General features: G+C 66.3%; 54 protein-coding genes and 2 tRNA genes (1 of these 56 cut by a window edge). 35 read left to right on the forward strand and 21 right to left on the reverse strand.

From position 1 onward, the window contains the following. On the forward strand, positions 1-698 hold the 3' portion of the coding sequence (locus tag J4O76_RS06825; RefSeq protein WP_426280990.1) for a hypothetical protein. Its footprint begins 91 nt before the window's first position; 698 of the gene's 789 nt are visible here — the last part of the coding sequence; the start codon falls outside the window, past its left edge; the stop codon is at positions 696-698. A gap of 146 nt (positions 699-844) precedes the next feature. Here J4O76_RS06825 and J4O76_RS06830 read toward each other — a convergent pair whose 3' ends face one another. Both J4O76_RS06830 and J4O76_RS06835 read right to left on the reverse strand, forming a co-directional pair. After that, the gene (locus J4O76_RS06830) at positions 845-1660 is read right to left on the reverse strand and encodes a metallophosphoesterase family protein (RefSeq protein ID WP_426280991.1); all 816 of its coding nucleotides are present in this window, start codon (positions 1658-1660) and stop codon (positions 845-847) included. Next, positions 1629-2723: a catalase family protein gene (locus tag J4O76_RS06835; protein WP_426280992.1), complete on the reverse strand. Its 1095-nt coding sequence runs from the start codon at positions 2721-2723 to the stop codon at positions 1629-1631. The genes J4O76_RS06830 and J4O76_RS06835 overlap by 32 nt, the downstream gene beginning before the upstream one ends. 124 nt (positions 2724-2847) lie before the next feature. Between J4O76_RS06835 and J4O76_RS06840 the strand changes: the two genes are divergently transcribed. From J4O76_RS06840 to J4O76_RS06860, 5 genes are all read left to right on the forward strand, one after another. Then, entirely contained in the window at positions 2848-3522 is a 675-nt protein-coding gene (locus J4O76_RS06840) for a fumarylacetoacetate hydrolase family protein (RefSeq protein ID WP_426280993.1), read from the forward strand. Positions 3523-3566: 44 nt separating this feature from the next. Next, on the forward strand, positions 3567-5186 hold the full coding sequence (locus tag J4O76_RS06845) for an OFA family MFS transporter (RefSeq protein ID WP_426280995.1): 1620 nt from the start codon (positions 3567-3569) through the stop codon (positions 5184-5186). Between the two features lie 59 nt (positions 5187-5245). After that, positions 5246-6139 (forward strand): SDR family oxidoreductase, encoded by an 894-nt coding sequence (locus J4O76_RS06850; RefSeq protein WP_426280996.1) that lies wholly within the window; start codon positions 5246-5248, stop codon positions 6137-6139. A 245-nt stretch (positions 6140-6384) separates the two neighbouring features. Further along, complete coding sequence (locus J4O76_RS06855; RefSeq protein ID WP_426280997.1) at positions 6385-7518, forward strand: PepSY-associated TM helix domain-containing protein; 1134 nt, start codon at positions 6385-6387, stop codon at positions 7516-7518. Further along, complete coding sequence (locus J4O76_RS06860) at positions 7515-7736, forward strand: hypothetical protein (protein WP_426280998.1); 222 nt, start codon at positions 7515-7517, stop codon at positions 7734-7736. The genes J4O76_RS06855 and J4O76_RS06860 overlap by 4 nt, the downstream gene beginning before the upstream one ends. 58 nt (positions 7737-7794) lie before the next feature. Here J4O76_RS06860 and J4O76_RS06865 read toward each other — a convergent pair whose 3' ends face one another. Then, positions 7795-8451, reverse strand: coding sequence for a hypothetical protein (locus J4O76_RS06865; protein WP_426280999.1), 657 nt, complete (start codon positions 8449-8451; stop codon positions 7795-7797). Between the two features lie 112 nt (positions 8452-8563). On the opposite strand from J4O76_RS06865, the gene J4O76_RS06870 reads away from it, so the two are divergent. Together J4O76_RS06870 and J4O76_RS06875 are read left to right on the forward strand one after the other, a co-directional pair. Then, entirely contained in the window at positions 8564-9229 is a 666-nt protein-coding gene (locus J4O76_RS06870) for a response regulator transcription factor (RefSeq protein ID WP_426281001.1), read from the forward strand. Between the two features lie 181 nt (positions 9230-9410). Beyond that, a complete protein-coding gene (locus tag J4O76_RS06875) occupies positions 9411-10811 on the forward strand; it encodes a sensor histidine kinase (protein WP_426281002.1) in 1401 nt (466 codons plus the stop codon). Positions 10812-10813: 2 nt separating this feature from the next. On the opposite strand, the gene araD1 is transcribed toward J4O76_RS06875, so the two are convergent. Together araD1 and J4O76_RS06885 are read right to left on the reverse strand one after the other, a co-directional pair. Continuing rightward, positions 10814-11809, reverse strand: coding sequence for an AraD1 family protein (gene araD1 / locus J4O76_RS06880; RefSeq protein WP_426281003.1), 996 nt, complete (start codon positions 11807-11809; stop codon positions 10814-10816). A 163-nt stretch (positions 11810-11972) separates the two neighbouring features. Next, positions 11973-13295 carry a sugar MFS transporter gene (locus J4O76_RS06885; protein WP_426281005.1) on the reverse strand — a complete coding sequence of 441 codons (1323 nt, stop codon included), beginning with the start codon at positions 13293-13295 and terminating at the stop codon, positions 11973-11975. Positions 13296-13431: 136 nt separating this feature from the next. On the opposite strand from J4O76_RS06885, the gene J4O76_RS06890 reads away from it, so the two are divergent. Together J4O76_RS06890 and J4O76_RS06895 are read left to right on the forward strand one after the other, a co-directional pair. Further along, positions 13432-14577, forward strand: coding sequence for an aldose epimerase family protein (locus J4O76_RS06890; protein ID WP_426281006.1), 1146 nt, complete (start codon positions 13432-13434; stop codon positions 14575-14577). 24 nt (positions 14578-14601) lie between these two features. Beyond that, entirely contained in the window at positions 14602-16392 is a 1791-nt protein-coding gene (locus tag J4O76_RS06895; protein WP_426281007.1) for an IlvD/Edd family dehydratase, read from the forward strand. Here J4O76_RS06895 and J4O76_RS06900 read toward each other — a convergent pair. The 5 genes from J4O76_RS06900 to J4O76_RS06920 form a co-directional block, all read right to left on the reverse strand. Next, the gene (locus J4O76_RS06900) at positions 16386-16847 is read right to left on the reverse strand and encodes a MaoC family dehydratase (RefSeq protein WP_093400360.1); all 462 of its coding nucleotides are present in this window, start codon (positions 16845-16847) and stop codon (positions 16386-16388) included. The two genes, J4O76_RS06895 and J4O76_RS06900, sit on opposite strands and share 7 nt — an antisense overlap. After that, positions 16847-18685, reverse strand: coding sequence for an acetyl/propionyl/methylcrotonyl-CoA carboxylase subunit alpha (locus tag J4O76_RS06905; RefSeq protein WP_426281008.1), 1839 nt, complete (start codon positions 18683-18685; stop codon positions 16847-16849). Before J4O76_RS06905 ends, J4O76_RS06900 begins: the two co-directional genes overlap by 1 nt. A 159-nt stretch (positions 18686-18844) precedes the next feature. Then, positions 18845-19327 carry a nuclear transport factor 2 family protein gene (locus tag J4O76_RS06910; protein ID WP_426281009.1) on the reverse strand — a complete coding sequence of 161 codons (483 nt, stop codon included), beginning with the start codon at positions 19325-19327 and terminating at the stop codon, positions 18845-18847. Between the two features lie 4 nt (positions 19328-19331). After that, complete coding sequence (locus tag J4O76_RS06915) at positions 19332-20933, reverse strand: carboxyl transferase domain-containing protein (RefSeq protein WP_426281010.1); 1602 nt, start codon at positions 20931-20933, stop codon at positions 19332-19334. Between the two features lie 149 nt (positions 20934-21082). After that, positions 21083-22249, reverse strand: coding sequence for an isovaleryl-CoA dehydrogenase (locus J4O76_RS06920; protein ID WP_426281011.1), 1167 nt, complete (start codon positions 22247-22249; stop codon positions 21083-21085). Positions 22250-22371: 122 nt separating this feature from the next. Between J4O76_RS06920 and J4O76_RS06925 the strand changes: the two genes are divergently transcribed. Then, positions 22372-23265: a LysR family transcriptional regulator gene (locus J4O76_RS06925; RefSeq protein ID WP_426281013.1), complete on the forward strand. Its 894-nt coding sequence runs from the start codon at positions 22372-22374 to the stop codon at positions 23263-23265. 44 nt (positions 23266-23309) lie between these two features. On the opposite strand, the gene J4O76_RS06930 is transcribed toward J4O76_RS06925, so the two are convergent. Continuing rightward, positions 23310-23385 (reverse strand) — tRNA-Ala (locus J4O76_RS06930). 83 nt (positions 23386-23468) lie between these two features. Beyond that, the gene (locus tag J4O76_RS06935) at positions 23469-23795 is read right to left on the reverse strand and encodes a TIGR02300 family protein (protein WP_031395784.1); all 327 of its coding nucleotides are present in this window, start codon (positions 23793-23795) and stop codon (positions 23469-23471) included. 99 nt (positions 23796-23894) lie between these two features. On the opposite strand from J4O76_RS06935, the gene aroA reads away from it, so the two are divergent. Next, entirely contained in the window at positions 23895-25229 is a 1335-nt protein-coding gene (gene aroA / locus J4O76_RS06940; RefSeq protein WP_426281014.1) for a 3-phosphoshikimate 1-carboxyvinyltransferase, read from the forward strand. A 1-nt stretch (position 25230) separates the two neighbouring features. Then, positions 25231-25869: a (d)CMP kinase gene (cmk, locus tag J4O76_RS06945; protein WP_426281015.1), complete on the forward strand. Its 639-nt coding sequence runs from the start codon at positions 25231-25233 to the stop codon at positions 25867-25869. A gap of 279 nt (positions 25870-26148) precedes the next feature. On the opposite strand, the gene J4O76_RS06950 is transcribed toward cmk, so the two are convergent. Further along, the gene (locus J4O76_RS06950) at positions 26149-26322 is read right to left on the reverse strand and encodes a SemiSWEET family transporter (RefSeq protein WP_426281017.1); all 174 of its coding nucleotides are present in this window, start codon (positions 26320-26322) and stop codon (positions 26149-26151) included. Between the two features lie 359 nt (positions 26323-26681). Here J4O76_RS06950 and rpsA point away from each other — a divergent pair, with 359 nt between their 5' ends. The 3 genes from rpsA (at position 26682) to J4O76_RS06965 (ending at position 29038) form a co-directional block, all read left to right on the forward strand. Beyond that, positions 26682-28400 (forward strand): 30S ribosomal protein S1, encoded by a 1719-nt coding sequence (rpsA, locus tag J4O76_RS06955; protein ID WP_056060414.1) that lies wholly within the window; start codon positions 26682-26684, stop codon positions 28398-28400. Between the two features lie 175 nt (positions 28401-28575). Then, positions 28576-28854, forward strand: a complete 279-nt coding sequence (locus J4O76_RS06960; protein WP_056060417.1) for an integration host factor subunit beta — start codon at positions 28576-28578, stop codon at positions 28852-28854. A 100-nt stretch (positions 28855-28954) separates the two neighbouring features. Beyond that, positions 28955-29038: transfer RNA gene (locus J4O76_RS06965), tRNA-Leu, on the forward strand. Positions 29039-29071: 33 nt separating this feature from the next. On the opposite strand, the gene J4O76_RS06970 is transcribed toward J4O76_RS06965, so the two are convergent. The 4 genes from J4O76_RS06970 to J4O76_RS06985 all read right to left on the reverse strand — a co-directional run bounded on the left by J4O76_RS06970 (position 29072) and on the right by J4O76_RS06985 (position 32293). Next, positions 29072-30124, reverse strand: a complete 1053-nt coding sequence (locus tag J4O76_RS06970) for a patatin-like phospholipase family protein (RefSeq protein WP_426281018.1) — start codon at positions 30122-30124, stop codon at positions 29072-29074. Continuing rightward, the gene (locus tag J4O76_RS06975; protein ID WP_426281019.1) at positions 30121-31137 is read right to left on the reverse strand and encodes an SDR family oxidoreductase; all 1017 of its coding nucleotides are present in this window, start codon (positions 31135-31137) and stop codon (positions 30121-30123) included. The genes J4O76_RS06970 and J4O76_RS06975 overlap by 4 nt, the downstream gene beginning before the upstream one ends. Positions 31138-31142: 5 nt before the next feature. After that, complete coding sequence (locus J4O76_RS06980; RefSeq protein WP_426281020.1) at positions 31143-31808, reverse strand: HAD family hydrolase; 666 nt, start codon at positions 31806-31808, stop codon at positions 31143-31145. Between the two features lie 311 nt (positions 31809-32119). Further along, positions 32120-32293 (reverse strand): hypothetical protein, encoded by a 174-nt coding sequence (locus J4O76_RS06985; protein ID WP_426281021.1) that lies wholly within the window; start codon positions 32291-32293, stop codon positions 32120-32122. Between the two features lie 63 nt (positions 32294-32356). Between J4O76_RS06985 and J4O76_RS06990 the strand changes: the two genes are divergently transcribed. From J4O76_RS06990 to J4O76_RS07005, 4 genes are all read left to right on the forward strand, one after another. Beyond that, positions 32357-33529, forward strand: coding sequence for a zinc-dependent alcohol dehydrogenase (locus tag J4O76_RS06990; protein ID WP_426281022.1), 1173 nt, complete (start codon positions 32357-32359; stop codon positions 33527-33529). 81 nt (positions 33530-33610) lie between these two features. Beyond that, positions 33611-34069, forward strand: a complete 459-nt coding sequence (locus J4O76_RS06995) for a hypothetical protein (RefSeq protein ID WP_426281023.1) — start codon at positions 33611-33613, stop codon at positions 34067-34069. 83 nt (positions 34070-34152) lie between these two features. Next, positions 34153-34662: a ferritin-like domain-containing protein gene (locus tag J4O76_RS07000; protein WP_426281024.1), complete on the forward strand. Its 510-nt coding sequence runs from the start codon at positions 34153-34155 to the stop codon at positions 34660-34662. Positions 34663-34736: 74 nt separating this feature from the next. Further along, positions 34737-34988, forward strand: a complete 252-nt coding sequence (locus J4O76_RS07005) for a hypothetical protein (protein WP_426281025.1) — start codon at positions 34737-34739, stop codon at positions 34986-34988. 44 nt (positions 34989-35032) lie between these two features. On the opposite strand, the gene J4O76_RS07010 is transcribed toward J4O76_RS07005, so the two are convergent. Further along, on the reverse strand, positions 35033-37132 hold the full coding sequence (locus J4O76_RS07010) for a phosphocholine-specific phospholipase C (RefSeq protein WP_426281026.1): 2100 nt from the start codon (positions 37130-37132) through the stop codon (positions 35033-35035). A 349-nt stretch (positions 37133-37481) separates the two neighbouring features. On the opposite strand from J4O76_RS07010, the gene J4O76_RS07015 reads away from it, so the two are divergent. The 5 genes from J4O76_RS07015 to J4O76_RS07035 all read left to right on the forward strand — a co-directional run bounded on the left by J4O76_RS07015 (position 37482) and on the right by J4O76_RS07035 (position 41847). Beyond that, complete coding sequence (locus tag J4O76_RS07015; RefSeq protein WP_426281114.1) at positions 37482-38918, forward strand: NAD-dependent succinate-semialdehyde dehydrogenase; 1437 nt, start codon at positions 37482-37484, stop codon at positions 38916-38918. A gap of 166 nt (positions 38919-39084) precedes the next feature. Continuing rightward, positions 39085-39375, forward strand: coding sequence for an I78 family peptidase inhibitor (locus J4O76_RS07020; protein ID WP_426281027.1), 291 nt, complete (start codon positions 39085-39087; stop codon positions 39373-39375). Further along, the gene (locus J4O76_RS07025; RefSeq protein ID WP_426281028.1) at positions 39368-39760 is read left to right on the forward strand and encodes a hypothetical protein; all 393 of its coding nucleotides are present in this window, start codon (positions 39368-39370) and stop codon (positions 39758-39760) included. Before J4O76_RS07020 ends, J4O76_RS07025 begins: the two co-directional genes overlap by 8 nt. A 171-nt stretch (positions 39761-39931) precedes the next feature. Further along, positions 39932-41416, forward strand: a complete 1485-nt coding sequence (locus tag J4O76_RS07030) for an ABC transporter substrate-binding protein (RefSeq protein ID WP_426281029.1) — start codon at positions 39932-39934, stop codon at positions 41414-41416. A gap of 5 nt (positions 41417-41421) precedes the next feature. Then, positions 41422-41847: a DUF4112 domain-containing protein gene (locus tag J4O76_RS07035; protein WP_056060449.1), complete on the forward strand. Its 426-nt coding sequence runs from the start codon at positions 41422-41424 to the stop codon at positions 41845-41847. A gap of 133 nt (positions 41848-41980) precedes the next feature. Here the strand turns inward: J4O76_RS07035 and J4O76_RS07040 are convergent, their stop codons facing one another. Further along, positions 41981-43435, reverse strand: coding sequence for a L,D-transpeptidase family protein (locus tag J4O76_RS07040; RefSeq protein WP_426281030.1), 1455 nt, complete (start codon positions 43433-43435; stop codon positions 41981-41983). A 170-nt stretch (positions 43436-43605) separates the two neighbouring features. Between J4O76_RS07040 and J4O76_RS07045 the strand changes: the two genes are divergently transcribed. The 10 genes from J4O76_RS07045 to J4O76_RS07090 all read left to right on the forward strand — a co-directional run bounded on the left by J4O76_RS07045 (position 43606) and on the right by J4O76_RS07090 (position 53573). Then, positions 43606-44331, forward strand: coding sequence for an endonuclease/exonuclease/phosphatase family protein (locus J4O76_RS07045; RefSeq protein WP_056486827.1), 726 nt, complete (start codon positions 43606-43608; stop codon positions 44329-44331). A gap of 48 nt (positions 44332-44379) precedes the next feature. Next, positions 44380-46668, forward strand: a complete 2289-nt coding sequence (locus tag J4O76_RS07050; protein ID WP_426281032.1) for a patatin-like protein — start codon at positions 44380-44382, stop codon at positions 46666-46668. Between the two features lie 84 nt (positions 46669-46752). Then, positions 46753-47100, forward strand: coding sequence for a hypothetical protein (locus tag J4O76_RS07055; RefSeq protein ID WP_426281033.1), 348 nt, complete (start codon positions 46753-46755; stop codon positions 47098-47100). Beyond that, positions 47097-47771, forward strand: coding sequence for an orotidine-5'-phosphate decarboxylase (gene pyrF, locus J4O76_RS07060; protein WP_426281035.1), 675 nt, complete (start codon positions 47097-47099; stop codon positions 47769-47771). Before J4O76_RS07055 ends, pyrF begins: the two co-directional genes overlap by 4 nt. A gap of 64 nt (positions 47772-47835) precedes the next feature. Continuing rightward, positions 47836-48468: a phosphoribosylanthranilate isomerase gene (locus tag J4O76_RS07065; protein WP_426281036.1), complete on the forward strand. Its 633-nt coding sequence runs from the start codon at positions 47836-47838 to the stop codon at positions 48466-48468. A 97-nt stretch (positions 48469-48565) separates the two neighbouring features. Continuing rightward, positions 48566-49807, forward strand: a complete 1242-nt coding sequence (trpB, locus tag J4O76_RS07070) for a tryptophan synthase subunit beta (RefSeq protein WP_426281037.1) — start codon at positions 48566-48568, stop codon at positions 49805-49807. Between the two features lie 124 nt (positions 49808-49931). Beyond that, entirely contained in the window at positions 49932-50744 is an 813-nt protein-coding gene (gene trpA / locus J4O76_RS07075; protein ID WP_426281038.1) for a tryptophan synthase subunit alpha, read from the forward strand. Further along, positions 50741-51592: an acetyl-CoA carboxylase, carboxyltransferase subunit beta gene (gene accD, locus J4O76_RS07080; protein ID WP_056060473.1), complete on the forward strand. Its 852-nt coding sequence runs from the start codon at positions 50741-50743 to the stop codon at positions 51590-51592. The genes trpA and accD overlap by 4 nt, the downstream gene beginning before the upstream one ends. 116 nt (positions 51593-51708) lie before the next feature. Continuing rightward, positions 51709-53028, forward strand: a complete 1320-nt coding sequence (locus tag J4O76_RS07085) for a bifunctional folylpolyglutamate synthase/dihydrofolate synthase (RefSeq protein WP_426281040.1) — start codon at positions 51709-51711, stop codon at positions 53026-53028. Between the two features lie 68 nt (positions 53029-53096). After that, entirely contained in the window at positions 53097-53573 is a 477-nt protein-coding gene (locus tag J4O76_RS07090; RefSeq protein WP_244186687.1) for a DUF6628 family protein, read from the forward strand. Here the strand turns inward: J4O76_RS07090 and J4O76_RS07095 are convergent. Continuing rightward, positions 53563-54933 carry an AmpG family muropeptide MFS transporter gene (locus J4O76_RS07095; RefSeq protein WP_426281041.1) on the reverse strand — a complete coding sequence of 457 codons (1371 nt, stop codon included), beginning with the start codon at positions 54931-54933 and terminating at the stop codon, positions 53563-53565. The genes J4O76_RS07090 and J4O76_RS07095 overlap by 11 nt on opposite strands. A gap of 52 nt (positions 54934-54985) precedes the next feature. Then, entirely contained in the window at positions 54986-55417 is a 432-nt protein-coding gene (locus J4O76_RS07100; protein WP_056060487.1) for a response regulator, read from the reverse strand. Positions 55418-55433: the final 16 nt, after the last annotated feature.

A 55433-nucleotide genomic window follows, 5' to 3' on the forward strand; every position in this document is an offset into this window, starting at 1 on the left:
TCCTGATCCTCCTGCTGCTGTTACGATTGGCGCCCTCGGTTACCTCGAAGCCCGAGGAGCGCCGCGAACCGGTCACGTTCCAGATCGCCCCGGATCAGACTGCGCCTACGCCCGAGAAGCGCACGCCGTCGCCGACCAAAGCAAAGCGTGCGAGCGGCGGATCGCCGCAGCGTGCCGCACCCAGGGTCCCCTCCGCACAGGCACCCCCTGCCCCGCCGACATCGCCGCCACCGCTGCCGATCAAGATGCTTGGTGGGATGGAGATGTTCGATGCTGCCGATATCTCGAAGATGCCGTCGCACCCCGACGACCAGCTCGCCGGCGGGGACGGTGGCAGCGGGTCGGGCAAGGGTAAGGACATTGGTGCCGCCTATGGCCCCGGCGAAGGTCCGGGTGGCGAGCGGCTATACAAGGTCGAATGGTATCGCCGACCGACCGATGCGGAGCTTAACGGCTATCTGAAGAGCCCGCCTCCGCCGAACAGCTGGGCCAAGATCGCCTGCCGGATGATCGCGAATTACCAGGTCGAGAATTGCCGTGCGCTCAGCGAGTCGCCGGTCGGGTCGGGTCTCGCGCGGGCAATGCGCCAAGCCGCGTGGCAGTTCCGCGTCCGTCCCCCGCGTGTCGGCGGGAAACAAATTCTCGGCGGCTGGGTGGAGATCGATATCGAGTTCAATTCCGGGAAAGCACCGGACTAGGCAAGCTCCTGATCCTCCCCTGCAAGGGGGAGGTGGCTGGCGCTTGCCAGACGGAGGGGGAGGTAAGGGACAAACTTGGTTGCGTGTTCCTCCCCCTCCGCCGCTTCGCGCCACCTCCCCCTGGCGGGGGAGGATCGAAACTCTCGTCAGACTTCGCTCGTGATCGAGTGCTTCGCCTCGTCGGACAATGTCCGCGCCAACGTCTCGAACCGCCCGTTCTCCACGCGAATCTCGTTGAACGCAGGCGGGCTACCCCGCGTCCGCTTCGACAGCGTGCCCGCACCAATCATCCGAATGATCCGCCCTGCCCGCTCGACCGGCACGTCGAACGGGTCGTGGACGTGCCCCGACAACACGGCATGCGCCCCCGCTTCAGCCAATGCCGTCAGCGCCTCGTCGCCATTACGCGTCTTCGCAGTCCCGGTGGTACCGCCTTCGATCAGCGGATGATGAGCACCGATGAGGATCAAATTACCCTTCGGCACGTCCGCGATCATTGCCAGAGCACGCTTGAGCGACCCGGGACTAACGCGCCCCTTCGACCAGTTCCACCGCCACTGCGCCCGCGCCGTCGTCTTAAGCGGCACGACGGTAACGCCGGGAAGCTCCAGCGGCTTCTCGATCATCTGCTCGACCGCCGCGTAGCGCTGGTACGGCGCGAACAGCCGGCGGAACGGATCCCAGTAATAGGGGATGTCGTGATTGCCGACCTCCAGCGTCACTGGCACGCCCAACGAGCGCAACCAGTCGCCCCCCTGCTGAAACTCCTCCTTCGTCGCGCGCATCGTCAGGTCGCCGGTCATGATGACCGCGTCCGGCTTCTCGTCGGCGACGCGTTCGGAGAACCAGGCGATCGCCGCCGGGTCCTCCGCACCAAAATGCACGTCGCTGACGTGGAACAGCTTAAGTGTACCGCCCCCCATCGTCGTGTCAGGCGAGTTCGGACAGCTTGGCGGGCTCATGCATCGGACAACCGTTGAATTTGCCGCGGAAATCCGCCGACTGTTTGTACGTGTCCTTGCGCGTGCGATTGACGCCGCCGAGCGGCTGATGCGCGGTGATGCCGTGCCAGATGCTGTACGACAACGCGTCGTCGGTATGGTCGGTAACGCCCTGTTCCCAGGAAAGCTGCGCCGGCACTTCGAGCGTCGCGACCGTCGCGAACGGGCTCTCCGCCTCGTCCCAGACCACCGAAGCGTTCTCGATCGGCATCTTTTCGAGATCGGTGTTCAGCTGCACGCGGAACTCCCACTTGCCGCCATGCTCGATGAGTTCCTCGCGCACGACTTCGCGCAGCGCATCCGGGCGCGCGGTGATGTCGACGAGATCGCCGGTCAGCCGCGTCAGCTCGGGCGAGACGGGGAACAGCGCGACCTTCGCGATATAATCGCCGAAGCGGAACGGCGTCTGCGAGTAATAGGTCTCGCCGAGCGGATGGACGGGCTTGGCACCGCCGAGCGTGGTCAGCGTCGCCGACTGGCCGCCGACCGCCTCGAGCGCGGACTCGACGACGCGGAAGGTGGCCGACATTGCCTTCTTCACGCCCTCGAAGCGGTCGGTCGTCTTCGCGAGCAGCTTCAGGTTCTTGGCGAAGGCCTTGGGGTCGGACGCGGAGAAGGCCGGGCCGTTGACCATGATGAAGTCCTGCGTCGTGTCGCCTTCCGACCCCGGCAGGCGGGCGCCATCGACATCGAGGATCTTTAGCGCGAGCCCACGCGGCAGGCTGATGCTGTCGTCGAGGATATCGCCGGCGTTAGTGGAGATCCGGATGATCGCCTCGTGGCGGCCGGGCGTTGCGAAGATACCCTGTGCGAGCTCGGGCGGCAGATTGTCGGCGATCGTGAACGTACCGCGCGCGATGCCGTGCGCCTTGGCATGGACCGAGCGGACCGCATGGCCGTAATCCTGCGAGGTCGTTTCCAAAATCTCCTGGAACGAGTCCTTCATGCCCTGCAAAGTCTCCTGCTCGTCGGGAGCGATCGTTTCGACGGACGGATCGAAACGGACGGGCTGGTTGCTGGGCATTGGGGTATCTCCGGTTAGTGCCTAGCCGTAACCCGTTGAGTCGGCAGACGTTCCGCTTCGTTGCTGCGAGCGGCCGTTGCAAAGCATGCGTCTGCGGTCGATGAGAGCGCGCGAAGGAGCCATCATGCACATCCCCACGATCACTGCGCCGACCGTCGCTATCGCCGGCACGACCGACCGCTTCCCCGTCCGCCGGATTTACTGCGTCGGCCAGAACTATGCCGACCACGCCCGCGAGATGGGCTCGGATCCCGATCGGCAGGAGCCGTTCTTCTTCTCCAAGCCCGCCGATGCGGTCGTCGCGGACGGCAGCACGCTCCCCTTCCCGCCGCAGACGGAAGACCTGCACCACGAAGTCGAGCTGGTGATCGCGCTCGGCACGGGCGGCAAGGATATCGCGGTCGAGGACGCCGCTGCGACGATCTTCGGTGCAGGCGTCGGCATCGACCTGACGCGGCGCGATCTCCAGGCGGCGGCGAAGAAGACCGGGCGCCCGTGGGACATGGCGAAGGGCTTCGATCGCTCCGCCCCCGTCGGCGCACTGACGCCAGGCGTGCCCGCAACTAAGGGCAGCATCGCACTCGCGATCGACGGCGAGACGCGCCAGTCCGGCGACCTGTCGATGATGATCTGGAGCGTGCCCGAGATCATCGCGACGCTGTCGACCTTCGTCGAGCTGGCACCGGGCGACCTGATCTTCACCGGCACCCCCGCCGGCGTCGGCCCGATCCGGCGCGGACAGACAGTGCACGCTACGATCGACGGGTTCGAAACACTGGAGGTGACATTCGCGGCGTGATCGCCCATCGTCCGGTGCATAAACAAAGCTAAACAGGGGGTTGCATGCCGGACACGAGAGACCTGGGCGCGGAGGGCTTTCTCAGCCGGGCGCGCACGGTTGCAGGCCCAGGCTTCAACCGGTGGCTCGTGCCGCCCTGTGCGCTCGCGATCCACCTGTGCATCGGCATGGCGTACGGGTTCAGCGTGTTCTGGTTGCCGCTGTCGCGCGCGATCGGGATCACGGATCCGGTCGCCTGCCCCAACCTTACGCTACTCGGCGCGCTGACCACCACGACCTGCGACTGGCGGGTGAGCGATCTCGTCTGGACGTACACGCTGTTCTTCGTGGTACTCGGTGCCGCCGCCGCGATCTGGGGCGGCTGGCTCGAACGCGCCGGCCCGCGGAAGGCCGGCGTGGTCGCCGCATTCTGCTGGTGCGGCGGCATGGGCATTGCCGCGATCGGCATCGCGACGCATCAGCTCTGGCTGATCTGGCTCGGGTCGGGCGTGATCGGCGGTATCGGGCTTGGCCTTGGGTACATCTCGCCCGTCTCGACGCTGATCAAATGGTTTCCCGATCGCCGCGGCATGGCGACCGGCATGGCGATCATGGGCTTTGGCGGCGGCGCGATGATCGGCGGGCCGCTCGCCGACCTGTTGATGAAGCATTTCGCTAGCCCCGCAGGCGTCGGCGTCTGGCAGACGTTCCTCGTCCTGGCCTGCATCTATTTCGTGTTCATGATGGCCGGCGCGATCGGCTACCGCGTGCCTGCCGAGGGTTGGGCGCCCGCCGGCTGGACCGCGCCGACCAGCGCCAAGGCATCAATCAGCCGCTTCAACGTCGCGCTGTCGGATGCGCACCGCACGCCGCAATTCTGGCTGGTGTGGCTGGTGCTCTTCTTCAACGTCTCCGCCTCGATCGGGATCATCGGTATCGCCTCGCCGATGTTGCAGGAGCTGTTTGGCGGACGCCTGATTGATGCGCCGAGCGTGTTGTTCACCGCGTTCGACGACGACCAGAAGAAGGCGGCAGCAGCGGTCGGCGCTGGGTTCGTGGGTGCGATCAGCCTGTTCAACATCGGCGGGCGGTTCTTCTGGGCTTGGCTGTCCGATCGCATCGGGCGCAAACCCCTGTTCGCGACGATCCTCGCGGCGGGCGCGGTGCTCTACGGTTTCGCCGCACCGGCGCTGGCGGGCACGACCTTGGGCCTGTTCATCCTGGTCTTCTGCATCCTCGCCTCGATGTACGGCGGCGGGTTCGCGACTGCGCCGGCGTATCTCGCCGACCTGTTCGGGACGAAATATGTCGGTGCGATCCATGGCCGGTTGCTGACCGCCTGGTCAACCGCAGGCGTGGTCGGGCCGCTCCTCGTCGCCAACATGCGTGACCGCGCGATCGCGGCGGGCGTGCCCCGCAGCGATATCTATCCGCCGATCTTCCTCGTGCTGGCGGCGATGCTCGTCGCGGGGTTCGTCGCGAACCTGTTCGTCCGGCCGGTCGCGGCCAAGTTCCACATGGCGGCGGACGACCGGCCGATCGCGGTCGACACGGTGGCCGGTGGTACGGCTACTGCGGCAACCGGGACGTCGCCACTTGTCGTGTTCGCATGGCTGGCAGTCGGACTGCCGATCCTCTGGGGGATCTACATGACGCTGTCGAAGGCGTTGATCCTGCTCAAATAGGGCGCAACCTATCCGCGCCGGCATGGGTTGCTCCTGTTCATTCGACACAGGAGCACCCCATGGACGACCGGCTCACGATGCAGGATCCGCGCACGCAATATCCGCAGCCCCCCTTCCCGCAGCAGCCGCAGGAAGCGCCGGGGATCGCGTCGAAGATGGATCCGAAACCCAATCACGGCGAGACCAGCTACAAGGGTTCGGGCAAGCTCGCGGGGCGCAAAGCGCTCATCACCGGCGGCGACAGCGGTATCGGCCGTGCCGCGGCGATCGCCTATGCCCGCGAAGGTGCCGACGTCGCGATCGTCTACCTCCCCGCCGAAGAGTCCGACGCGAAGGAAGTCGTCGCGCTGATCGAGGCAGAGGGGCGCAAGGCGCTCGCGCTGCTGGGCGATGTGAAGGACGAGTCGTTCTGTCGCGCCGCAGTCCAGCAGACGGTCGATGCATTCGGCGGACTCGACGTGCTGGTCGTCAACGCGGGCCGCCAACAGACGCGACCGACCGTCGCCGAAATCTCGACCGACGATTTCGACCAGACGATGAAGACCAATGTCTATGCGTTGCACTGGTTCGTGCAGGCCGCCGTCCCGCATCTCCCCGTCGGCGCGGCCGTGATCACGACCGCGTCGGTGCAGGGCTATGACCCGTCCGACAATCTGCTCGACTATGCGACCACCAAGGCCGCGATCGTCGCCTACACCAAGGGTCTAGCCAAGCAGCTGATCGAGAAGGGCATCCGCGCCAACGTCGTCGCGCCGGGCCCGTTCTGGACGGTGCTCCAGCCCAGCGGTGGCCAGCCGCAAGAAACGCTCGAGACGTTCGGTTCGAAAAGCCATTTCGGCCGTCCGGGCCAGCCGGTTGAGATCGCCCCGGTGTACGTGCTGCTCGCCTCGCAAGAAGGCAGCTACATCACGGGTGAAGTCTACGGCGTAACCGGCGGCGCAGGGGTCGCTTGACTGCTGATCCTCCCCCGCCAGGGGGAGGTGGCTGGCACTTGCGAGACGGAGGGGGAGGTAAGGATTACCGTCGTTGCGCGTTCCTCCCCCTCCGTCACCTGCGGTGCCACCTCCCCCTGGCGGGGGAGGATCAGCTAGTAAGGCCCTAGCACCAACGTCGCTATTGCACATCGTTATCAAATCTGTACCTGTGCGCTGGTGACCGCTCAGCAGATCATACCCCTCATCGAAACCACTCCCCGCGCATGACCCGCGGTACGATCAAGACCTGGTATCTCGTCCACAAATGGACGAGCCTGATCTGCACCGCGTTCCTGCTGATGCTGTGCGTGACCGGCCTGCCGCTGATCTTCGACGAGGAGATCGACGGCTGGCTCGACCCGCCCGCGCCGATGGCCACGCTTCCGGCAAACACGCCATCGCTGTCGCTCGACGCCATTCTCAGCCGCGCTGCGAAGGCGGCGTCCGGCGAGGTCCCCCTCTACATCAGCTTCGATGACGAGCGCCCGATCGTCTACGTGACGACCGGCCCAACGCCCGATGCCGCGCCCGCAGCGATGCATTTCCTTGCGTTCGACGCGCGCACCGGGGCAAAGATGCCGCCCTATGTCCCCGGCGTGATGGCGTTCATCCTGAAGCTCCACACCGACATGTTCCTCGGTTTCTGGGCAGAAATCTTCCTGGGCGTGATGGGCCTGCTCTTCTTCGCCGCGATCGTCTCGGGTGTCGTGCTCTACGCACCGTTCATGGCCAAGCTCGACTTCGGCACATTACGTCGCGGGCGCAGCAAGCGTCTCGGCTGGCTCGATCGCCACAATCTCCTCGGCATCGTCACGCTCACCTGGGCGAGCGTCGTCGGCGTGACGGGCACGATCAACACCTTCGTCGTGCCGATCACCGGTATCTGGAAGGCTAACGGCCTTGCAGAGATCATCGCCAGCGAGGCACGCACGCCACTGCCGGCCCAGCGCGCCTCGGTCCAGGCCGCGCTCGACGCGGTGCAGCGCGAGGCGCCCGAGATGAAGCCGCAGTTCATCGCCTTCCCCGGCGTCGTCTTCAGCAGTCACCATCACTACGCCGTCTTCCTGAAAGGCGCGACGCCGCTGACGTCGAAGATGTTGCTGCCCGGCTTCGTCGATGCCGCGACCGGACGGCTCGACGCGGTCGTGCCGATGCCCTGGTACATGCAGGCGATGCTGCTCGCGCAACCGCTGCATTTCGGGAATTACGGCGGCCTCGCGATGAAGATCGTCTGGGCGATCTTCGACATATTGACGATCATCGTGCTCGGTAGCGGGCTGTATCTTTGGCTGCGTCGTCGCGGTGGTCCGAGCGACCAACGCGTCCGCGAAGTCGTGATGGCGGGAGAAATGGCATGACACACAAGACCAACGGCCAGATCTTCGCATTGCCGATCCTGCTTGGCGTGTCGACCGTCGCCGGGCTCGGCGCAGGCCTGATCGGCGACGGCGTCTGGGATGTCGGTGCAGGCCTGCTGCTTGCGTTGCCGCTGGTCGTGACCGGCCGCTACTGGGTCCGCCCGCCCGAGCCGGCACAGCGCCGTCAACATCTCCAGCCCGCACCGATACGGCGATAACGCGGAGCCGGCATAATACCGGCCCCGCGCTGGTGTTGTGACCGTCAGGCGGCCGGCATCAGGTCGCCGGCGTACCCTGCCGGGCCGGCGCGGTCGTTGGCACCCCGACCGGAGGGGCAACGGGTGCGGGCGCGACTGCACCGTTAGCCATTGGCGGCGGCGGGGGCGCCATACCCACCGGCGGCGGCGGAGGGGCACCCGGACCGCCGGGAACCCCAGGACCTTCCGGCCCACCGGGGCCATCACGCCCCGGACCGTCGCGTCCCGGGCCACCAGGACCATGCGGGCCACGCGGCGGGCCGCCGACCGGGCCGAGCGCCATTACCTTGCCACCGGGTGCCACCAGGAACGAAGCGTGGACGAAGCCATCCTCGAACCGACCCTGGATCGTCACGGGCTGACCCGCCGCGATCAAGTTGCTGCCATCGCCTTCCCGACCGAGATCGACCAGCGCGCGACCGGTGCGGTCGGCCATCACGAACTTGTTGCCGTAGGTCTCCGCGACCGTGCCGCGGATCGTGACGATGCCGTCGGACTGGAGCGAACGGATCGCGGTTGGCGTGGCGGGCGCCATCGTCACGCTCGGGCGCGTGGCGGCAACCGTGACGGCACCCGCTGCACCGCCGACCACCAGCAAACCAGCCGCGGCGAGTGCCAGGCGATTGCGGCGGAGATTGAAGCGCTTGTTCGGCGCGATATGGGAATGTTCGGTCACGTGCGTCGTTCCTCTCATTGGTTGACGAATCACCGTCTAGGCGCGCGCTGCCGACGCCCGCTGAACCAAGCCGTTCAGTTTCCGTTGGGGTCTCAGGCATAGGGACAGGCGAATGCGGGTATTATTGGTCGAGGACGATGCGGCGATCGCCGACGGGTTGGCGCGAGCGTTGCGCGCGGAGCATTTCGCGGTCGACGTCGCGACCAACGGTGAGGACGGCGGTCATCTTGGCGCGACCGAAATGTACGACGCGGCGGTCCTCGATCTCGGCTTGCCCAAGCGCGACGGGCTGTCGGTCTTGCGTGACTGGCGTGCGGCGGGACGCGACCTGCCCGTCCTGATCCTCACCGCCCGCGACGGCTGGTCGGAAAAGGTCGAGGGCTTCAAGGCCGGTGCCGACGATTATGTCGTGAAGCCGTTCCGCGTCGAGGAGGTGGTCATGCGGCTGCGGGCGCTTGTCCGTCGTGCAGCCGGTCATGCGGCGGCGCGCGTCACGTGCGGACCGCTGACCTTCGACGCGCAGCTCGGCACGTTCGAGCTGAACGGCCTGCCGCTGAAACTCACCGCGTTCGAATGGCGCGTGCTCTCCGCCCTGATGCTCCGCCGCGAAGTCGTCATCGAGCGCGCCGACCTGATCGAGCGCGTTTACGAGGGCGATGCGGATGTCGACTCGAACTCGATCGAGGTCATCATCGGCCGGTTGCGGCGGAAGATCGGTGCGCAGATGATCGAGACGGTGCGCGGACGCGGGTATCGGCTGACGGCGGATGGGTCGTGATGACCGGACAAACGATTCGCCACAACAAAGACACCACCCCGGCGAAGGCCGGGGCCCAATTGGAAATGAATAGTAATGGCGCGTCGTCCATCATAATCGAAACCTCTCCAATTGGTCCCCGGCCTTCGCCGGGGTGGTATGTGACGGGCGGTTCACTCGACACCAGCGCGCGAAGCCGGCGATGACCCGCCTCCGCCTCATCCCCCGCTCGCTCTTCGGCCGCATGCTCGCGATCGCCGCGCTTTCGACCGGGATCGCGCTGCTGTTCGCCGGCATCACGATCGGCCACGTCCTCGAACGCTTCGTCACGCGCGGGCTCGACGAACGCCTCGATGCGCAAGTCGCGGTGTTGGCGCGGGCTGTCCGCCCGGACGGTTCGCTAGACCGGATGCGCGCGATCGACCTGCCCGAGTTCGGCGAACCCGGGTCCGACTGGTCATGGCAGGTCGAAGGTCCCGCCGGTCGCTTCGATAGCGGCACGACCCCGCCCCCAACCATTTCAAAGCCAGCCTCAACCATTCCACCGCCGCCGCCCGTTCTACCTCGCAGTGAAGAGCGCCCGCTTCCACCCGGCCCCGGCGGGCAGGAAGACCGACAGGTTCACCCTGGCGAAGCGCGCGACCAAAGCGGCGAGCGGCTGCACTCGCGCAGCCTGGACGTCACCACCCCACGCGGCACGGTGACCATCACCGCGATCGGCCCCCGCCGGATCGTCGAGGAGCCGTTGCGCGAGGCGATGATCCCGCTGCTCGGCTCGCTCGCCTTACTCGGCGTCGGCCTTGCGCTGGCGACGCTGGTGCAGTTGCGCTTTGGCCTGCGCCCCCTGCGCGATCTCCGCACCTCGCTCGCAGCCGTTCGCGCCGGCACCGAGCGCCACGTCCCCGACGACCAGCCCGGGGAATTGCAACCGCTCGTCGCGGAACTCAATGCACTGATCGACCAGAACGCGGCCGGGCTCGCGCACGCCCGCCAACACGTCGCCAACCTAGCGCACGGGTTGAAGACCCCCCTCGCCGCGCTCTCGCTGAAACTGGCCGAAGCGAACGCCGACGCAGACGTCCGCGACATGGTCGACCAGATCGATCGTCGAGTCCGCCATCACCTCGGTCGCGCTCGCGCGGATGCGACCGGCGGCGCGCGCACCCGGACGCCGATCGCCCCCGCCGTTGCCGATCTCATCGCGGTCTTGCGCCGCATTCACGCCGATCGCCCGATGACGATCGACATCGCGATTCCCGACGACCTAGCCGTCGCAATCGACCCGCAGGACTTGGACGAGATGATCGGCAACCTCCTCGACAACGCATGGCGTCACGCGCGCGCCGCGGTTTCGATCACTGCGAACTCGGTCGACGGCACCGTCACGCTTGAGATTGCCGACGACGGTCAAGGTCTCGACGACACGGCGATGGCGCAAGCGGTCCTGCCCGGCCGTCGTCTCGACGAACGCGGCGACGGTCACGGCTTCGGACTGTCGATCACGCGCGAGCTCGCCGAACTGAACGGGGGCACGGTGACGCTCGACCGTTCCCCCGTCCTCGGCGGCTTGTTAGTCCGCCTGACGCTACCTCAGCGCGGCTGATTTCACAGTGCGCGGACGACGACCGGCGACGGCGAGGCCTTGGCCAGCGTGTTGCGCAACGGCAGCGTGAACGGCGGCGCCTCGATCTCGAAAACGTCGCCCTCCCGCGTCGTCACGCCTTCGCTGAATGACAACGTTGCCGTCCCGAAGAAATGGACGTGAACGTCGCCCGGCCGGCGAAACAGATCGTATTTGAAGTGATGCGCCTCGAGGTTGGCGATCGTGTGCGACATGTTCGCCTCGCCCGAGAGGAACGGCTTTTCCCAAAGCAACGCACCGTCGCGGTGGATGCGGCTCATGCCCTCGACATGGTCGGGAATTGGGCCGGTCAGCAATTCCGGACCGAGCGCCGCCTGCCGCAGCTTGGAATGCGCGAGCCAGAGGTAATTGTGCCGCTCGGTCACGTGATCGCTGAACTCGTTGGCAAGACAGAGGCCAAGGCGGAACGGCGTACCGTCCGGGCCGATCAGGTAGATGCCGGCGAGTTCGGGCTCCTCGCCGCCGTCCTGCGCGAAGGCCGGGCTGGTGAGTGCGCCGCCAGGCCCGACCAAACCCGATCCATCACCCTTGTAGAACCATTCGGGCTGCTGGCCCGTCTCGCCCACCGCCGGCTTGCCGCCCGCGACTCCGTCGAGAAACATGCGCATCGAATCCGTCAGCGTTTCGGCTGCAGCCGCAGCGCGGTGCATCTTGTCGCGCCCTTCCGCGGAACCGAGATGCGTCAGTCCGGTGCCGGTCATGATGAGATGAGCGGGATCGCCATGATCGATCGGTGACAGCAGGCGGCCGGCGGCAAGTTCGGCGGCGATTTCAACCGTCGCGCCGGTCCCACACGCCCGAACCGCCGTCGCAAGATCGGTGCCCGCTGCGATCGCGCGCGTCGCAAGTTCACGGACGCTGTCCACGCCCAGGACGAGGCTCGCGCCCTCGTCGGAAGCGGCGATCACCGACCGCGTGCCGTTCGCTGCGCGATGCTGCAATAGGCGCAAACTGCTCACTTCTAATTCTCCTGCTAACGAGCGAAGGGCATACCCTATTACTCGGACTGATTACAGCCGCTAGCGATGCCGATCGTGCTACTTTGAACCTTACTCAACTACGCAAGAGACACTAACCGGTCGGCTAATTGTCAGACCAAGAGGATCTGAGAGTGTTGGTCCTTTAGCGCACCGCTTGTTCCGGCAACGCGTTGGTCGTCCGCGATCCCCACACGGCGTAGAACAACACGTAGAGTTCGCACGCCGCGGTCAGCAGGAACGAGTTCTGGAGACCGTAGGTATCTGCGAGCCAGCCCTGGACGATGACTAGCGCGCCGCCTGCGATCGCCATGATGAGCAGGCCCGACCCTTCCTCGGTGAGCGGCCCAAGCCCCTTGATGCCGAGCGTGAAGATCGTCGGGAACATGATCGAGTGGAACAGACCGACGGAGATCAGCGCCCACATCGCGACGTGCCCTGTGGTGAAAGTAGCGATAAGCATCACGACGCAGGCGCCGATGCTCGCAAACGCCAGCACGCGCTCGGCAGGGATCGTGCGCATCACCACGCTGCCGATCAGGCGGCCGACCATCATCCCGCCCCACAGGATGAACAGGTAATGCGATGCCTGCTCGTGCGTCAGGTTGCCGATGTTCGGTTGGCTGACGAAATTGATGAACAGGTTGGCGACACCAATTTCGGCTATCAGATAAATGAAGATCGCCGGGATGCCGAATACGAGGTTGCGATGCGACCAGAGCGACTGGCCCTTGCGATCCGCCTTCGCCGAACGCTGCGTCGCAGACCCCATCGCGGGCAGCGGGAAGCGCGCGATCACGATCGCCAGCACGACCAGCACGGCCGCGACGATCAGATAGGGCAGCACCACTGACTGCGCGTCGGCAATCCGCTCGGCCTGCGTCAGCACCGCGGTTGAACCGGCGGCGGCCGTGCCGGAGGTCGAACGACCCAGGATCAGGTAGCCACCGAACAGCGGCGCGAGTGTTGCGCCCGCCGAATTGAACGCCTGCACGAGGTTCAGCCGCGACGACGCTGTCTCGGGCGGACCAACGACGGCGACGTAGGGATTCGCCGCAACCTGCAGCAGCGTGATGCCACTCGCGATCACGAACAGCGCGACCAGCGTCACGCCGTACGACGGCAGCCGCGCGGCGGGCACCATCATCAATGCGCCGACCGCCATCAGGCCGAGCCCGAACACCATTGCGCGCTGATACCCGACACGCTCGATCAGCTTGGCCGACGGGATCGAGGCGAAGAAATACGCGATGAACCAGACGCTCTCGATCAGTGTCGTCTGCGTATAGCTGAGGTCGAACACGCTGCGCAGGTGCGGCAGCAGCGTGTTGTTGATGACCGTGATGAAGCCCCACATGAAGAACAGGCTGGCGAGCAACGTGAGCGCGGATCGATAGCTCGGCGCGCCTCCCGCGGCATGCACCGCCCCGGCCTCAACGGGCTTTTGCGTCTGTATCGGCATCGCCATAGTCGTTTCATCCTCCGTGCCCTGTCGGTGACTGCAACAGTCTTTTCCCGCAAGGCTTGCCCAGAAATATATTGTCCGACTATATAGCCACACAAGGCGCGTCAACGGCGTCAGACGAATAAGGAGGGGAACCGGAATGCGCGCAATCACAAAGTCGGGGATCATCGTGGCAACCTTGCTGGCAGCGCTTTCGGCGCACGCAGCCGACGCGGCAGAGGCGAAGCGCACGCCTGCCGGTACGCTTAAGGACGGTACCACGATCGAGGCCGTGACGCTCAGCAACGCGCATGGCGTCTCCGCGCGCATCCTGTCGTACGGTGCCACGCTGCAATCGTTGATGGGCCCGGACCGCAACGGCAAGATCGCCGACGTCATGCTCGGCTATGACGACCTCGCCTCCTACGTCGAGCATCCCAATTTCTTCGGCGTGACGGTCGGCCGTTTCGCCAATCGCATCGCCGGTGGCCGCTTCACGCTCGACGGCAAGGCGTACCAGTTGCCGCTCAACGACAAGGTCAATTCGCTGCACGGCGGCGGCAAGGGCTTCGACAAGGTCGCGTGGAAGATCGTCTCGGCGACGAACGGCCCGACCGCGACGCTCGTGCTGGGCTACCGCAGCCCGGACGGCGATTCCGGCTATCCCGGCAATCTGGACGTCACCGTCACCTATACGCTCGACGAAGCCGGCAATCTCGGCATCGCGTATGACGCGAAGACCGACAAGCCGACGATCGTGAACATGACCAATCACGGCATCTTCGATCTCGGCGGCGAAGGCTCGGCGATGGGCGCGTATGGCCACCGGCTGACGATCCCCGCCAAAGCGATCACGCCGGTCGACGACAAGCTGATCCCGACCGGTACGCTGCAGCCCGTCGCCGGCACGGTGTTCGATTTCCGAAACGGCCGCATCGTCGGCGAGGGCATCCGCGATGGTCGCGACCAGCAGATCCGCTACGGCCATGGCTACGACCATAATTTCGCGCTCGACAAGGGTCTGACCGCCAAGCCCGAACTGGCCGCGCGGCTGGAGGATCCTGTCTCGGGCCGCGTGCTCGAAGTCCTGACGACCGAGCCCGGCGTGCAGTTCTACACCGGCAATTTCCTCGACGGCACGTTCATCGGCAAGAAGGGTCATCTGTACCGCATGGGCGACGGCATCGCGCTCGAACCGCAGAAATTCCCCGATGCGCCGAACAAGCCGAACTTCGTCTCCGCACGCGTCGATCCGGGCAAGCCGTATCATCACGCCATGATCTACCGCATTTCCGTCGCCCGCTGATATTTGATCTCCAGAAAGCTCCTCATGACCGACATGCCTAAGCTCCGCTCGCGCGCGTGGTTCGACAACCCCGAGAATATCGACATGACCGCGCTCTATCTGGAGCGCTATCTGAACTTCGGGCTGAGCCTAGAGGAACTGCGCTCGGGCAAGCCGATCATCGGGATTGCGCAGACCGGCAGCGACCTGTCGCCGTGCAATCGCCACCACCTCGTGCTCGCCGAACGCCTGCGCGAGGGCATCCGGGAAGCCGGCGGCATCGCGCTCGAATTCCCGGTCCACCCGATCCAGGAAACCGGCAAGCGCCCGACCGCCGGGCTCGACCGCAACCTCGCCTATCTGGCATTGGTCGAGGTGCTCTACGGGTATCCGCTCGACGGCGTCGTGCTGACGATCGGTTGCGACAAGACCACGCCCGCCTGCCTGATGGCGGCGGCGACCGTGAATATTCCGGCGATCGCGCTATCGGTGGGGCCGATGCTCAACGGCTGGCACAAGGGCGAGCGGACCGGTTCGGGGACGATCGTGTGGAAGGCGCGCGAACTGCTCGCGACCGGTGCGCTCGACGACGAGGGCTTCATCAAGCTCGTCGCGTCGTCGGCGCCGTCGACCGGCTATTGCAACACGATGGGCACCGCGACGACGATGAATTCGCTCGCCGAGGCGCTCGGCATGCAGTTGCCCGGCTCGGCTGCGATCCCCGCGCCGTACCGTGATCGCCAGGAGGTCGCCTATCGCACCGGCAAGCGGATCGTCGACATGGTTTCGGAAGATCTGAAGCCGTCGGAGATTCTGACCAAGGAGGCGTTCCACAACGCGATCGTCGTTAATTCGGCGATCGGTGGCTCGACCAACGCACCGATCCATCTCGCCGCGATCGCGCGCCACATCGGCGTCGACCTGCCGATCGACGACTGGCAGACGCACGGTCACAAAGTGCCGCTGATGGTCAACCTCCAGCCCGCGGGCGAGTATCTCGGCGAAGATTACTACCATGCCGGCGGCGTCCCCGCGGTGGTCGCCGAGCTGATGAAGCAGGGCCTGATCCACGAGGACGCGATGACCGCGAACGGCAAGTCGATCGGCGACAATTGCCGGACCGCGACGATCGAGGACGAGCGCGTCATCCGCCCGTTCGCGACGCCGCTGCTCGAGGATGCCGGCTTCATCGTGCTGCGCGGCAATTTGTTCGACTCGGCGATCATGAAGACCAGCGTGATCTCGCCCGAGTTCCGCGAGCGGTATTTGAGCAACCCGGACGATCTCGAGGCGTTCGAGGGCCCCGCGGTCGTGTTCGACGGGCCGGAGGATTACCACCACCGGATCGACGATCCGTCGCTCGGGATCACCACCGATACGTTGCTGTTCATGCGTGGCGCGGGGCCGATCGGCTATCCGGGTGCGGCGGAAGTCGTGAACATGCGGCCGCCGGCGTATCTGATCCGGGAGGGGGTGCATGCCCTCCCCTGCATCGGCGACGGTCGCCAGTCGGGGACGTCGGGGTCGCCGTCGATCCTCAACGCCTCGCCTGAGGCGGCGGCGATGGGGGGGCTTGCGTTGATCCGGACTGGCGACCGAGTTCGCATCGACCTCGCCAAGGGCAGCGCTAACGTGCTGATCTCGGACGAGGATCTCGCCGAACGTCGCCGTGCGCTGACCGAAGCGGGTGGCTATGCCTATCCGCGTTCGCAGACGCCGTGGCAGGAAATCCAGCGCGCCACGGTCGGCCAGATGGAGACGGGTGCGATCCTCGAAGGCGCCGAGAAGTACCAGCGGATCGCGCAGACGATGGGCCTACCGCGCGATAATCACTGAGGAGGACTTGCGCGCCGCTCGATCAGGGCGGTGCGCAGGCATTGGCACACGATCTCGTCGCGCTGGTTGATGAGCCGGTGCGTGAAGGTGACGATGCCCGCGTTGGGGCGCGACTTGCTGGGCTTGAGCTCGGTCACTTCGGTTTCGCAGCGCATCGTGTCGCCGATGAACACGGGCTTCGGATGCACCAGCTTATCGTAGCCGAGATTGGCGACGAGCGTGCCGAGCGTCGTCTCGCCGACCGACAGCCCGACCATCAGTGCGAAGGTGAAGGTGCCGTTGACGAGGATTTGGCCGAACTCGCTCGCCTTGGCGGCCTCGATATCGAGATGCAGCGGCTGCGGATTGTGCGTCATCGTCGAGAACAGCAGGTTGTCCGTCTCGGTCACCGTGCGACGGATCTCGTGCTCGATCCGGTCGCCGATGCTCCAGTCGTCGAAATAGCGGCCGGCCATTAGCTATCCTTCTCGATGCGGACGAGCATGGTGCCCTCGGTCACCTGCCCGCCCTCGATGGCGTTGAGGTCCGCGACTATGCCGTCGAACGGCGCTGTCAGCGAATGCTCCATCTTCATCGCCTCGAGCGTGACGAGCTTCTGGCCCTTCGCGACGGTGTCGCCCGCTGCCACGTCGACCGCGATGATGCGGCCCGGCATGGGCGACAGGATAGCGCCGTCCGCTGCTCCGCCCGCAGCGACACCCGACGCACGCCAAGGCTTGAGCTGCCAGGTCTGGCCAGCTTCGGAGATCAGGACGTCTTCGAACGCCGACGTCGTTCCGGCCTGTCCGTCGAGTTCGACCTCGACCGGTTCGCCGTCGAGCAGGAACGTCGCGCTGCGGCGGGGGGCGGCATTGAGACGGAAGCCGGCGATTGGATCGGCTGATACGAGCGCCCCGGCGGCGTCGGCCAACGCCTCTTCGGTCGGGTGCGTCGGCGGCATGAGCGTGTCGCCTTCGCGCGCGATCAGACCGGTGTCGAGCGTGCCCGCCACGAAGTCGGGATGGTCGAGCGCCTCGACGAGGAACCCCGCGTTTGAGCGTACCGGCCAGACGACCGCACCATTGAGCGCATACGCCAGGGCTTCGCGCGCAGTCTCTCTGTCTTCGCCCCAAGCGATGACCTTGGCGATCATCGGGTCGTAGAACGGCGAGATTTCAGCGCCCTGCTCTACCCCGGTATCGACGCGCGCGGTGGTGCCGAGATCGAAGCGTTGGAGCGTTCCGATCGACGGCAGGAACCCCTTGGCGGGATCTTCGGCATAGAGCCGTGCTTCCATCGCCCAGCCGTCTATAGCCAGTTCGTCCTGACGCTTCGGCAAGGGCTCGCCGGACGCGACGCGGAGTTGCCATTCGACGAGGTCCTGGCCGGTGATCTCTTCGGTCACCGGGTGCTCGACCTGCAGCCGCGTGTTCATTTCCATGAACCAGATGCGGTCGGCGCGGAGGCCTTCGCTGGCGTCGGCGATGAACTCGATCGTACCGGCGCCGACGTACTCGACTGCCGTGGCGGCCTTTACCGCGGCGGCGCAGATCGCTTCGCGGGTGGCGGCGTCCATACCGGGTGCGGGCGCTTCCTCGATCACCTTCTGGTGGCGGCGCTGGAGCGAGCAGTCGCGTTCGAACAGGTGGACGACGTTGCCGTGGCTGTCGCCGAAGACCTGCACCTCGATATGGCGCGGCGAGAGGATGTATTTCTCGATCAGCACGTCGGTGTTGCCGAACGACGACGCCGCCTCGCGCTGGCACGAGACGAGCGCGTCGGCGAACTCGGCGGCCGTATCGACGCGACGCATACCCTTGCCGCCGCCGCCGGCGACTGCCTTGATGAGGACGGGATAGCCGATCGCATCGGCCTCCGCCTTCAGACGCTCGGGAGACTGGTCCTCGCCGAGATAGCCCGGCGTGACGGGCACGCCGGCAGCGATCATGCGCTGTTTCGCGGCGTCCTTGAGGCCCATTGCGCGGATGCTATCGGGGTTGGGGCCGACCCAGATCAGTCCGGCGTCTAGCACGGCTTGGGCGAAGTCGGCATTCTCGGACAGGAAGCCGTAGCCGGGGTGGATCGCCTGGGCGCCGGTCTCCTTCGCGGCGGCAATGATGCGGCCGCCGACGAGGTAGCTTTCGCGTGCCGGGGACGCACCGATATGGACGGCTTCGTCCGCCTGGCGGACGTGGAGCGCGTTCGCGTCAGCGTCCGAATAGACCGCTATCGTGCGGATGCCGAGTGCCCTTGCGGTGCGGATGATGCGGCAGGCGATCTCGCCGCGATTGGCGATCAGGAGGGACTCGATCATCGATTCGCTCCGCGGAAGTGCACAAAGTGCAGACGCTCCAGCGATGTGCACATCGGGCTCGAAAGCCGCTCGACGGCAGGAAGATCGGCGGAAAGGGTCGACTGGTTCATCATGGTCATTCCGGCATAAGCCGATGCGGGCGGTGTAGGACAGGCCATGTCAGTTCGCACATCCGGTGGTGCGCTTGGACCAGGTGATGTTGGCGATCTTCCAGCGGCCGGCGTCGCGGACCATGTCGAAATGGTCGGTGCCGCAATGCGAGACCTTGCCGTCGATCGTGAAGACGTAGGGCGACCAGACCATCGCGATGTCGCCGTCGATGTCGACTGCGGGATCGGTCAGGCGCTCGGCGTAGCGCTCGGGGCCGGGCTTGATCGATGCGGCGAACTCGGGCCAGCTCGTGCGGCGGACCGAGCGCGTGCCGTCTGGCTTTTCCTCCGCGACGGTGGCGCCTCCGTCGGAGCGGACCTGCGCGAGGATCGCCTGGCCGTCGCGGGCGGCGAGCGCGGCGAAGAGCGCATCGATCGGGACCATGACGCCCGCCTCTTCGGTCACTACCGCGGGCGGCAGGCCGGTGCCTTTGACGATCGGCTGGACCGGGGTGATCTGACCGGCGGCGAGGAGAAGTGACAGCAGGATCATCGGGTTACATCCTGAACACGCCGAACGCGGGGCGTTCGGGGATGGGAGCGTTGAGCGTCGCGGCGAAGGCCAGGCCAAGCACGTCTCGCGTTTGGGCGGGATCAATGATGCCGTCGTCCCAGAGGCGCGCGGTGGCGTACCAGGGGTTGCCCTCGTCCTCGTATTTCTGGCGGACCGGCGCCTTGAAGGCTTCGGCCTGCTCGGGCGTCCAGCCGTCCGCGTCGCGGTGGACGGTGGCTAGGACGGAGGCCGCTTGCTCGCCGCCCATCACGCTGATCCGGCTGTTGGGCCAGGTGAACAGGAAGCGCGGCGAATAGGCGCGGCCGCACATGCCGTAATTGCCCGCGCCGAAGCTGCCGCCGATCAGCACGGTGATCTTCGGGACGGTCGCGGTGGCCACGGCGGTGACGAGCTTTGCGCCATGTTTCGCAATGCCTTCCGCCTCGTATTTGCCGCCGACCATGAAGCCCGAGATGTTCTGGAGGAACAGCAGCGGGATTCTGCGCTGGCAGGCGAGCTCGATGAAGTGCGCGCCCTTCTGTGCGCTCTCGCTGAATAGCACGCCGTTGTTGGCGAGGATCGCGACCGGGATGCCCCAGATGTGCGCGAACCCGCAGACGAGCGAGGTGCCGTAGAGCGCCTTGAACTCGTGGAACTCGCTGCCGTCGACGAGGCGCGCGATCACTTCGTGGACGTCGTAGGGCGCGCGGACGTCGCTAGGGACGATGCCGTACAGTTCTTCGGGGGCGAACTTCGGCGGCCTGGGCTGCTGGAGGTTCACCGCGGTCTGCGCCTGCGGTTGCAGCGTCGAGACGATGTCGCGGACGATCGTTAGCGCGTGCTCGTCGTTCTCGGCGACGTGATCGACCACGCCCGAGCGGCGGCCATGCGTGTCGGCGCCGCCCAGTTCCTCGGCCGAAATGACTTCGCCGGTCGCGGCCTTCACCAGCGGTGGGCCGGCGAGGAAGATCGTGCCCTGCCCGCGGACGATGATCGTCTCGTCGGACATGGCGGGGACGTACGCGCCGCCCGCGGTGCAGCTGCCCATGACGCAGGCGATCTGCGGGATGCCGAGCGCCGACATCTGCGCCTGGTTGAAGAAGATGCGGCCGAAGTGATCGCGGTCTGGGAAGACCTCCGCCTGGTGCGGCAGGTTGGCGCCGCCGCTGTCGACGAGGTAGATGCAGGGGAGCCGGTTCTCCTGCGCGATTTCCTGCGCGCGGAGGTGTTTCTTGACGGTGAGCGGGTAGTAGGTGCCGCCCTTCACCGTCGCGTCGTTGCACAGGATCATGCACTGGCGACCCGACACGCGGCCGATCCCGGCGATCACGCCGGCGCCGGGGACCTCATCGTCATAGAGGCCGTTGGCGACGAGCTGGCCTATTTCGAGGAACGGCGAGCCGGGGTCGAGCAGACGTTCGACGCGATCGCGTGGGAGGAGTTTTCCGCGCGCGGCGTGGCGCTCGCGGGATTTCGCGTTGCCGCCTAGCGCGGTGCGGGCGACGTTTTCGCGGAGGGTTTCGGCAAGCGCGCGGTTGTGGGTCGCGTTGGCGCGGAAGGTCTCGCTGTCGGGCGACAGTGCGGAGCTGAGGACGGGCGCGGTCACGCAAATCCTCCCCGACACGGGGAGGGGGACCGTTCGACCGCTTGGGCGAAGGGTGGAGGGGGGGCTTCTGCCAGCGTTACGTGCGGGGTGAGCCCCCTCCACCGCTACGCGGTCCCCCTCCCCGTTCCGGGGAGGATTTGCGGGGGCCATCACTGCGCCACCTTGGGGGCGGCTCCGATGAGTTCTCTGCCGATCAGCATGCGGCGAATCTCGTTCGTCCCAGCGCCGATGTCGAGCAACTTCGCATCCCGCATGAACCGCTCGACCGGCCAGTCCTTGGTGTAGCCTGCCCCGCCGAGCGCCTGGATCGATTCGAGCGACACTTTCACCGCGCTCTCGCTCGCCAGCAGGATCGCGCCCGCCGCATCGAACCGCGTGGTCTTGCCCGCATCGCACGATTTCGCCACCGCATAGACGTACGCGCGCGCCGAACTCAGCGCGACGTACATGTCGGCGACCTTTGCCTGGATCAGCTGGAACTGGCCGATCGCCGTCCCGAACTGCTTCCGCTCACGGACGTACGGGATCACCACGTCCAAGCACGCCTGCATGATGCCGAGCTGGATGCCCGCGAGCACCGCGCGCTCGTAGTCGAGGCCCGACATTAGTACGCCGACGCCGCCATTCTCGGGTCCCATCACGTTCTCGAACGGGACCTCACAATCGGTGAACACGAGTTCCGCCGTGGGAGACCCACGCATACCCATCTTGTCGATCTTCTGGCCGATCGAGAAGCCCGGCATGTCCTTCTCGATCAAGAACGCGGTGATCCCGCGCGAGCCCTCGCCGGTCTTCGCATAGACGACCAACGTGTCTGCATAGGCCGCATTGGTGATCCAGAACTTCGTGCCGTTGAGGACGTAGCCGGTGTCGGTCTTCACCGCCTTGAGCTTCATCGAGACGACGTCGGAGCCCGCGCCCGCCTCGGACATGGCGAGGCTGCCGACATGCTCGCCCGACACGAGCTTGGGGAGGTACTTCGCCTTCTGCTCGGGATTGCCCCACCGGCGGATCTGGTTGACGCACAGGTTCGAATGCGCGCCGTAGCTCAAGCCGATCGAGGCGGACGCGCGCGAGACTTCCTCGACCGCGACGACGTGCTCCAGATAGCCGAGGCCGAGGCCGCCAAACTCCTCCTCGACGGTGATGCCGTGGAGGCCGAGTTCGCCCATCGCCGGCCACAGCTCGCGCGGGAACCAGTCGTCGGCGTCGATCTTGGCGGCCAGCGGCGCGATCTTGTCGGTGGCGAAGCGGTGCGTGCTCTCGCGGATCATGTCCGCGGATTCGCCGAGCGCGAAATCGAAATCGGGTATCATGCAGCCTCTCCAGACCTTGTGTTGCTGGCATGATACCCGGTCGCGGCGTCCAAGAGAAATTGATACGACCGAACACATGCGATAGATCGTGTCTATGGTCGTATCGCTATGATCGAACGCGCATGATCGAACGCTATGTATTGCGCTATTTCCTGGCGGTCGTGGACCAAGGCAATTTCACGCGCGCCGCCGCGCAGTGCCGGATCTCGCAACCGACGCTGTCGGTCGGGATCGCCAAGCTCGAGGCGTCGCTCGGACAGACGCTGTTCCTGCGGACCAACCGGCGTATCGAACTCACGCCCTCGGGTACGCGGTTCGCGGTGCATGCGCGCCGGATCGAAGCCGAGTTCGCCGCCGCCGAGCGGGATTTGCAGGACACGGCTCCGACCAAGCTTGTCCGGCTCGGGATCGCTACGACGTTACCGCCGTCCTGGATAGCGGCCGCGCTAGGCCGGGCGCGACGCGCCTCCACCACCGAACGCCTCGAAGTCGTCGAGGGACGGAGCAGCGAACTCGTCGCGTTGCTCGATCGCGGGCGGATCGACGTTATGCTCGGCGCGATCGGCGACGATGCGCGCGGTCGCGTGCTGCTCGAGGAGGGTTTCGCGGTCGCGGTGGCGAACGACCACCGACTGGCCGGACGTGCCACGCTCGCGGTCGCCGACGTCGCCGAGGAAACGATGATCGTCCGCCGCCACTGCGAAGCGCTGGCCGAAACGAGCCGCTTCTTCACCGCGCGCGGCGTGCGACCGTTCATGGCCGCCCGCACCGTCAGCGACGACCGCGCGCTGACCTATGTCCGTGCAGGGCTGGGTATGACGGTCATGCCGCTGAGCTTTGCCAGCGAAGGCATCGCGATGATTCGGTTGACGGGCTTCGATCCGACGCGGCGCGTAGGCGTGCTGGTGGCGAACGATTCTGCCTCGCGCATCGAGGGAAGCGCCGTGGTCGCGGCGATCGAGGAGACGTTCAGGGACCTGCACGCGGCGCGGGCCGGCGCCGACGATCTCGACTGACGCTATGTAAAAAGCTGTCCCGGCGGACCAGTCATCAACGGAAATGGTGGAGCCGAGGGGGATCGAACCCCTGACCTTTCGCATGCCATGCGAACGCTCTCCCAGCTGAGCTACGGCCCCATTCCCGTTGGGAGGCGGGTCACTAACCGGACCCGCCCGGGTTGGCAAGCGGCGTAAATGCCGCCTGCCAAATTTATTCAAACTTAACGCTCGTGCTCGTCCTGCGGCGTCTCGACGCCGAGGTCGTCGTCGCCGCCGAGATCGACTTCGTCGTCCGCCGACGGCTCTTCGTCCTCGCCGGTGATCGAGGCGATGTCCTCTTCCTCGTCACCCTCGAGATCCGCGTCGGGCTTCTTGGTGTCGGGCTTGGCGACCTCGAACGGCAGCGGCTGCTTCGACTTCAGGATGGGCTCGGGCTCCCACGCATACCCGCATTCGATGCAGGTCACGGGGTCGGCTTTTTCGAGGTCGTAGAAACGCGTCGCGCATTTCGGGCACGAACGCTTCGTGCCCCATTCCGGCTTGATCATGCCGATAGAACCTTTCGGATGAATGGATTGCGGGGGGATACCCTCGCAAAGTGGGCGCGCCTTGCCATAGCGCAAGGCCACTGTCAAAAGCCCGGCCCCATGGCACACCCCCTCCCCACTTCGATGGACGTCGTCGCACGCGGTCCACTGACCGGTTCGATCGCGGTCCCCGGCGACAAGTCGATCAGCCACCGCGCGCTGATGTTCGCGAGCCTGGCGGTCGGCACCAGCCGGATCGAGGGGTTGCTGGAGGGCGAGGACGTGCTTGCCACTGCGGCTGCGATGCGCGCGATGGGCGCGACGATCGAGCGGGGCGAGGACGGGATCTGGGTGGTGGACGGCGTTGGCGTCGGCGGATTGCTCCAGCCCGAGACGGCGCTGGAGATGGGCAATTCGGGGACGTCGACGCGGCTGCTGATGGGGCTGGTGTCGAGCCATCCGATCACCTGCACCTTTACCGGCGACGCGTCGCTGTCGGGGCGACCGATGGGACGCGTGATCGAGCCGCTGTCGCAGATGGGGGCGGACATTACCTCTTCGCCGGGCGGGCGGCTGCCGTTGATGGTGCGCGGGATGTGTCCGGCGGTGCCGATCGAATACACGCTGCCGGTCGCTTCGGCTCAGGTGAAGTCGGCGATCCTGCTGGCGGGGCTCAACACGCCGGGGATCACGCGGGTCATCGAGCCGGTCGCGACGCGCGATCATAGCGAGCGGATGCTGACCGGGTTCGGCGCGAAGCTGACCGTCGAGGAGACGAACCAGGGCCGTATCATTTCGATCACTGGCGAAGCCGAGCTGAAGCCGCAGGACATCGTCGTGCCGGGCGATCCTTCGTCTTCGGCGTTCTGGCTGGTCGCGGCGTCGATCGTGCCGGGGTCGGATATCGTCGTACGCAACGTCGGGCTGAACCCGACGCGGATCGGGATCGTCACGGCTTTGCGGATGATGGGCGCGGATATTACCGAGCTCGACCCGCGAACCGTCGGCGGCGAGCCGGTCGCCGACCTGCGCGTCCGGCATGCGCCGCTGACCGCGATTGAAGTGCCAGCCGATCTCGCGCCGAGCATGATCGACGAATATCCGGTGCTGTTCGTCGCCGCCGCGTTCGCGACCGGAACGACCGTCGCGCGCGGCGCGCATGAGTTGCGGGTCAAGGAATCGGACCGGATCACGACGATGCGGATCGCGCTCGAAGCGTGCGGGGTTCCTTGCGAGGAGTATGAGGATGGCATGGCGATCACCGGGTCGGGCGGCGCGGCGATTCGCGGTGGCGCTCGGGTCGCCTCGAAACTCGACCACCGCATCGCAATGAGCATGGTCGTGGCTGGACTTGGCGCCGTCGAGCCCGTCACGATTGACGATGTATCGCCGGTGGCGACGAGCTATCCCGTGTTCTTCCGGTCGCTCGATGCGCTTACCGGCCGGGGGAATTAAGATGATCATCGCAGTCGACGGTCCGGCGGCATCGGGCAAGGGCACGATCGCGCGTGCCTTGGCCAAGCATTACAAGCTGCCGTATCTCGATACCGGGCTGCTCTACCGCGCGGTCGCGTTGAGCGTGGCGCGGATGGGACTCGATCCGGAGACCGAGGCCGACGCGGTCGCGGCATGCGATTTCAGCGATGCGCTGTTGAGCGATCCGGCGTTGCGCGATGACGATATCGGCGCGCTGGCGTCGGTGGTGTCGGCGCATCCGCTGGTGCGGGCGGCGTTGCTGCACCGGCAGAAGCGGTTCGCGGCGCAGGATGGTGGCGCGATTCTGGACGGGCGCGACATCGGCACGGTGATTGCGCCGGATGCGGATGCGAAGCTGTTCGTGAAGGCCACGCCGAATATCCGGGCGCAGCGGCGGCATGCGGAGTTGCAGGCGCGCGGTGGGACGGCGAGCAAGGATCGGGTGCTGGCGGATATTCGGGCGCGGGATGCTCGGGATAGCGGGCGGTCGACTGCGCCGTTGGTGATGGCGGCGGATGCTGCGTTGCTGGATACGAGCTTTTTGTCGATTGAGGCTTCTGTGCAGCGGGCGGTTGCGTTGGTGGAGGCGCAGCGGGCGAAGAGGGCGGCTTCGGTTTAAGCCACTCCCCTGTCCTCAGGGGCCACCACCCCGGCGGAGGCCGGGGCCCAATTGGAACGTCGCAGTAACGAAGGACGGTCCTCAGTTAGCGACGTCCCCCAACTGGGCCCCGGCCTTCGCCGGGGTGGTTGCCCTGTTGGGGTGAGCTACCGCGACCCAACATTGTTTCCCCGCGAAGGCGGGGACCCAGACTGGGCTCCCGCCTTCGCGGGAGAACAAGGAAGCAGGCGCTATCGCCAGTTGTGACCCCCGCCGCGTACAGCGCCGCTTCCCCCTCCCCTAAAGCGCAGTAACCAGCGCGACCGCTCCGAACACCACCCCCGGAAAATTCGCCACGACGATCGGCCAGTCCCGCTTGTCCTTCAGAAACCCGTACCCGACCCACAGCGCGCAATTCACCATCGTCGCGAACGGCTGGACCACCGATCCTTTCTGACCCGCAAGGTTCAGCATGATCTAGTCGATGTACGACAGGTACATCACGATCGCCGTCACGGTGGCGACCCAGCCCAGCACGAGAATGCCGCGTTCGTTCAAATCTTCGCCCCTGTTGTGAGCGGCCCCTAACGAAGCAGCGGCGAACTTGCTCCGAGACGGGGTTTCGGCTATACGGAACCGTCCGGCGAGCGATGCTCGTGGAGGAAGGCGCGGAGACCCTCGAGTCTCACGCGCCGTTTTCGCATTCAGCGTCTACGTCCTCCGCGCTTCGTGCCGTCCGGATGCTGCGCCGGCGTTCGGTCGTCGCGGCAACGAAGGCCAAGACCAGCGGACCCAACCGCTTGGCCGGAAACAGACTAGGATTACTGAATTCTATGGCAACCCAGGTAATGCCGACCCGCGACGATTTCGCGGCGATGCTGAACGAAACGCTCGGCGACGCCGACAGCTTCGAGGGCCGCGTGGTGCATGGCACCGTGACCGGCATCGAGAACGACATGGCCGTCATCGACGTCGGCCTGAAGTCGGAAGGCCGCGTGCCGCTTCGCGAATTCGCAGCGCCGGGCCAGAAGGCTGACCTCAAGGTCGGCGACGAAGTCGAAGTCTATGTCGATCGCGTCGAGAACGTCCACGGCGAAGCGATGCTTAGCCGCGATCGCGCCCGTCGCGAAGCCGCATGGGACAAGCTGGAAACCGAATTCTCCAAGACGACCCGCGTCGAAGGCGTGATCTTCGGCCGCGTGAAGGGTGGCTTCACCGTCGACCTGAACGGCGCCGTTGCCTTCCTGCCCGGTTCGCAGGTCGATATCCGCCCCGTGCGCGATGTCACCCCGCTGATGGACATCCCCCAGCCGTTCCAGATCCTGAAGATGGACCGCAAGCGCGGCAACATCGTCGTGTCGCGTCGCGCCGTTCTCGAAGAGACGCGCGCAGAGCAGCGTTCGGGCCTCATCCTCAGCCTGGCCGAGGGCCAGATCATCGACGGCGTCGTCAAGAACATCACCGATTACGGTGCGTTCGTTGATCTCGGCGGCATCGATGGCCTGCTGCACGTCACCGATCTCAGCTACAAGCGCGTCGGTCACCCGAGCGAAGTCCTGAACATCGGCGACACCGTCAAGGTGCAGATCATCCGCATCAACAAGGACACCCAGCGCATCAGCCTCGGCATGAAGCAGCTGGAAAGCGATCCCTGGGATGGCGCGATGGTCAAGTATCCGGTCGGCGCGAAGCTCACCGGCCGCGTCACGAACATCACCGAATATGGTGCGTTCGTCGAGCTGGAAGCGGGCATCGAAGGCCTCGTCCACGTGTCGGAAATGTCCTGGACCAAGAAGAACGTCCATCCCGGCAAGATCGTGTCGACCTCGCAGGAAGTCGACGTCATGGTCCTCGAAGTCGATTCCGAGAAGCGTCGCATCTCGCTCGGCCTCAAGCAGGCTCAGGCCAATCCCTGGGAGGCATTCGCTGCCGCTCATCCGATCGGTTCGACCGTCGAAGGCGAAGTCAAGAACGCGACCGAGTTCGGTCTGTTCATCGGCCTCGACAACGACGTCGACGGCATGGTCCACATGTCCGACATCGCTTGGGGTGTTTCGGGCGAGGACGCGCTCAACCTGCATCGCAAGGGTGAGACCGTCGAGGCCGTCGTGCTCGACATCGACGCCGAGAAGGAGCGTATCTCGCTCGGCATGAAGCAGCTCGAGCGTGGCGGGCCATCGGCCGGCGGCATCGCAGCAGCAGGCGACAAGCTGAACAAGAACGCGATCGTTACCGTGACCGTTCTCGAAGTCCGCGATGCGGGCCTCGAAGTGCAGCAGGGCGACGATGGCGCGACCGGCTTCATCAAGCGCACGGATCTGGGTCGCGATCGCGACGAGCAGCGTCCGGAGCGTTTCCAGGTCGGCCAGAAGTTCGACGCGATGGTCACCGGCTTCGATCGTTCGAAGAAGCCGACCTTCTCGATCAAGGCCATGCAGATCTCGGAAGAGAAGCAGGCTGTGGCGCAGTATGGTTCGTCGGACTCCGGCGCGACCCTCGGCAACATCCTGGGCGAGGCTCTCAAGGCTCGCACGGACGCCGAGAAGAAGTAAGTGTTAAGAAAAGCCTAACGGCTTATCGATGAAAACGCCCGGCATGTCTCGAACATGTCGGGCTTTTTATTGTCAGATCCACTTTGGTTTTTGACTGTTCGGTAATAAGTGCTAATGCCTCGCAGGTTGACCTGTATCAATCTGTACGCGTTTTTTTAGATGGGCGGGGGCTCGAATGATCCGATCTGAACTGGTCCTTAAGATCGCCGAGGCGCATCCGGACCTACAGCCTAACGAAGTGGAGCTGATCGTCAGCACCTTCTTCGACGAGATATCCAAGCGACTGGCCGCCGACGGTCGAGTCGAACTGCGCGGTTTCGGTGCATTCTCCACGCGTGCGCGCGATGCGCGGACCGGCCGCAACCCGCGTACCGGCGAAGTCGTCGAGGTCGAGGCCAAGCGCGTGCCGTATTTCAAGCCGGGCAAGGAAATGCGCTCACGCCTGAACGTGTGAGCGGTACCACTGCGCGGGACCGTAGACAGTCGGAGAATATGCTGCCGGCCTGGCAAGATGGGTTGACGCTGCGCGCGACCTCGTCTTGTTGGGCGCGTGTGCGGACGTGGCGAAACCGGTAGACGCAGGAGACTTAAAATCTCCCTCCCTAGGAGTGCGGGTTCGAGTCCCGCCGTCCGCACCAATCCTATTTATCTCACCGGACCTGCCTGACCACTCAACGGTCGACGCCGCTGGGTCGCCGGCAGTCTAGCGTGGCGATGTTGAAGCCAGGAACGCCGATCGCCAGCGTTCCGGCCTTTACGCCTTCGACGGCCAGCATCCCGGCGCGACGGCCTGCCGACCAGCGCTGTTCGATCGTGGGGCCTGAGAAATCCAGCGCCTTGCCGGCGACTTCATCGGCCTGCTCGGTGTAGGCGAGTCGGACCAGCGCCAGCGCGAAGTCCTGGCAGCCGGCGTGCGCGGCTTGCCACCGTTCGATCGTGCGGCGGGATTGCGCGGCGAAGATCAGGTCCTGCATGCGGCTCGTCGCCTCGCCCAACGTCGTCGGGCGCGGGCCGTGGAGCGGCAACAGGTCGACCGCGATGCAGAATGTCGGTCGCAGTGGTGGCTCGCTGAGAACCGGGTCGAGCGGTAGGTTTGCGGACAAGCCGCCGTCGACCAGCCAGCGGCCGTCGATCTCCACTGGGGGGAACGCGACCGGCAGTGCGGCGCTGGCACGGACATGATCGGGTCCGATCTGCATCGCGGCGCTGTCGAATACGACGTCGTCGCCGGTTTCGAGGTCTACCGCAGTCGCGGTGTAGCGGCACGGGCCGGCATTGAGGCGCTCGAAGTCGACCAGCTTTTCCAGTGTCGTGCCAAGCTGATTGGTTTCGAAGATCGACGGCCGGCTGTCGGTCCACGGTGCCAAGGTGGAGAGCATGGGGCCGAAGATGCCGGGGCGACCCAGCGTTGCGGACCAGCCGACTGCGTTCGTGCGACGGCTGGTTTCGAGCGCACCTAGCCACGGAAGCGCCGGGGCGCCGGACGGTGCGGGTCGCCAGAACGTTCGCAACGTCTCGATCCGGCGATCGGTAGGGGAACCGGTGATGAGGGCCCCGTTGATCGCGCCGATTGAGGCGCCGATGATCCAGTCCGGTTGGAGATCGTGCTCATGCAGTGCTTCGTAGACACCCGCTTCGAATGCGCCGAGCGCGTTGCCGCCGCTGAGGACGAGCACGACGTCGAAGTCGCGCGCGGCCCCTGCCCGTTCGGCGTCCGGTGTCACCGGCTGGTATCCTTCGGCCGGCTGAGGGCAACCGCGATCCCGGCTCCGACGACACCGAGCACCAAGATGGCGGGGTGGAGTTTCTGGGCCTGCAACACGGCGCTCGATCTCCGCGCGTGGACGTCCTGGCTTCCGCGCAATGCATCGACGCGCGGCTCATAGAGGTTGTCGCGGCGTGTCGGGTCGCCGGGATCTTGCGGCTTCTGCTGCGCGACGGTGCCGACCAGTTCCATGATCTTGTCGCTCAACCGTGGCGCGGCGCGCGATAGGAGCGAGGACAACAGCCCCCCGCCCCCCGCATACAGTGTGCGTCGCGGCGTCTCGCAGGCGAACAACACCGCGTCGGCAACGACCGACGGTGCGTAGAGCGGCGGCGGCAGGCGGGGCGGCTCGTCCATGAAGTTGCGCGCATGCTCGGGAAACGGCGTGTCGATCGCGCCGGCCTTGATCAGCGTCACCGAGATCGCGGCCCCCTCCTGCTCCAATTCCATCCGCAGCGTGTCGGTCAGCGCCTGCACCGCATGCTTGGTCGCGCAATACGGTCCCTGCTCGACGATCGCGCGGTCGCTGAGGATCGAGCCGACGTTGATTATCGCCCCGCCACCGCGGCCGCGCAGATGGCGCGCGGCGACCAGCGATCCGTGCAGCACGCCGAAATAATTGACGTCGAATACGCGGCGGTGATCGGCGACCGGCACCTGCTCGAGCGTGCCGTAGGTCCCGGTGCCGGCGTTGTTGACCCAGCTGTCGAACCCGCCGAACGCTTCGATCGCGACGGCGGCGACACGCTCGACTGCCGCCATGTCGCTAACGTCGGCGGCGCAGATCGCTATGCGTCCGCCGTCGGCCGACAGGCGGTCGCGAAGGGCCTCAAGTGCCGCTTCGTTCCGCGCGGTCGCGACGACGGCGGCACCGCGACGCACGGCTTCCTCGACGATCGCGAGACCGTTGCCGCTGGTTGCGCCGGTGACGATGATGATCTGATCGCGGAGGGGTTTCAGGGTGATGGCCATGTCGATCAGCGTCCCAGCGGCGAGGTTGCGTAGTCGGCAAGCAAGGCCGCCACGTCGTCGTAGATCGCGATCGCACCTGCCGACTTGAGTTGCTCGTCCTTGAACTTGCCCGATCGGACGGCGACCGCAGCGATGCTGCATTTGGCCGCGGCCTCGATGTCATAGGGCGTGTCGCCGACGACGATCACCTCGGTGGGATCGATGTTCGGCAGCTTCTTGAGCGCGGTCGCGAAGATGTCGGGCGCGGGCTTGGTCTTCTCGACGTCGTCGCTGCTCGTCGTCGCGACGATCAGGTCGCGTGCGTCGAGCAGGTCTATGTAATGGTCGAGTTCTGCCTCGGACGCAGACGATGCCAATACGACCTGCTGCCCGAGACCATGCGCGTGGGCCAGCAGGTCGTGCGCCTGCGCGAACGGCTTGGCGGTCTCCAGGTATTTCGCCTTGAAGATCGCGCCGTGCGTGTCGCCGAGCTTTTCCTGCTGCGCCTCGTCCGCGTCGGGCAGCAGAGCCGGCACGAGCATGTCGGTCCCCTTGCCGATCTGGTCGTGGATCACCCGGCGGTCGAACGACGCGCCGACAGTCGCGAACGCCGCCTCCCAGGCGAGGACGTGCATGTCGTTGGTGTCGACCAGCGTACCGTCGATGTCGAAGAGAATGGCTTTGATCTGCATGAGGCTATCCCGGATCTTAAATCGTGCACCCGCCCGTCGGAACGCCGCAGCGCCGTGCAAGGCGTGGCGGGCGAACGGCGTCGGCAGACTGCGATAGCGTCCTAACGGTCCACACTCAGAATTGGCCCCGGCGTCCGCGAACTTGGTAGGGCGATCGCCGTTGCGCAGAGCAAGCCGCAGCATCAATGTCGCAACCGCAACGATGTCGCAGAGCGACCAAGCTCGACAAGTCCTTACGATCTATGGACTTTCATTGGGGTATCTCGATTTAGTTTAAGTTCATCGATATTGATCGCAATCAACATAAAATTTTAACTGCGGATATTGGCGTGACGCAGGAACGATGACGCCACTTTGATCGCTATACTCCCCAGAATATGTTCACGCTGACGGCGGTGACGCGGAAACGTCGCGGCCGAGACTTCGTGGCGATAGTGCATAGTTTTGATGATGATCAGGCGGCGTTTGCGCCATTGCCGAGTCATGTCTGAAGGGATGTCGTGTCGTGCGTGAGCACTAGGCTGTAATTCTATGACGGAGATCTTCTGATGCGCGCACTTGTTTGGCATGGAAAAGGCGATGTTCGGGTCGATACTGTTACAGATCCCGAGATCAAGCATCCGCGCGATGCGATCATCAAGGTGTCGGCCTGCGCGATCTGCGGGTCCGATCTTCACTTGCTTGATGGCTACCAACCGACGATGCAGGCGGGCGACATCCTGGGTCATGAGAACATGGGCGTCGTCGTCGCACTCGGCTCCGAAGTCACCAATCTGAAGATCGGCGACCGCGTCGTGGTGCCGTTCACGATCAGCTGCGGCGATTGCTTCTTCTGTCGCAAGGGGCTGTTCTCGGCGTGCGAGCGGACCAATCCGAATGCGGAGATGGCGATCAAGGCGATGGGCCATTCGCCCGCCGGCCTGTTCGGGTTCAGCCACATGCTGGGCGGTTATTGCGGTGGCCAGGCCGAGTATCTGCGCGTGCCGATGGCCGATATCGGTCCGATCAAGGTTCCCGACAGCGTCACCGACGAACAGGCGCTGTTCCTCTCCGACATCTTCCCGACCGGCTACATGGCCGCGGAGAATGCGCAGATCGAGCCGGGCGACACCGTGGCGATCTGGGGCTGCGGTCCGGTCGGCCAGTTCGCGATCCGCTCGGCGCTGATGCTCGGCGCGGGCCGCGTGATCGCGATCGACGAGGTGCCCGAGCGTCTCGCGATGGCCGAGGCAGGCGGCGCGGAGACTATCAACTTCGCCGAGGTCGACAGCGTCTATGACGAGCTCCAGTTCCGCACCAAGGGCCGTGGCCCCGACAGCTGCATCGATGCGGTCGGCGCAGAGGCTTCGGGGCATGGCGCGATGGATGCGGTGATCGACAAGGTGAAGGCGGCGACGTTCCTCGCCACCGACCGCGTACACGTACTGCGCGAGGCGATCATGAGCTGCCGGATGGGCGGCACGGTGTCGATCCCCGGCGTCTATGTCGGGATGGGCGACAAGATCCCGATCGGCGCGATGATGAACAAGGGGCTGACGATCAAGACCGGCCAGACGCACGTCCAGGCCTATACCAAGCCATTGCTCGCTCGGATCGAGGCCGGCGACATCGACCCGAGCTTCGTCGTGACGCACCCGGCCAGCCTCGAGGATGCGCCCGAGATGTACCAGAAGTTCCGCGACAAGCAGGACGGCGTCATCAAGGTCGTGCTCCGGCCGTAACCCCTTCCCCGACCCGGTCCGCTTTTAATGAGCGGCCCGGGTCGGTCTGTTTTTGACCGCTACATTCAGAAGGACATACCGATGAGTGACAAGGTTCAGACCCCTGTGCCCGGCAACTCTGGGAGCAAGGGCGCGCCGGACGGCGTTTCGGACTCGCCCCGCGGCAACGACGATGTTCACGGTCGCAGCGAAGGCGGCGAAAGTGGCGGTGGGTCCTATCCCAACCCGCATGCCGGCAAGACCGAGACGAACACCGGCTTCATGGCGCATGGCGGCCAGACCGACATCGCCTATCACGGTGGCGGTCAGGCCGGCGAAGACGGCGGCAGTGCGGCCAACGGCGTCGCCGGTTCGGGCGGCAGTGACGGCACGACGATCGCCGCCGACCCGGATGCGGACCGCGAGCCGCATGCGATCGCGGCCGAAGGTCGCACGATTGAGGTCGTCGAGACATCGGGCATCGCCGAAGCCGAGGCCAACGGCAAGATCGGCACCGATGCGGACTATGAGGACGAGCAGAAGCAGCCAGGCGCCGGCTGAGGTCGCCGCGCTTCGATCCGCGTTTCCCAAGTTTCAAAACCAGTCGCCGCGCATTCCGCCGGTGAGCCCATAAGGATGGCCCCATGTCTGCACCCGAAGATCTCCAGGAAATCTACACCGACGAGCTGAAGGATCTGTGGTCCGCAAACGACCAGATGAAGAAGGTCCTGAAGAAGATCACGTCCAAGGCAAGCGACGCATCGCTGAAGGAGATGCTGACCAAGTCGCAGGCGGATATCGAGACGCATACCGACCTGCTCAAGGACCTGATCGCGTCGAACGACGAAAAGGTTTCGAAGGAGCATTGCAAGGGCATGGAAGGCCTCGTCGCCGAAGCCACCAAGCATGTGCTCGAAGAAGGTCCCGAAAAGGGTCCGCTGCTCGATGTGATGATCATCGCGCAGTATCAGCGGATGACGCATTACGGGATTGCCGGGTTCGGCACGGCGACGGTGTACGCCAAGGCGCTAGGTCTCAAGGACGACCACAAGAAGCTGAGCGCGGCCACCAAGGACATCTACGGTGGTGATGAATATATGACGAAGCTCGCCGAGACGACCGTCAACATCGACGCCGAAGACGAAGACGAGTGATCTCGAATGCCCGCCGGCATGCAGTCGGCGGGCATCCGCATCCCATACAATGTTGGACGGAAGAGATGAGATCCATGACGACCTATCCGCTGAGTGAGCCAGCCACGATCTACCGCACCGACAAATCGGGCGAGGAGCGGAAGAGCGTTGCACGCGGGTCCTTGGCCGATTGTGCCGACATCCTCGCCGGTTGGTCGTCGGAGGATCGCGCTACGGTCGAGATCGAAGTGGACGACATGACACTGCGCTATGAATCGGATGAGATCGAGGAGCTTCTCCAGTTCCTGCGCGAGGAAGACGCCGATCGGAAGTCTGCCGCCGGATGACGCGTTTGCGGCTATGCGGTCGCATTGGCCTCGGTGGACCAGGTCTACGCGTGCGCGTCAGGCGGAAATGGATCGCTGCACGTGATCCGGCGCGGCGCATCGACGCGACCGGATACGCGACGCCGAAAATGGGGAGCCGTCGCAGTGGTAACCGTGATGTCGTACCAGCCGAAATTGTCGCGGAGAGGCCAGCGATAGCGTGTTTCGGCCAATGGTATCACCTTGGGCGGCATGCCGATCGCCGCAACGCTCGCCACCAGACCATGATCGCGCTGGCTGCCAGGCAGTCGCATAACGAGATCGTCCGCGGTGGTGATCCACTGCATCCGGTACAGGTGCGCTGGATCGTTTCCGCTGCCGGCGAAATGGCGGTGGAAGCCGTTCGGGCCGAGCACCCACAGATCGTAAAGGCCAGCGTCGTCGAACGGCCAGTGCCCGTCCAACGCGTGCCCGGGCTCGACGGTGAAGCGGCGCGGCGCTTGGGCCAGGTCGGCGCGGTCGTAGACGTGGAACACCGCCGCCTGCGTCCCTTCCGCAGTGAATCGTAGATGGATCGCGCGATCCGCGATTCTCTCGCTGACGGCCAAGGCATAGGGTAGCGGACGAGCGCGGCGAATGCCGGGTTCCTGCCATGGGTGCAGCGACCCGGCTGGTGCCTGGGGGCTTATCTGCTTGGGGATCGCCGCGGCCCGGACGGCATCGGGCCGTGGACCGGGCATCGCGGCGAACGGCGCAGGGTCGGCCGCGGTGAAGTCGAACGCGGACGTCAGGTCGCCGCAGACCGCGCGGCGCCACGGCGCGATGTTGGGTTCGTGAAAGTCGAACCGGCGTTCAAGGAAGCGGATTACCGAAGTGTGATCGAACACCTGCGAGTTGACCCACCCGCCCCGGCTCCACGGCGAGACGACGTACATCGGCACGCGCGGGCCCAGCCCATACGCCCGGCCGCGATACGCGGGCAGATCAAGCGCGGCATCGCTCTTGCTCGGGTGGAGGTGATAGCTGCCATCGAGATCGACCGTCGATCCCCCGAGCAGCGTGCCGTCGGCGGCGTGCAAGGGTGGCGCCGGCGGCGGGACGTGATCGAAGAAGCCGTCATTCTCGTCGAACATCACGAGCAGCACGGTCCGCGCCCAGACCTTGGGGTCCGCGGTCAGCGCGTCGAGCACGTCGGCGGTATAGGCAGCGCCTTGCGCGGGGCTCGAAGGGCCGGGATGCTCGGAGCCTTTCGCGGTGGCGATGACGTACGACACTTGTGGCAGCCGCCCGCCGAGCACGTCCGCGCGCAAGACGTCGAGCCCGCGGGTCGTCAGCGCGCGCTCTCGTAATGCAGGATCCCCATCACCCCGGTGCGCGTCCCGGAACGCGGCGAAGCCGACCAGCGGGTTGTCGGTGAAATTGTCGGCCATGTCCTGGTAGATGCGCCAGTCGACACCCTTCGCCTGCAACCGCTCGACCACCGTCGTCCAGCGATACGGATCGGCAGCGCCGCCGTCCGCGGGAAAACTGTCGTGCGAATTGCCGATCGCCGGACCGCCCAGCGTGCCGCCGGGATCGTTGGTGCCGCTCCACAGGAACAGGCGGTTGGTGTTGGTCCCGGTCTGGACCGAGCAATGATAGGCGTCGCAGACGGTGAACGCCTCCGCGAGCGCGAACTGGAACGGGATGTCCTCGCGCCGATAATGCCCCATCGCGCGCTGGCTCTTCGCCTCTGGCCAGTGCGCCATCCGACCGTCGTCCCAACTGCGTTGCGCATCGGGCCAGCTATGCGGCGTGCCCTCCATCCGCATCAGGTCGAAATTCGTCCGCGTGGCGAGGTGGAACGGCAGGACCGTGCGTGCGCCGCCGGGGGCGGTTCGATCGCCCTGGTACCAGACCGGCGCCGGCTTCGTCGCATTGGCCTCGGACGGGACGGGGATCGGCAACCGGTCCGCAAACCCGCGGACACCGCGCAGCGACCCGAAATAATGATCGAAGCCGCGATTCTCCTGCATCAGGATGACGACGTGCTCGACATCCATGATCGAGCCCGTCTTCACGTCGGGTGCGATCGCCGCCGCCCGCGCGATCGCCGCGGGAAACGCGGACAGCGTCGCACCGAACAGGCCGGCGGCGAGCAGCGTGCGACGAGAAACTTCTGTCATGGCCACGATCCGAATAATGAACGCGCACGATCCGCAAAAGCGTGGGATCGCACAAGATACTGCGCGCCTGCTCCGTATTCCCGATGCGTGTCAGGTCCGTGACACGAGGCGTCGCGCGGGGCGGAGCGTACGTACCGATGATTGGCCCGACGATCGCATCGCTCCGGTTGAGCCTGTGGACCCGCTGCCATATGCTGTGATCGCCGTGCCGGGCGACCCCGGCATTTCGCTCGATCGATCCGGCGATTGCCACGTACGATCCCTCGATCACGTCTTGGGTCTTACCGCGGCGACGATCGACGACGACATGACCGTTCAGCCGAACGCGACGCCAACAACGGAGACGATTATGACCACCGCCTATGACACCAAGCTCGGGCTCTACATCGCCGGCGAATGGCTGAGCGGCGACGGTCGCGAGACTCGCGACGTGCTGAACCCGGCGACCGGTGCGGGACAGGCGGCGTTGCCGCTCGCCAATGCCGCCGACCTCGATCGTGCGCTGGAGGCGGCGCAGCGCGGCTTTATCGCATGGCGTGCGACCCCGCCGGAAAAGCGTGCCGCGATCCTGGTCCGGACCGCGCAGCTGCTGCGCGAACGCGGCGATCACATCGCGCGTATCGCAACGCTCGAGCAGGGCAAGATTCAGGCCGAGGCGAAGGGCGAGGTCGCGTTTGCCGCCGCGCTGCTCGATTTCCACGCCGCCGAGGGCCTGCGCGTCTATGGCCGCGTGCTGCCCCGCCCATCGGGTACGCGCAGCCTGGTCCTGCACCAGCCGGTCGGCCCGGTGGCGGCGTTCTGCGCGTGGAACTTCCCGATCATGAACGTCGTGCGGAAGATCGCGCCAGCGGTCGCGGCCGGCTGCTCGATCATCATCAAGCCGTCGGAGGAAACCGCGGGTAGCGCGGTCGAGGTCATGCGCTGCTTCCAGGACGCGGGGTTGCCCGGGGATGTCGCGCAGTGCGTGTTCGGCGTCCCCGACATGGTGTCGCGCCATCTGCTCGCCTCGCCGATCACGCGGAAACTGAGCTTCACCGGATCGGTGCCGGTCGGCAAGGCGCTGATGAAGCTGGCCGCCGATACGATGATGCGGACGACGATGGAGCTGGGCGGGCACGGCCCGGTGCTGGTGTTCGACGATTGCGATCTCGAGAAGACGCTCGATACGCTGGTCGCGCACAAGTTTCGCAACGCCGGCCAGGTCTGCGTCGCGCCGACGCGCTTCCACGTGCAGGACGGCATCTACGACCAGTTTGCCGCCGGTTTCGCCGAGCGGACGCGCGCGCTGAAGATCGGCGACGGCATGGATGCGGCGAGCCAGATGGGCCCGATGGCCAACGCCCGCCGGCCCGATGCAATCGCCGAGCTGGTCGGCGACGCGACGGGGCACGGCGCCAAGCTGCTCGCGGGTGGCGACTATGGCGGCCAAGGCGGGTTCTTCTTCCAACCGACCGTGCTGGCCGACGTCCCCCTGTCGGCGCGCGCGATGAACGAGGAGCCGTTCGGTCCGGTCGCGTTGCTCAGCCGGTTCGCGACGGACGAGGACGCGGTGACCGAAGCCAACCGCCTGCCGTTCGGGCTGGCAGCATATTGCTTCACCGAGAATTGCCGTCGCCAGAACATGCTCGGCGACGCAATCGAGGCGGGGATGATCGCGATCAACAACGTCCGGCTGAGCTATCCCGACAGCCCGTTCGGCGGCGTGAAGGAGAGCGGGCACGGTTCCGAGGACGGTCCGGAGGGCATTGCCGCGCATCTGGTCACGAAGGCCGTGCATATCAGCTGACCGGGCTGCAAGGCCTTCCGCGGACGGTCGGCCTTGCACGCCGTTGCACTGGATATCGGGTTACGCCGCCCGCCCGTTCGCTCAAGGCTATCCGTCGTCGGCACCGTCTACCGTTCATGTTCGGCTCGCTAATCAGGGCGCGGCTTACGGTGACGGGGATGTGACGATGACGACGATCAAGGGAAGCATGCTGGTGTCGATGCTGGGGCTGGCGTGCCTCGGAGCCTGCGCCTCGACCGGCACGAACGACCGGGCGACGACTGGACTATGCCGCCCCGATGCCGCCGCGGCGCTCGTCGGGCAGAGCGCGCCTAGCGACACGGATATTCTTCGCCGGACGGGGAGCGCCGTGGTCCGTCGGCTCGCACCCGGCGATCCGATGACGCGCGATTACCGGCAGGAGCGCGTGACCGTCATCGTCGCGGACGGCCGGGTGGTCTCCGCGTCCTGTGGTTGAGCGTGGAGCCTGGCTGCTGGCGGCAATCCTGGCATTGGCCGGGACGTTCATCACGGGTTGTACGGCGCATGTCCCGGTCGAAGGTCCGATAGCGCTTGGGCAGACCGCGTTCGTCGACGGACCGAAGGTGCGCGCGGACCGGGTCATCGAAGACAGTCGCTGCCCCGTCGATGTGCAGTGCGTCTGGGCGGGGCGGCTCGTGGTGCGCGCGACCGTCATGGGTGGCGGCTGGTCCAGGCAGATCGATCTGACGCTCGGCATCCCCGTCAACGTCGCGGACGGCGCGCTGACCTTGGTCGCGGCCAGCCCGGTGCGGCGAGTGGATGCTCGTCCCGCAAAGGATAGCGCCTATCGCTTCACCTTCGCATTTCGAGGCGGCCGGTAACGTTGCGAGGCGTTTATCGGGTGGTACGCGGTGCCCTCTGCGTTGCCCCGCGGGACGTCCGGGCCTACACCGTCGACGATGCTGACGTCGACGATCCACCAGATTCTTGTGCTGCGATCGGATTCAGGCGGTCGACCCGGTTTGCGACCGGGCGCTAAACGCAGACGACGCTTGCGGCTTACGGCGAGCGTCGCGCTATTCGCCGGGTGCGGGGTGCTCGCCGCGTGCGATCGGCGGCCGGATACCGGCGCAGTGGTGGTCAGCGCGATCGGCGGGGTCCCGCACGTCGCCGATGCCAGCCGCGTCGCACTCGACACCCCTGCCCGCCTGCTGATGGATTCGACCGCGCAGGGGCTGGTGCGGTTCGATGCCGCGGGGCAGATCGAGCCGGGAATCGCCGAGCGCTGGATCGTGATCGACGGCGGGATGAGCTACATCTTCCGCCTGCGCGAGGGCGACTGGGGCGACGGTACGCCAGTCACCGCCGAGCAGGTGGTGACGATGCTCCGGCGACAGATCGGCGGCCCCGATACCGCACGGGCGGCGGCGGGCGCACGCAATCCGCTCGCCCCCTTCCTGACCGCGATCGACGAGATCGTCGTGATGACCCCGCAGGTGATCGAGGTGCGGCTGTCACGGCCCCGCCCCGACCTGCTGAAGCTGTTCGCGCAACCCGAACTCGCGCTGCTGCGGCTGCGTCCGACCGGCGGGACCGGACCGTTCCGCGTGGCACATCGCGGTCGTGCACCGTTGCTGCGCCCGGCGTTCGATCCCGGCCAAGCCGATCCCGACGACCAGCGCGAGGCAAAGCCGCAGGAGGACGTTCGGCTGATCGGCGAGCGTGCGGCGCGCGCGATCGCGCGGTTCGCCAATCGCGACTCCGATCTGGTGAGCGGGGGCAGCTTCGTCGACTGGCCGTTGCTCGCGATGACCAGTATCGCGCCGGCGAACATCCGCGTCGATCCGGCGGTGGGGCTGTTCGGACTGGCGATCGTCCGGCGCGACGGGTTCCTGGCCGATGCCGCCAACCGCGCCGCCGTGTCGCAGGCGATCGATCGATCGGCGGTGACGGCGGCGGTCGCGCCGAACTGGGACCCGGCGGACCGTATCCTGCCCGATATTCTCGATTCCGCCTCGCTGCCACAGGTGCCGGCATGGACGCTGTTGACGCAGGACGAACGTCGCGCCGCCGCGCGCCAGAGGGTCGCAGGCTGGAAACAGCAGATTCCGGGACCGATCGAACTGCGGGTCGCGCTGCCCACCGGGCCGGGGGCGACATTGCTATATGCGCAGGTCGCGGCGTCGCTGATGGCGATCGGGATCGTCCCCCGGCGAGTCGGGATCGACGACGCGGCCGAACTGAAGCTGGTCGATGCGGTCGCGCCCTATGACAGCGCGCGCTGGTATTTGGCGGCGGCCTGCGTCGCGTGCGGCGATGCGGCGCGAACGGCGCTGGAGGCGGCACGCGAGGCGCCGACGTTGGCCGAACGCGGCGCCAGGATCGCGGCCGCCGATGCCGCGATGAACGAGGACGTGGCGTTCATCCCGCTGGCGCGGCCCTTGCGTTGGTCGCTGGTCTCCACACGCCTCAGCCAGTGGCAGGCGAACACCCGCGCGTGGCACCCGTTGAACCGGTTGCGCGCCGATACCAACTAGGGTCGATGAACCCGCGCACCACCCGCATCGCCCCCGGCGAGATCTTCCAGACGCTGCCGCTCGGCAAGGACGCGCTGTCGGTGCGCCGCCGGGTCGAGGCGATGGAGCGCGTGATGGAGGGATTGTTCGTCATCCCCGGCACCAACCGCAAGGTCGGCATGGACGTCGTGCTGGACCTCATCCCGTTCGCCGGCAGCACGATCGCGGCGGCAGTGGGCGCGTGGATGGCTTGGGAAGCGCGCAACATCGGCATGTCGAAGATTCAGATGGCGCGGATGTTCGGCAATGTCGGGATCGACTGGGCGTTCGGGATGATCCCGTTCGTCGGCGCGATTCCCGACTTCTTCTTCCGCTCGAACACGCGCAACTTGCGGATCATCAAGCGCCATCTTGACAAGCATTATCCTTCGACGACGACGCTTCAGGGGTAGCTCACTACCCACCGTCATTCCCGCGAAGGCGGGAACCCATACTGGCTGGCTTTGCGAGAAATTTCCGATGTCAGCCAATATGGATCCCCGCCTGCGCGGGGATGACTCAACGACGGACGAGTTAGAGTAGCCGTTACGGCCCGACATCCGCATCACGCGCCGCCGGCTTGTAGCTCGCACTCGTTCCAAGCCCCAGCGCGACCGCGACGCGGTCGTTCCAGCCATAGGGATCGGCGCGGATGACGGGCTCGCCGGCGTCGTCGAACAGCACGGTCTGGTACAACAGACGCACCGGTATCTCCTTGGGCAGCTTGACGAACGTCTCCTTGCCGGTCGCGCGGGCGGCATGCCACTGATCGGTCACACCCTCGTCCTTCGCGAGCAGCTCGGCGAACCCGAGCGCATCCTCGACGCGGACGCAGCCATGGCTACGTTGGCGCTGAATCTCGGCGAACAGCTGTTTTGCGGGCGTGTCGTGCAGGTAGATCGCGTGTTCGTTGGACATGTCGAACTTGACGAGGCCGAGCGAGTTCTTCGGCCCCGACTGCTGGACCAGCCAGCCGTTCTTCCACGCAAGGTTGTTGGCGCGCAGATACCCGGCGCCCTTGCCCGCCATCTCCTTCTTCTCGACCGAGCGCGGCACCGTCCAGGTCGGATTGGCGACGAGGCGGAAGATCGGCGACCCGAGTTGCGGCGTTTCCTTGTCGGGCTCGCCGACCACGACCTTGCGGCTGTCGACCAGCTTGCCGTCGCGCCAATAGCTCAGCCGGGCCGCCGCGAGATTGACGTCGATCCGCGTCGTCGGCGCGTTGCGATCGAGCCAGCGGAGCCGCTCCATGTTGATCGCGATCGCGCGTGCGCGGTCCGCATCGGACAAATTGAGGATGCCGAGCGCCGCGCTGCCGATCATGCCGTCGGGCTTGATCCCGTAATCCGCCTGCATCTTCTTGATCGCGAGGATCATCGCCGGCGTCAGGCGGTCGCCCTGCGCCGCTGCCTTGTCGAGATAATCGAACACGACGAGCTGATGCGCGATCGCAGGCACGCGCGGATCGGCTTCGCCCGGCTTAATCTGCTTGCCCGTGTCGGGAATCGCGGACGCCGGCGTCTGCTCCCATTTCGGCGTCGCGAGATAGGCCTTCGATAGGCGCGCGTAATTCTCGTCCTGCGGCGCCAGTCCGGCGAGCCACTTGCCGACGTCGCCGGCCTGAAGCGCCGCAGCGAGGCCACGGCCGAGATCGACCTGCGGGCGCGGCACGGTGTAGACGTCGAACAACTTGGTCGGATCGGTCGCGCCCTGCGACAGCGCCTTGCCGTATGCGAGCGCAGCCTTGGTCAACGCGTCGTCGCCTGCACCGGGCTGCGCGCTCGCATCGAAGCTCATCCGGTCGAGGCCGTGAGCGCCGCGCGCCGCGATCGCCTTGCGCAACTGCCCGGCGGTGGTGGTGGTCCACCCGGTCGACGCAGCCGCCGGAGCCGCCGCCGCCGCGGGCTGCTGCGTGTTCGAGGCGGTCGTCGTCTTCACCTCGCACGCCGAGAGTGCACACGTCATCGCCAGCAGCGATGCACCGATCAAACCAAGACGCACCAGCAATTCCCCCACAATCTGGACATACAACGCTCGGGTGTCGGTCTCCGCTCCACGACGGAGGAGCGGAGACGTAATTCTTCCACCAGATCGACCGCCCGTGCCTTTTGCATGTCACGCACCGTCATTCTGCAACCCGGATCGCGCCCGTCGCGTTATAGGGCCCACGCATGATCAAGGTCGCCAGCTACAATATCCACAAGGGCATCGGGCTCGACCGTCGGCGCAATCCCGAACGCGTGGTCGAGGTACTGCGCGAGATCGATGCGGACGTGATCGCGCTGCAGGAGGCGGACAGGCGTTTCGGGGCCAAGGCCTGCGTGCTGCCGCATCACCTGCTGGAGGAGCATAGCGACTGGAAGCCGGTCGACTTCGGCCTGCGCGCGCTCAGCATGGGCTGGCACGGCAACGTCATTCTCGTCCGCAAGTCAGCGCGCGTGGTCGATAGCGAACCGCTCCACCTTCCCTCGCTCGAACCGCGCGGTGCAGTGATGGCCGATGTCCAGTTCGCGGGCGGCATGCTCCGCGTGCTCGGCATGCATCTCGATCTGTCCGGCCTGTGGCGGCGCAAGCAGGCCGCCGCGATCATGAACCATGTCGATACCTGCGCGCAGGCGCATCCGACGGTGATGATGGGCGATCTCAACGAATGGAGTGCGGGCGCCGGCTGCCTGCGCGATTTCGGCCGCGACTATGCATTCGCGGAGACCGGGGCGAGTTTCCATTCGCGGCGCGCGGTCGCTCGGCTCGACCGGATCATGGTGTCGTCGGACTTGAACGTGGTCGAGTGCGGCGTGCATGCGAGCCCGGCGGCGCGGAAAGCCTCGGATCACCTGCCGATCTGGGCTATCCTGGAGCCAACGACACCGACGAACCGAACCGGCGCCACCGGATAAACCCCGAGCGATCACGCCCGAGCGATCATGTCGGCATGAGGATGTAGAATGCGCGAGAAGGAACTGCGACTGGCGCTCGTCTGCTATGGCGGGATCAGCCTTGCGGTCTACATGCACGGCATCACCAAGGAGATTTGGCGCCTCGTCTGCGCCAGCCGCGCCTTCCACGACGGCGACACGCCGAAGGGCGGCAGCGAGGGCGTGTATCACGCGCTGCTCCAGGAGATCGAGGCGCATGGCGCGATCCGCGTCCGCGTCCTCGCCGACATCATCGCAGGCGCCAGCGCGGGCGGAATCAACGGCATCTTCCTCGCGCAGGCGATCGCGACCGGGCAAAGCCTAGACCCGCTCACCGACCTGTGGATGACATCGGCGGACGTCGAGGCACTGATCGATACCGAGGCAGCACCCAAATCGCGGTTCTCTAAGGCGTGGGCGATGCCGCTCGCGTGGATGGCGGCGGGGCGGAGCACCGACAAGGTCGACGCGCTCGATGATCCGACGCGTGAAGAGGTGCGGACCAAGCTGTCGCATTTCATCCGCTCGCGCTGGTTCGAGCCGCCGTTCGGCGGGAAGACGTTCACCAACCTGCTGCTCGACGCGTTCGACGCAATGGCGGCAAGCGAACGCGGGCCTCGCCTGTTGCCGCCGGGCCAGCCGCTCGACCTGTTCGTGACGGTCACCGACTTTTCCGGGCACCCCGAGCGGTTGCAACTCAATTCACCCGCCGAAGTGGTCGAAACCGAGCATCGCCTGGTGGTCGACTTCACCGACAATGGCGGCGCATGCGACACGCTCGCGCCACCTGCGGAACTGGCGTTCGCGGCGCGCGCGACGTCGAGCTTTCCGGGTGCGTTCCCGCCGTTTACCGTGGCCGAATTGGACGGCGTGCTGAAGGATCGCGCGATCCATTGGCCGGAGCGCCCCGCGTTCCTCGCGCGCGTGCTGCCGCGTCATACGGCGGCCAATGCGGCGGAGAGCGCGGTGCTGATCGACGGCTCAGTGCTCGCCAACGCGCCGTTTCGGCCCGCGCTCGATGCGCTCAAGGAACGGCCGGCGCGGCGCCAGATCGACCGGCGCTTCATCTACATAGACCCCTCTCCCGACATCAAGCTGCGGCTGAACCGCGGCGGCGGGACGCCCGGCTTCTTCCAGACGATCATCGGCGCGATCAGCGACATTCCCCGCCAGCAACCGATCCGCGACAACCTCGAGGCGATCGCCGAACGCTCGGCGCGGATCGACCGGATGCGCGGGATCCTTACTGCAATCCGTCCCGAGGTGGAGGCCGACGTCGAATCGCTGTTCGGCCACACTCTGTTCCTCGACCGGCCGACCGCGCCGCGGCTGATCGCGTGGCGGCGTCGTGCGCAGAAGGCCGCCGCTGTCAGTTCGGGCTATGGCTTCGTCGCGTACGGCCATCTGAAACGCAGCGCGGTGATCGAGACGCTGGCGCTGCTGTTGTTCGACGCCGGGGAGCACCACCGCCCGCAGCGGCTGGCACAGATCCGGGCGGCGATCGTCGCGCATGTCGCAGCCTCGGGCGCGGATCAGCTCGGATCGGGGCATGCGGGCGGCGCAAGTGCCGCGTCGATCGCGTTCCTGCGGACGTTCGACATCGGCTTTCGTATTCGTCGGCTGCGGCTGATGGCGCGGCGCCTGTCGGAAGTTGAGACCGCCGCCGACGAGCCGGAACTGGGGCCGATGCGTGATGCGATCTACGAATCACTGTCGCCGTATCTCGATCGGTTGCGCGCCGAGATGCATGCCGGGCTGCACGATGCGGTGCGAGCGATGCGCGGCGATTCGACCGCGGTGCTGGATACGCTCGGCCGGACGTTCGACCTGGAGCGCCTCGATGCAGAAACCGACCAGCGGCTGGCGGAGGCGTTCGCCGCACTCGCCAAGCCGACGCGGCGCACGCTGTTGCTGGCGTATCTCGGCTTTCCGTATTTCGATACCGCGACGCTGCCGCTGCTGCAGGGCGAAGGGCTGGACGAGTTCGATCCGATCAAGGTCGACCGGATCGCGCCCGACGATGCGACCTCGATCCGCTCCGGCGGCGCCGAGGCGACGTTGAAGGGGATCCAGTTCGGGACGTTCGGCGCGTTCTTCAGCCGTGCCTACCGCGAGAACGACTATCTCTGGGGGCGGCTGCACGGGTCGGAGCGGATGATCGACATCACCGTCTCGACGCTGCCGTCGACCGTGCGGATGAAGCCGGGTCGCGTCGCGGCGATCAAGCGCGCCGCGTTCCTTGCGATCCTCGACGAGGAGGAGCCACGGCTCACCGCGATCCTGCCGCTGATCGCGCAGTTGCGGACGGAAATCGGCTAAAGCTGGCCAAAACGCCGATGTGGCGGTAGCTCTGCATTTCCGAGGGCGTTTCGACGCGATTGGAGCACAAAAGAGGGTCGCCGCATGCAGTTCCTGAAAATCCTGTTCTGGTGCCTGCTGGCGTTCATCGCCGCGGTCTTCACCATCAGCAACTGGAACGCCGTCCAAATCCAGCTCTGGGGCGGGCTGATCGCGGACGTGAACCTGCCGCTGCTGCTGTTCGTGACGTTCCTGATCGGGTTCGTGCCGACGATGCTCTACAATCATGCGATCCGGTGGCGGCTGCGCCAGCGGCTGTCGACGTGCGAGCGCGAGCTGCTGGACCTGCGCACGCCGCGGCCGGAACCGGTGGCGTTCGTGCCCGCCGAGACTCCCGCAACGATCGCGCCGATTGGCACGCCGACCGCTACGCCGCCGGGGTCGCTCCTGTGAGCAACCGGATCTACGTCGCACTCGACACGCCCGACCTCGCCCGTGCCAAGACGATGGCGACGCGCGTCCGCCACCATGTCGGCGGGATCAAGCTCGGGCTCGAATTCTTCTGCGCGCACGGCCAGTCCGGCGTGCATGCGATGGCGGAACTCGGCCTGCCGATCTTCCTCGACCTGAAGCTCCACGACATCCCGAACACCGTGGCCAAGGCGGTGCAGGCGTTGGGCGCGCTGAAGCCGGCGATCCTGACCGTGCATGCGAGTGGCGGGCGGGCGATGCTGGAGGACGCGAAGGCCGCAGCGCCGCTCGGCACCAAGGTGATCGCGGTGACGATGCTGACCAGCCTCGACGCGACCGATCTCGCCGCGACCGGCGTCGTTGGCAACGCGCACGACCAGGTTTCGCGGCTCACCGAACTCGCATGCGAGGCGGGGGTCGACGGGATCGTGTGTTCCGGCGCAGAGGTTGCGGCGGCCAAGGCGATCTGGCCGAAGGGGTTCTTCGTGGTGCCCGGCGTGCGCCTGCCCGACGGCCAAATCGGCGACCAGAAGCGCGTCGTAACCCCGCGCCAGGCGATGAACGCCGGCGCCTCGATCCTCGTGGTCGGTCGCCCGATCACCCAAGCCGAAGACCCAGACATCGCAGCCCGCGCGATCGGCGCGACGCTATAAGCCCGCCCCGTCATCCTGACTTTCGTCAGGATGACGGGGCGGGTTGCTCCCCCAAGGAACGCGAATGACCACCGCCAAGATCTGCGGCCTCTCCACCCCCGCCACGCTCGACGCCGCGATCAAGCACGGGGCGAGCCATGTCGGGTTCGTGTTCTTCCCCGCGTCCCCGCGCCACGTGACGTTTGCGAAAGCCGCCGAACTCGCCGCACGCGTACCGCGCCACGTCGCGAAGGTCGGCGTGTTCGTCGATCCCGAGGACGACATGCTCGAACAGGCGGTCGGCTCGGCGGCGCTCGACGTGTTGCAACTCCACAAGGTGTCTCCGCCACGCGTCGCCGCGATCCGCGCGAAGTTCGGGATCGAGACCTGGGTCGCGGTCGCGGTTCGTACGCGCGGCGATCTCGATGCGGCGCACGGGTTCGTCGGAGTCGCCGATCGCATCCTGTACGACGCGAAGACGCCGGACTCGGCAGCGTTGCCCGGCGGGATGGGCTTGCGGTTCGACTGGGACTTGCTCGACGGGTTCCGGCATCCGCTGCCCTGGGCGCTCTCCGGCGGGCTCGATCCTGCGAACGTGGCAGAGGCCATTCGTCGGACAGGGGCGGAACTGGTCGACGTGTCCTCAGGCGTGGAAAACGAACCGGGCACCAAGGACGAAGCAAAGATTGCGGCGTTCCTCAGGGCGGTCGCCGCCTGAGTTGTTCACCCGCGAAGGCGGGTGCCCAGACTGGATCCCCGTCTTCACGGGGATACAAGGGCTTGGCGCACCGTACCGAGGTGCTAAAGCGCTCAGCATGAACGCTCCTACCCTCGCCCCCAACTCCTACCGCGCCCAGCCCGACGAGCGCGGCCATTTCGGCGACTTCGGCGGCCGCTATGTCGCCGAGACGCTGATGCCGCTCGTCCTCGAACTCGACGAGGCGTACCGCGCGGCCAAGGCCGACCCCGCCTTCAAGGCGCAGTTCGACGACCTGCTCGAACATTATGTCGGCCGCCCCAGCCCGCTCTACTACGCCGAGCGCCTTACCGAGGCACTTCGCGAGTCCGCCGCCGAGGGCATGGGCGCGCAAGTCTGGTTCAAGCGCGACGAGCTGAACCACACCGGCGCGCACAAGATCAACAACTGCATCGGCCAGATCCTGCTGGCGATGCGGATGGGCAAGACCCGGATCATCGCCGAAACAGGCGCGGGCCAGCACGGCGTCGCGACCGCTACGGTCTGCGCGCGCTTCGGCCTTCCTTGCGTGATCTATATGGGTGCCAAGGACGTCGAGCGTCAGGCGCCCAACGTGTTCCGCATGAAGCTGCTCGGCGCCGAAGTCCGCCCCGTGACGAGCGGCGCGCACACGCTGAAGGATGCGATGAACGAGGGCATGCGCGACTGGGTCGCCAACGTCCACGACACCTTCTACATCATCGGCACCGCCGCCGGTCCGCATCCGTATCCCGAGATGGTCCGCGATTTCCAGAGCGTGATCGGCACCGAGGCGCGCGCGCAGATGCTGTCGCGCGTCGGTCGCCTCCCCGACATGCTGGTCGCGGCGATCGGTGGCGGCTCGAACGCCATCGGGCTGTTCCATCCGTTCCTCGACGATGCCGACGTGCAGATGCTCGGCGTCGAGGCAGCGGGCCACGGGCTCGACAAGCAACACGCCGCCAGCCTCGCGGGCGGCTTCCCGGGCGTGCTCCACGGCAACAAGACCTACCTGTTGCAGGACGAGGACGGCCAGATCACCGAGGCGCACTCGATCTCGGCCGGGCTCGACTATCCCGGCATCGGCCCCGAGCATGCGTGGCTCCGCGATATCGGCCGCGTCCAGTATGACAGCGCGACCGACACCGAGGCGCTCGACGCCTTCCAGCTGCTGTGCCGGACCGAGGGCATCATCCCCGCGCTGGAGCCAAGCCACGCGATCGCCACGGTGACGAAGAAGGCCCGCGAGATGCGGCAGGACCAGATCATCCTGGCCAACCTCTGCGGCCGTGGCGACAAGGACATCTTCACCGTGGCCGAAGCACTCGGGGTGGCGATATGATCGCACTTCTGCTCCCCTCCCGCCTGCGGGAGGGGTCGGGGGAGGGCCTGTTCGCTCCTCAGACCTTAACTGTGCGGCTATGTCAGCCCCTCCCCCACCCCCTCCCGCGAGCGGGAGGGGAGCTGTGAGCCGCCTCGCCGCCACTTTCGCGCGCACCGCCGCCGCTGGCCGTGCCGCGCTCGTCGCGTTCGTGACCGCGGGCGATCCCACCACTGAGGCCACCGGCCCGATCCTCGACGCGCTCGTCGCGGGCGGGGCGGATGCGATCGAGCTCGGCATGCCGTTCACCGATCCGATGGCCGACGGCCCGGCGATCCAGGCTGCGAACATCCGCAGCCTCGCGCAAGGGACCCGCACCGCGGACATCCTCGCCACCGCCACCGCCTTTCGCGCGCGGCATCCGGACGTGCCGCTGGTGCTGATGGGCTATGGCAACCCGATGCTCCGGCGTGGCGCGAACTGGTTCGCGCAGGCGGCTGCCGACGCTGGCGTCGACGGCGTGATCTGCGTCGACGTGCCGCCCGAAGAGGACGATGCGCTCGGTCCGCAGTTGCGTGCCGTCGGGATCGACCTGATCCGCCTCGCCACGCCCACAACCGACGCTGCCCGCCTGCCGACCGTGCTCGACGGTGCGAGCGGGTTCCTGTATTACGTGTCGGTCGCCGGCATCACCGGTCTCCAGCAGGCGCAGCAATCCTCGATCGAGGACGCAGTCGCTCGCCTCAAGGCACAGACCGACATCCCGATCGCGGTCGGCTTCGGCATCCGCACGCCTGAGCAGGCGGCCAATGTCGCCCGCGTCGCCGACGGCGTCGTCGTCGGCTCGGCGATCGTCGAACTGGTCGCGCAACACGGTGCCGCTGCAGCCGAACCGGTCCGCGCCTATATCAAGTCTCTCGCCGACGCCGTCGCGAGCGCAAGGAAAGTATCCGCATGAGCTGGCTGAACAGCGTCCGCAACGTCCTGCCCTTCGTCGCGAAGCGCGAGACGCCCGAGAATCTCTGGCACAAGTGCAAGGGCTGCGGGCAGATGGTTTTTACCAAGGAGCTCGAGGACAATCTGTACGTCTGCCCGAAATGCGATCACCACGACCGCATCGGGCCGAAGATCCGCTTTGCGCAGTTGTTCGACGAGGGCAGCTGCAGCGAACTCCCTGCACCGAAAGTGCCCGAGGATCCGCTCAAGTTCCGCGACCAGAAGCGGTATACCGATCGCCTCAAGGCGGCGCGGACCGACAACAGCGAGCAGGACGCGCTGATCAACGCACGCGGCGCGATCGACGGCCACCGTGTCGTCGTCGGCGTGCAGGATTTCGGCTTCATGGGCGGCTCGATGGGCCTGGCCGTCGGCGAGGCGTTCGTTCGCGGCGTCGAGGCGGCGATCGAGGACCGCGTGCCCTATGTGATCTTCACCGCGAGTGGTGGCGCGCGCATGCAGGAGGGCATCCTCAGCCTGATGCAGATGCCGCGCAGCACGGTCGCGATCCAGATGCTCCACGACGCCGGCCTGCCGTATATCGTCGTGCTCACCGATCCGACCTCGGGCGGCGTGATGGCGGCGTATGCGATGCTCGGTGACGTGCAGATCGCGGAGCCGAAGGCGACACTGGCGTTCACCGGGCGCCGCGTGATCGAGAGCACGATTCGGGAGAAGCTGCCCGAGGATTTCCAGACTAGCGAATATTATCTCGAGCATGGGCTGATCGACATGGTCGTCCACCGCAAGGACCTGCGCGAGCAGCTCGGTACGGTGATCGGGTATCTCAGCGCGCGCGAGGCCGCGTAATCTCTACTCCCTCTCCCTCCGGGGAGAGGGTCGGGGTGAGGGTAGCCACAGACGCGGCGCTCGGAACTGCCCCTCACCCCAGCCCTCTCCCCGGAGGGGAGAGGGAGCCTAGAAGAATGCCCGACCACGCGACGTCCTCGTCCCCCGCAGTGCAAGCGCAGCTCGACCGATTGACCGCGCTGTCACCAGGCGCGGACATTCTCGGACTGGAGCGCATCACCGCACTCCTGAGCCGCCTTGGCGACCCGCACCTCGATCTCCCCCCGGTGTTCCACGTCGCCGGCACCAACGGCAAGGGCTCGACCTGCGCCTTCCTCCGCGCCGCGATCGAAGCCGCAGGCCACAGCGTCCACGTCTATTCCTCGCCGCACCTCGTCCGCTTCAACGAACGCATCCGCCTCGCCGGATCGCTGATCGAAGACGACCTGCTCGCCGCCTTGCTGTCGGAAGTGCTCGACCACGCCGCCGACCTCCAGGCGAGCTTCTTCGAAGTCACCACCGCCGCCGCCTTCCTCGCCTTCGCCCGCACGCCCGCCGCCGCGACGATCGTCGAAGTCGGTCTCGGCGGCAGGCTCGATGCGACCAACGTCATTCCCAACCCCGTCGTCACCGGCATCGCCGCGCTCGGCGTCGACCACCAGTCGTTCCTCGGCGACACGCTGCTGGAAATCGCCGGCGAGAAAGCAGGCATCGCCAAGTCCGGTGTGCCGCTCGTCACGATGGACTATCCCAAGGCCCTCCGCGCGAAGATCGCCGCGGTCGCCGATTCCGCCGGCGCTCCAGTGTTCGCCCGGGGCACCGCCTGGACGAGCGAGACCGCACGCTCGACCGTTCGCTACGAGGATACCGGCTTTTCGGTCGTCACCAACCGCCCCCGGCTCGTCGGCGCGCACCAGTCGCGCAACCTTGCGCTCGCGATCGCGATGCTTCGTCACCAGGGCGCGCTGCACGTTCCCGAAGCCGCGATGCGCGCCGCCGCGGACTGGGCGCACTGGCCCGCGCGCATGCAGCGATTGTCGGATGGCCCGCTGCTCGCGCAATTGCCCGACGGCAGCGAGCTGTGGCTCGACGGCGCACACAATCCCAACGCCGCACAACCCGTCGCGCGCGCGCTGAGGACGCTCGCCAAGGGCCGCCCGGTAACGCTGATCCTGGGCATGCTCGCGAACAAGGATGCGGACGCCGTGATCCGCATCCTGTCGCCTTCGGTCGGCCACGTTATCGCGATTCCCGTCCCCGGCCACGCACATCACGCGCCCGAGGCCCTCGCGATGCTCGCCCGATCGTTCGGAAAGACCGCAGGAACAGCCGCCACGCCCAGTGAAGCGCTAGCTTCGATCGCCGCGCAAACCGACCAGCCGCAACTCGTGCTGATCGCAGGTTCGCTCTACCTTGCCGGTGAAGTGCTCGACGCAAACGACCAACCGCCGGACTGAGCTCTTATTGCTATTGACTATCAATAACCAACACGCGACGTTGTGGTCACCACCACGGAGTCGCGTGAATGACCGATACCCGCCCCAATTCGACGACCAACTCGACGGCCGCCTCGACACAGACCATCGCCAGCGCGACCTCGCTGCTGCCCCATGCGCTACCGCCTTGTGAAAACGCGCGAATCGCCTTGTTCGCGATGCGGCGCATGGGCGCACACGGGCTCGCCGATGCCCGCGCTTCGCACACGATGTTCACTGCGTTTGGGCAAGGCTTCCGTCGCCCGCTGGTCCTGCTGAGGGCGCTGATGGCGGACCTTGCCGGCACCTCGGCGGGTACGATCGCGATCGCCCCGTGCTGCTGCGCACGGATGACGCCGGCGGAATCGGCGATGCTGTCGGTGCTCGCGCGCGTCGAGACCGCGCCCGAGATCGCACGCTATCTGATGGCCGACCTGCTCGGCGTCCGCCGCATCGACGGCGTCCTCGCCAGCGCCGCCGCTGTCGCAGCCGCCTTCGCCGACGAGGGTCGCCCGATCACGGTATAGCGGCGGGTGCGTCCGGGGTTTCGTCTGCGCGCGCCCGCCGGACGCTCTCGACCACGAACCCTTGCCGCCACAGGATCCACAACAGCACGAGGCCGGGGATCGCGACGACCATCGTCAGCATCCAGAACCCCGGCCACCCGAGCGCGGTGGCCGCATAGCCGGCAGGGGCCGCTAGCCACGTCCGCCCGACCGCGGCGAACGAGGACAGCAGCGCGAACTGGGTCGCTGTGTAGGCCAGGTTCGACAGACCCGAGAGATACGTCACGAACACGGTCAGGCCGATCCCGCTGGTCACCTGCTCCGTCGCCACCGCGATCGTCAGCCACGTGTTCGAATGGCCGTGCCAAGCGAGGATCACGAAGGTGAAGTTGCTCAGCATCATCAGCACACCCGAGACGAACAGCGCGCGGCCGAGACCGAGCCACGCCATGAACGGTGCACCGAGCGCGGTGCCAACGATCAGCCCCCAGAACCCGACCAACTTGTTGATCGCGATGAATTCGGTGTCACTGAACCCGAGCTCGACGATCATCGGGTTGAGCATCCCCTGCCCCATTGCGTCGCCGAGCTTGTAGATCAGCACGAACAGGAGGATGAGCACTGCGCCGCGCCGCTGGAAGAACTCGCGGAACGGGCCGATGATGGTATCTTCGAGCCAGCGCCCGCCGGTCTCGTGCGGCTGCTTGGCCAGCACGCGATCGTGAAGGCCTCGCCCGGCCCAAAGAGCGGCGAGCGCGCCGGGGATGACGCAGAACGCGGTCAGGCCGTAGCCCAGCGCCCAGCCTAGCCCGAGGCCTTCGGACGAGGCGATCGCGATCGTGCCGACGCCTGCAGCCAGATTGCCGAGGCGGTAGCCGAACTGGTTGTTGGCAGTGCCGTGCGGGAGTTCGTCCTCGGGCAGGATCTCGATCCGATAGGCGTCGATGACGATGTCCTGGGTTGCGCCGAGGAACGCGGTGACGATCGCCCAGAACGCGAAGACGCCGAGATGCTCCTGCGGCGCGCTGAACCCGAGCATCCAGACCGATCCGAACAACAGCGCCTGGACCACGAACAGCCACGCGCGTCGCTGTCCGACCAGGCGGGTCAGCACCGGGATTTCGAACCGGTCGATGAACGGCGCCCACAGGAACTTCAGCGTGTACGGCGTGGTCAGGCCGATCGCGAACCCGATCGTCTTCTTGTCGATACCGACCTTCGAGAGCCAATAGCCCATCGTCCCGAGCAACAGGGCAAGCGGAAAGCCGCTCGATATGCCGAGCAACAACGCGGCGATCGGCCTCGGCCGAAGATATGGTGCGAGCGTGGCCAGAACGGAGCGGCGTTCGACAGGATCGGGGGCTACGGTATCGGTGGACATGCGCCAACCATAGCGCGCTGTCCGAGCGAGGGAAGACGTTAGCAGAACAGCGTCACGCCGTCCGCGGAAACAACGTGAAGCCAGACGGCACGCGCGTCGGCTTGCCGCCACCGAGCATCGCCTCAATCGCTTCGATCGCCGCGATCAGGTCGCGCGGCATATAGGGCTTGGCCATGCAGCCGGCGGCGAGCGTGGTCGCCTCGACCGGGCAGCTTCCCGTCACGAACATCACCGGCACGCCCCGGGCCTGTGCCGCGCGTGCGACGTCAATGCCGGAGCCGTCTGCGAGGTTCACGTCGACCAGCACCAGATCGATCACCGTGTCGCTCGCCAGGATCGGCAAGGCCTCAGCGACCCGGTCGATCGTCGCGACGATCGTGAACTTCGCATCGGTCAGGAAATATTCGGTATCGAACGCGACCAGCGGTTCGTCCTCGACCACCAAAAGCCGGACGATCTGCCGCTTCTTCTTCCCGAACAACATTGCCGAAAGGCCCCCG

This window comes from Sphingomonas sp. NFX23, assembly GCF_049887795.1.
In the GTDB taxonomy this organism is placed as follows: Bacteria; Pseudomonadota; Alphaproteobacteria; order Sphingomonadales; family Sphingomonadaceae; genus Sphingomonas.

What these genes read in the sequence shown, in the direction of transcription:
- J4O76_RS07055 (WP_426281033.1), top strand. Translation starts at nt 46,753, where the DNA reads ATGCAGTTCCTGAAAATCCTGTTCTGGTGCCTGCTGGCGTTCATCGCC.
- J4O76_RS06985 (WP_426281021.1), bottom strand. Translation starts at nt 32,293, where the DNA reads ATGACTCGGCAATGGCGCAAACGCCGCCTGATCATCATCAAAACTATG.
- J4O76_RS06895 (WP_426281007.1), top strand. Translation starts at nt 14,602, where the DNA reads ATGACCGACATGCCTAAGCTCCGCTCGCGCGCGTGGTTCGACAACCCC.
- J4O76_RS06870 (WP_426281001.1), top strand. Translation starts at nt 8,564, where the DNA reads ATGCGGGTATTATTGGTCGAGGACGATGCGGCGATCGCCGACGGGTTG.
- J4O76_RS07090 (WP_244186687.1), top strand. Translation starts at nt 53,097, where the DNA reads ATGACCGATACCCGCCCCAATTCGACGACCAACTCGACGGCCGCCTCG.
- J4O76_RS07000 (WP_426281024.1), top strand. Translation starts at nt 34,153, where the DNA reads ATGTCTGCACCCGAAGATCTCCAGGAAATCTACACCGACGAGCTGAAG.
- J4O76_RS07010 (WP_426281026.1), bottom strand. Translation starts at nt 37,132, where the DNA reads ATGACAGAAGTTTCTCGTCGCACGCTGCTCGCCGCCGGCCTGTTCGGT.
- J4O76_RS06885 (WP_426281005.1), bottom strand. Translation starts at nt 13,295, where the DNA reads ATGGCGATGCCGATACAGACGCAAAAGCCCGTTGAGGCCGGGGCGGTG.
- J4O76_RS06950 (WP_426281017.1), bottom strand. Translation starts at nt 26,322, where the DNA reads ATGCTGAACCTTGCGGGTCAGAAAGGATCGGTGGTCCAGCCGTTCGCG.
- J4O76_RS06910 (WP_426281009.1), bottom strand. Translation starts at nt 19,327, where the DNA reads ATGATCCTGCTGTCACTTCTCCTCGCCGCCGGTCAGATCACCCCGGTC.
- J4O76_RS06845 (WP_426280995.1), top strand. Translation starts at nt 3,567, where the DNA reads ATGCCGGACACGAGAGACCTGGGCGCGGAGGGCTTTCTCAGCCGGGCG.
- J4O76_RS07085 (WP_426281040.1), top strand. Translation starts at nt 51,709, where the DNA reads ATGCCCGACCACGCGACGTCCTCGTCCCCCGCAGTGCAAGCGCAGCTC.
- J4O76_RS06900 (WP_093400360.1), bottom strand. Translation starts at nt 16,847, where the DNA reads ATGGCCGGCCGCTATTTCGACGACTGGAGCATCGGCGACCGGATCGAG.
- J4O76_RS06875 (WP_426281002.1), top strand. Translation starts at nt 9,411, where the DNA reads ATGACCCGCCTCCGCCTCATCCCCCGCTCGCTCTTCGGCCGCATGCTC.
- rpsA (WP_056060414.1), top strand. Translation starts at nt 26,682, where the DNA reads ATGGCAACCCAGGTAATGCCGACCCGCGACGATTTCGCGGCGATGCTG.
- J4O76_RS06960 (WP_056060417.1), top strand. Translation starts at nt 28,576, where the DNA reads ATGATCCGATCTGAACTGGTCCTTAAGATCGCCGAGGCGCATCCGGAC.
- trpB (WP_426281037.1), top strand. Translation starts at nt 48,566, where the DNA reads ATGAACGCTCCTACCCTCGCCCCCAACTCCTACCGCGCCCAGCCCGAC.
- J4O76_RS06860 (WP_426280998.1), top strand. Translation starts at nt 7,515, where the DNA reads ATGACACACAAGACCAACGGCCAGATCTTCGCATTGCCGATCCTGCTT.
- J4O76_RS07065 (WP_426281036.1), top strand. Translation starts at nt 47,836, where the DNA reads ATGACCACCGCCAAGATCTGCGGCCTCTCCACCCCCGCCACGCTCGAC.
- accD (WP_056060473.1), top strand. Translation starts at nt 50,741, where the DNA reads ATGAGCTGGCTGAACAGCGTCCGCAACGTCCTGCCCTTCGTCGCGAAG.
- J4O76_RS07045 (WP_056486827.1), top strand. Translation starts at nt 43,606, where the DNA reads ATGATCAAGGTCGCCAGCTACAATATCCACAAGGGCATCGGGCTCGAC.
- J4O76_RS06980 (WP_426281020.1), bottom strand. Translation starts at nt 31,808, where the DNA reads ATGCAGATCAAAGCCATTCTCTTCGACATCGACGGTACGCTGGTCGAC.
- J4O76_RS07050 (WP_426281032.1), top strand. Translation starts at nt 44,380, where the DNA reads ATGCGCGAGAAGGAACTGCGACTGGCGCTCGTCTGCTATGGCGGGATC.
- J4O76_RS07100 (WP_056060487.1), bottom strand. Translation starts at nt 55,417, where the DNA reads ATGTTGTTCGGGAAGAAGAAGCGGCAGATCGTCCGGCTTTTGGTGGTC.
- J4O76_RS06975 (WP_426281019.1), bottom strand. Translation starts at nt 31,137, where the DNA reads ATGGCCATCACCCTGAAACCCCTCCGCGATCAGATCATCATCGTCACC.
- J4O76_RS07020 (WP_426281027.1), top strand. Translation starts at nt 39,085, where the DNA reads ATGACGACGATCAAGGGAAGCATGCTGGTGTCGATGCTGGGGCTGGCG.
- J4O76_RS06830 (WP_426280991.1), bottom strand. Translation starts at nt 1,660, where the DNA reads ATGAGCCCGCCAAGCTGTCCGAACTCGCCTGACACGACGATGGGGGGC.
- J4O76_RS06905 (WP_426281008.1), bottom strand. Translation starts at nt 18,685, where the DNA reads ATGATCGAGTCCCTCCTGATCGCCAATCGCGGCGAGATCGCCTGCCGC.
- J4O76_RS07015 (WP_426281114.1), top strand. Translation starts at nt 37,482, where the DNA reads ATGACCACCGCCTATGACACCAAGCTCGGGCTCTACATCGCCGGCGAA.
- J4O76_RS06920 (WP_426281011.1), bottom strand. Translation starts at nt 22,249, where the DNA reads ATGATACCCGATTTCGATTTCGCGCTCGGCGAATCCGCGGACATGATC.
- J4O76_RS06990 (WP_426281022.1), top strand. Translation starts at nt 32,357, where the DNA reads ATGCGCGCACTTGTTTGGCATGGAAAAGGCGATGTTCGGGTCGATACT.
- J4O76_RS06855 (WP_426280997.1), top strand. Translation starts at nt 6,385, where the DNA reads ATGACCCGCGGTACGATCAAGACCTGGTATCTCGTCCACAAATGGACG.
- J4O76_RS06995 (WP_426281023.1), top strand. Translation starts at nt 33,611, where the DNA reads ATGAGTGACAAGGTTCAGACCCCTGTGCCCGGCAACTCTGGGAGCAAG.
- J4O76_RS06925 (WP_426281013.1), top strand. Translation starts at nt 22,372, where the DNA reads ATGATCGAACGCTATGTATTGCGCTATTTCCTGGCGGTCGTGGACCAA.
- J4O76_RS06840 (WP_426280993.1), top strand. Translation starts at nt 2,848, where the DNA reads ATGCACATCCCCACGATCACTGCGCCGACCGTCGCTATCGCCGGCACG.
- J4O76_RS07095 (WP_426281041.1), bottom strand. Translation starts at nt 54,933, where the DNA reads ATGTCCACCGATACCGTAGCCCCCGATCCTGTCGAACGCCGCTCCGTT.
- J4O76_RS06835 (WP_426280992.1), bottom strand. Translation starts at nt 2,723, where the DNA reads ATGCCCAGCAACCAGCCCGTCCGTTTCGATCCGTCCGTCGAAACGATC.
- J4O76_RS07035 (WP_056060449.1), top strand. Translation starts at nt 41,422, where the DNA reads ATGAACCCGCGCACCACCCGCATCGCCCCCGGCGAGATCTTCCAGACG.
- J4O76_RS07005 (WP_426281025.1), top strand. Translation starts at nt 34,737, where the DNA reads ATGACGACCTATCCGCTGAGTGAGCCAGCCACGATCTACCGCACCGAC.
- cmk (WP_426281015.1), top strand. Translation starts at nt 25,231, where the DNA reads ATGATCATCGCAGTCGACGGTCCGGCGGCATCGGGCAAGGGCACGATC.
- aroA (WP_426281014.1), top strand. Translation starts at nt 23,895, where the DNA reads ATGGCACACCCCCTCCCCACTTCGATGGACGTCGTCGCACGCGGTCCA.
- J4O76_RS06935 (WP_031395784.1), bottom strand. Translation starts at nt 23,795, where the DNA reads ATGATCAAGCCGGAATGGGGCACGAAGCGTTCGTGCCCGAAATGCGCG.
- J4O76_RS06890 (WP_426281006.1), top strand. Translation starts at nt 13,432, where the DNA reads ATGCGCGCAATCACAAAGTCGGGGATCATCGTGGCAACCTTGCTGGCA.
- J4O76_RS06850 (WP_426280996.1), top strand. Translation starts at nt 5,246, where the DNA reads ATGGACGACCGGCTCACGATGCAGGATCCGCGCACGCAATATCCGCAG.